Below are 56347 nucleotides of genomic sequence, written 5' to 3' on the forward strand. Positions count from 1 at the left end.
ACCAACACCGACCGGAATCAACATCCACCTGTCTCAGACAGGTTGACAACTACCGTATTTCGCGCGCACCTGGCGAATGCGCTCGCGTTTGCCGCCAACCGGGGGAGTGCCGCCAACCGGGGGACCACCAACCGAGCGAGACCGCTCAGCTCCTCCCCAGCACAGCTCGCAATTCTGCTCGATTCAGTTTTCCCGGGCCTCGGGTCGGCAGTGATTCCACCAGAAACAACTCACGTGGCGCGGCCGTGACGTCCAACGACGCTGCGACGTGAGAGCGCAACTCCGCCAACGTCACCGGCGCAGAGGCGACCACTGCGACCACCACTCTCTGGCCGAGGCGCTCGTCCGGCAATCCGACGACCGCACATTCGCGTACTGCGGGATGCGTTGCCAGTGCTGCTTCGACGACCTGCGGTACGACGGTCAAGCCGCCAGTCGAGATGGCCTCGTCGAGTCGACCGGTAATGCTCAGCACCCCGTCGACCATGGTCCCCGCGTCGTCCGTGCGAAACCACCCCGGTTCGGCGAACGCCGGATGATCAGGAAGTCCGCGGTACCCCGAGGCCAGTGTTCTTCCGCCCAACACGACCCGGCCGTCGTCGATGCGCACCACCGTCTCGCGCAGGGGAACCCCGTCGTACACACAGCCGCCGGCGGTCTCACTCATGCCGTAGGTGCGGACCAATCGAATACCCTCAGCAAAAGCTCTCTCGCGCAGAGGGATTGGCGTTGCCGCCCCACCGAGCAGAACGGCATCGAGAGACGACAATGCAGCAACAGCCTCGGGGTTCTCGAAGGCTTTGACCAACTGGCCGGGAACCAGGGACGTGTAGCGCAGGGGGCCCGACATCCGTCCCACGGCCTCGATCAACGCGGCCGGATCGAAACCGTGGGACACATCCATGATCACCGGCGACGTTCCGGCGAGCACGCTCCGCAACAAGACCTGCATCCCGGCGATGTGGTGTGCAGGCAACGCCAGCAGCCACGAGCCGGGCCCGCCGAGTCGCTCCTCGGTGGCCGTCGCCGACGCAACCAGAGCAGACGCAGACAGCATGGCTCCCTTGGGTATTCCCGTCGTGCCGGACGTTGCGACGACCAGTGCGACGCCGTCCTCGATAGGAGTGCCGGGTGCCAGAGCGTCGTGTAGACGACCGATCTCGCGCGGATCGTCTGCGGGAACAGGAAGTACGGCCGGTCCGTCACCGGCCAGCACACGGCTCAGCCGCGGCAGGATGTCTGCCGCGGCAGGTCCGGTCGGAATGGGAACGCTCTCGAGCACACTCGCGAGATTAGTCCTTGCGCCGGATGGTGAACGGGTCGGCCAGGGGCCAGCCACCGGCGGCGAGGTTCGCGCGTACCCGGTTGACGTCCTCTTCCCGCGGCATCTCGTTGGTGACCTTGGTGATGGTGACGGAAATACCTGCTTTGTCGGCAGGCAGCCGGCCGTCGGCGATGAGGGCATCCATCACCGACTGCACTTCGTCGTCGGACAGTCGCCGATTCAGAAGAGCAAGGAGGGGAACGTAATCCGCTTCGGGTACCCCGTCGGGATACCCGCCGCGAAGCCAACCGACGATCGAGTGGAGGAACGACGGGACCGACATGGCCTTACAGGGCCGCCGGATCCGCGAGCGGCCAACCACCGGCGGCCAACCGTGCCGAGACGCGAGTGATGTCCTCGGCTGTCGGCTCGGCGTCGATCTGTCCGCGGATGTACGTTGCGATCTCGTCGGTCGAAATGGCACCGTCGTCGAGCGCGCCGGTGGCGGGAGAGACCAGATCGAGGACGATCTCCTGCACCTGAGCGTCGGTGAGTGCGGCGCGACGCAGAAGTGCGACGAGCGGGAAGCGGTCCTTGGGCGGAACGCCCTCGGGGTATCCGGCTCGGAGCCATTCGAGCACCGAGGCCGGAAAGGCGGTCTTGGTGGAGTCGGTCATGAGAGTTGAACCCTTCTCAGAAGACGGAGATGCCGAAGGTGCTGTCGAGGAAGTTCTTCATGATGAAGAGGATTCCGGCCACGATCGCGACGACCACTACTGCGAAGCAGAGGACGGCCGCGGCGGTGGCGATTGCGGGGCGCGCCACCCGGGTGGTCCCCGGCGCGGCGTCATCGGCAACGTCACCGACCGAGAGCGCTTTGAGTCCGAAAGCGAAGATCGCGGGCAGTCCGGCACCGAGCAGCAGTCCGACCAATACGACCTGCCACAACGAATCAATGGTGTGTTTCAGAGTTTCCATGAGTTCAGACCTTCGCGGGGGAGTCGGCTTCGGTGGCGGCGGGAACGAGTCCGCCGTCCCACTCGGCGTTCACGTTGTTCGGATCGACGGGTTCGCGGCGCGAACGGACATACATGACGGTGGCCAGGCCGACGAGGATGGCGAAGACCACGAGGACGCCGGGTAGACCGCCGATCGTGTGTGCGAGCAGCCAGCACGCAGCGCCGACCACTCCGGCGAGCGGCAGGGTGATGACCCAGGCGACGGCCATCCGGCCTGCGACGTTCCATCGCACGGCGGCACCGGGCTTGCCGAGTCCCGATCCGAGGATCGAGCCGGTGGCAACCTGGGTGGTCGAGAGCGGGAGGCCGAGGTGGCTGGAGGTGAGAATGATTGCTGCAGAGGAGGACTCGGCGGCCATGCCCTGTGGAGATGCGATCTCCACCAGGCCCTTGCCCAGAGTGCGGATGACGCGCCAGCCCCCGAGGTAGGTGCCCAACGCGATGGCGAGTGCACAGGTGACCTTGACCCACAGGGGCATTTCGGCGTCGGGCGAGACGGTGCCGTAGGCGACGAGTGCCAGGAAGATCACGCCCATCGTCTTCTGGGCGTCGTTGGTGCCGTGTGCGAGCGAGACGAGCGAGGCCGAACCGATCTGGCCCCAGCGGAATCCGCGTTCCTTGGACTTCTCGGGAACTGCGTTGGTGATGCGGTAGATGATCCAGGTGCCGACGGTGGCTACGAGGCCGGCGACGATGGGGGCCAGCACGGCGGGCAACACGATCTTGCTCCACACCCCATCCCACACCACGCCGCTGGTTCCCAGGCCCGCCATGGTGGCACCGATGAGGCCGCCGAACAGTGCGTGCGAGCTGCTCGACGGGATGCCGAGCAGCCAGGTGGCGAGGTTCCACAGGATGCCGCCGACGAGGCCGGCGAAGATGATGGTCAGCAGGTCCTGGCCGCCGGTGTCGCCGAGGTTGACGATCCCCTTTGCGACGGTGGCAGCCACCTCTACGGACAGGAAGGCGCCGACCAGGTTGAGGACGGCAGACAGGGTGACCGCGACCTTGGGCTTCAATGCCCCCGTTGCGATCGACGTCGCCATGGCGTTGGCGGTGTCGTGGAAACCGTTGGTGAAGTCGAAGGCCAGTGCCGTCACGACCACCACGAGAAGTACGAGAAATTCAGCGCTCACGGTGGAAAGTGTGGGACACGAACGGTCTTTCGTGGAAATTTCTTGCGAAGTGTTCTTCTTGGGTGCCGTGAAGTCGCCCGCAGTTCACTTCTCGTTCACCTATTTGCCTTATATGTCCAAGTTTGCTGTGCCGCCCGACACACGGTGGTCGTCGCCTCGAATCGACCCGTTGTGGAACAGTGGAAACCGTGAAGGGATCGGGCATGGACGACGCAGTGTCGGCCGCTCTGTCGTATTTCGATTCCGTCGATCCCGCGCTTGCTGCCGATGCGCGTCTGGGGTGGGACGGTCTGATCGGCGTGTCTCCGCCGGCGGGCCCCACTCAACATTCTGTGCAGTCCTTTCTCTGGGTCTATCTGCGGCATGCCGCAGAGGGCCCCGATCGCGGCGTCGACATTGCCCGCGCACTCGGCGAGTTGCTCGACCGCCTCGGCCGCGTCGGATATGCGGATATCGCCCGCAGTGCGGTGACCGAGGAACTCGTCCGAACTGTCGACGACGCAGCCTGGTTGCAGAAGTATCGCGCGGCCACCGAACAGTCGGGCATCGGTGCCCTCGACACCGAACTTGTCACCTGGCAGGACGCCCCCACCGGCATCGAACGGGTCATCGTCGAAAAAATCGGCGAGACACTGGAAGTGGCGACGATCGCCGGCGAGTTCGAGCCGTCCAGGCCGGGTGGTAGACCACTCGGTGCCAACGCGCGGGCCATGCGGCGACGCGGCGTCACCGACGCGGTGTTGACCTCCGATCGTGGGAGGGACCACTCCGAAGCCGTTCTGCTGGAACAACTCCTCGACCACCGCATCGAACTCTGGAGCAGTTACAGCGCACCGCGCGCAGAGCTCTATCTGGGGCTGCGCGACGCGCTGCACGATGCCGTCGAACCGATGTACGGCTGTGTGCGCAGGCTGGAGAACTTCATCGGATGCATCGGCGAGGGTGTCGCGCTGACCGATGCCGGGTACCTGCCGGACGAGCTCGTAGCAACCATCGCATCCACCGTTTTCCCCCCGAACGAGCGTCCCTCCCATGTCGGACGTGAACTCGACACCGAGAAAGTTCTCGTGCTCCGACGCCTCCTCATGCGGGTGCGTCTGCTGCGTCGTTCGGCCGGGCGATTGGTGCCCACCGCCCGCACCCGGCAGCTGAGCTCCGACGGGCTGTGGCGCGTGCTCACCGGCGGCATCGTCGGCACCGGATATCACCCGGACACGATCGCCGCCGAGGTGATTCTTGCTCGCATGATCGTCGGTCAGGACGTCGCCGATGTGGAGACCAGCGCCGACGATCTGGCGAGACTGTTGCGCGCCGAGGGATGGACCCACGCGGGCGAGACTCCGGCTCCCGAGCATGCCGAACCCTTGGCAAGGACGTTGGTGGCCGAGCTGAGTGCGCTCGGAGCAGTCGGGTTCTCGGAAAGCGATCGTACGTCCGGGTCGCAGAGCGCCGGATCGGTCGCTACAGAGGAAGGCAAGCGGCTCGCCGCTGCGGTGCTGCGGCACCGACTTCTGCACACCCGTTATCCGTCGTTGTGACCACTCGGTGTTGGGCTATCGGTCGAATCTGCCGAACTCGCCCGGTTAAGCTCACCTGTATCCGGTTCCAGAACGGGCCCGGTGGTCTTGGGTGAGGAGATGCCGGTGGACGGTGAGGTCGCGGACACCGCGCGCTCCCAGTCTCGCCGACAGAGCGACTCGGCTCGCCGATACCTCGATGTCGAGGCAACCACTCCAGCGCTGCGTTCGACGGTCGAATTCGCCGCTCGTAGCGTCGGATTCGCGATCGCCCAGCTCAACGTGCTCGACGAAGACACTCAGTACACGCTGGTCAACGTCGGCGGACCGCCGGTGTCCACCGTCGAGCGGGCCGACACGCTGTGCGACGACGTGGTGCGCACCGGGGAGCCCGCGGTCGTCGCGCACGGGCGCGTGCACGCCACCACCCGGCAACGCGCCATCCTCGACGACAACGGCATCGCGTCGTACGCATCAGTTCCGTTGCGAGGCCGAGAAGGCCTGGTCATCGGCACCCTGTGCTTGCTCGATCGCACGCCGCGATCACTCTCGGGTGAGCAGATGCAGGAACTCGAACAGTTCGCGTCGGTGCTCGAGGAGCAACTCGATCTGCATCGCCGCGTCGGATCCGGCGTCATTCGGCTGGGCAGCGACAACGACATCGCCGACTCCATCGCCGACGGTCACATCGTGCCCTGGTTCCAGTCGATCGTGGATATGCGAACCGAGGAGATCGTCGGCTTCGAGGCGTTGGCGCGCTGGCACCACCCCACGCGCGGGCTGGTGGTGCCGGCGGATTTCGTCCCGTTCGCCGAGGCCAGCGAACTGATCATCGACGTCGACCTCAGTGTGCTCACCCAGGCCGCGGCCGAGATGAAGAAGTGGCACGTCCATCGTCCTGACCTTCGACTGACGGTCAACATTTCGGGTCGCCACCTCGCCCACCCCGACGGCGTCATCCACCTCGAACGCGCCATCGCGTCGTCCGGGGTGTCCCCGTCGTCGATTTCGCTCGAGCTCACCGAAACCACCGCCGTGACACCGGGGCCGCTGCTGCGCAGGCACATCGACGACGTGCACGCGTTGGGCTTCCGTGTACTGCTCGACGATTTCGGTTCGGGCTGGTCCTCGCTCGAACGGTTGGTGACATTGCAGCCCGACGGGATCAAGATCGACGGTCACCTGACGCGGTTCGTCGATACCGTCGCCGGGCGGGCGATGATCAGGTCGTTGGCCGGAGTCGCGAAGGACCTCGATCTGACGATGATCGTCGAGGGCATCGAAAGCCGCGAACAGGCCGACGCTGCACTCGAACTCGGGTGCACCCTGGCACAGGGGTATCTGTGGTCGCGGCCGCAGTCGGCGCAGTCGGTACTGCGGACGATCGCCGACAGCGCCGGCAGTAGTTAGCGGTTGTCGCGTCGGAGCGGATGATCCTGCGGGATCTGAACCAGCACGATCGAAATCCCGTCCGGATCCTCGATCCACATTTCGATCAGGCCCCACGGCTCCGTTCGCGCCTCGCGCACGATCGGGATCCCCGCTGCTTCCAATTCTTCTGTTGCCGACTCGATGTCGCGTACCTGCAGCCACAGCGCGCCGGCAAACGTACCTGGCCCGTCGCCGCGATGATGCGACGCGATCTCGAGCAAACCCTGTCCCGCGAACAACACCGTGCCGCCGGGATACTCCCGAAACACGGCAAGGGAGAGGCCATCGCGATAGAACTCGAGGGTCTTCCGGTAGTCGGCCGGCCGCAGAATTGTCCGAGAGGCGAGGATGTCCACCCCGCATGGATACCACGGTCCTGTTACAGCACGCTCTTCATCACCCGATCGCCGCCCGCAGCTTTGGCCTCGTACATCATCGAGTCCGCCACCCGTGTTGCGCGCGTGACGATGTCGCCGTCCTGATCCCACACCGTCGAATCCCAGTACACGATGGCGGCCCCGATGCTGATGGTCACCGAGACGGTGTCGGTCGGGTCGCGCAAGGCTCGCCGGACCCCGTGGATGAGGGCGTCGACGTGCAATCGAGACGTCGAGACCACCGCGAGGTACTCCTCACCGCCGGTGCGGGCGAGCACCCCGTACTCGCCGAGATGGGTACCGAGCCGCTCGGCGACGCGCACGATGACCGCGTCTCCTTCCTCGTGCCCGTACTGGTCGTTGATGGATTTGAATCGGTCGATGTCCACCACCAGCACCGCCACGCATCGATCCTGTTCCCGTCCGAGCTGCCACACGTCGTCTACTGCCGCATCGAGTCCGCGCCGATTGAGCAGCCCGGTGAGTGGATCGAGCAACGAACTTCGAGCGTCATCGGTCAGGACGGTCACCAGCAGGTGCGAGGTCAGCGGAACCCCGGCAATGACCAACAGCACCACGTTGGTCCGGAAGATCAATGATGCGATGTCCACCTCGGTGTTGCCGTAGGTCGCCGCTGCGGCCACGACAGTGCAGACCACAGCGAAGAACAAGTGGGCCACCAGCCAGCGCGGGCTGAGGAAGAACGTGCAGAAGGTGCCGATCACGGCGAACAGCGCGCAGGTGAGTACCGCGTCCGCGAGCGGATTGATCAGGAGAGTGGAGGCCGTGCCCAGGTCGGCGAAGACGGCGAACGCCACCACTCCGAATCGGCCGGGGAACGGCTTGGTGATCCACGCGGCTGCGACCACCACGACCATGACGAGCAGGACGGCTTTCCAGCCGATTGCCACGACGCTCCGCGAGGTGTCGACGGAGAACAGAGACACCACCGCAAGAGCGCCGTAGTTCAGCGTCAGGACGGCCATCACCCAACGGATGGCCCGTCCGGTGGGACGCGAGTTCTGGAAATCCGCCATCCAGGCGTAGTCGAACGGCTGCAGAAACCACCGTACGAGCGCGTTCCGAGAGCCGCCTGGCGAGTTCACGAGCAGGTCAGAAGTAACGAGGGAACGGCGACCAGTCGGGTTCGCGCTTTTCGAGGAACGCATCGCGTCCCTCGACGGCCTCGTCGGTCATGTACGCCAGCCTGGTGGCTTCACCCGCGAACAGCTGCTGGCCCACCAGGCCGTCGTCCTGCAGGTTGAATGCGTACTTGAGCATCCGCTGCGCCTGCGGCGACTTTGCGTTGATCTTCGCGGCCCATTCGATTGCCGTGTTCTCGAGTTCGGCGTGATCGACGACCTTGTTCACGGCGCCCATGCGATGCATCTCCTCGGCCGAGTACGTCTCGCCGAGGAAGAAGATCTCTCGGGCGAACTTCTGGCCGACCATCTTGGCCAGGTATGCACTGCCGTAGCCACCGTCGAAGCTGCCGACATCGGCGTCGGTCTGCTTGAAGCGAGCATGCTCGCGGCTCGCCAGCGTCAGATCGCACACCACGTGCAGGCTGTGGCCGCCGCCCGCTGCCCAGCCGTTGACCAGACAGATGACGACCTTCGGCATGAATCTGATCAGCCGCTGCACTTCCAGAATGTGCAGGCGCCCGGCGCGAGCCTTGTCCACGGTCTCGGCCGTCTCGCCCTCCGCATACTGGTAGCCACTGCGTCCGCGGATGCGCTGATCTCCGCCGGAGCAGAAGGCCCAGCCGCCGTCCTTGCTGCTCGGTCCGTTGCCGGTGAGCAGCACCGTGCCCACGTCGGAGCTCACCCGCGCGTGCTCGAGCGCGCGGTACAACTCGTCGACGGTGTGCGGCCGAAACGCATTGCGGATCTCGGGACGATCGAACGCAACCCGCACGGTCGCGTCGGACACGTGCCGGTGATAGGTGATGTCGGTCAGATCTTCGAAACCGGGAACGGGGAGCCACAGCTCGGGAGTGAAGGTCACGGTCGTCAGCTTAACGGTGGTCGGGGTGCCATCCGTGCCGACCGGTCGGTGCAGCTAGCGTGCAGGTCATGACCGATCCGATCGAGCTCGACCGAGAATCCGACCCCGATTACGACCATCACGGCGGCTTCCCGCGTTTCGTGCCGGCGAAGGTGGGCCCGGAGTACGGGCAGCTGCTCGAGGCCTTGCGCACGGTGCAGGACCTCGCGGTGTCCACCTCGCTGCCGGCCGAGGTCGCCGAGGCGGCCGCAGGCAAAGCAGGAGAATTGATCGAGCTGATGACTCCGCACGTGGTTGCCGAAGGCCGTCAGACGGCCGGGCGAGTTCCGCGTCTGCCGGGACGAGGCTCGCTGTTGCTGATGCCCTGGATCATCGAGAAGATCGACGCCGACGGCGTCCGCAGCCGGGGCATGTTCCGGCGCTTCCATCTCGGTGGTAACTCCGCCGCGCACGGTGGCACGCTGCCTCTGCTGTTCGACGACCTCTTCGGCCTGATCCAGCACGCCTACGGCAGGCCCATCAGCCGGACGGCGTACCTGCACATCAACTATCGCAAGGTGACTCCACTGAACACCGAGCTGGTCGTCGAAGGCGCGGTGGACAGGGTGGAAGGACGTAAGACGTTCATCAACGCCCGGCTCACCGATCTGGACGGCAACCTCCTGGCCGACTGTGAAGCGTTGATGGTGCAGTTGCTTCCGGGGCAGCAATGATCCCGTCGGTCGACGACCTGCTCAACGGCGCACACGTGCTCTCGATGCCGATGCGGACGAGATTCCGCGGCATCACCACGCGTGAGGTGTTGTTGATCCGGGGGCCCGCCGGGTGGGGTGAGTTCTCGCCGTTCACCGAATACGACGACGGCGAATCGGCTCCGTGGTTGGCCTCGGCCATCGAGGCTGCATGGGAGGGCCCGCCGAGCCCGCTGCGTCGACGTATCCCGGTGAACGCAACGGTTCCTGCGGTGCCGGCCGCCGACGTGGCGTCGGTGCTGAGTCGGTCTCCCGGGGCCGAGACGGCGAAGGTGAAGGTGGCCGAGAAAGGTCAGACCCTGGCCGACGACGTCGCTCGCGTCCGCGCGGTGCGTGAGCTGGTGCCGCGCGTCCGAATAGACGCCAACGGCGGCTGGACCGTCGACGAGGCGGTGACGGCGCTGGCGGCCCTGACGGCCGACGGCCCACTGGAGTACGCCGAGCAACCGTGTGCCACCGTTGCCGAGCTCGTCGAACTGCGGCGTCGGACACCGGGGGTGCGGGTGGCCGCCGACGAGAGCATCCGCCGAGCCGAGGACCCGATGAAGGTCGTACGGGCAGGCGGGGCCGACATCGCGGTAGTGAAGGTCGCTCCGCTCGGCGGGATGCGGGCAGTGCTCGAACTGGCAGGCGAGTTGGCGGAGTACGGGGTGCCGGTGGTGGTGTCGAGTGCACTCGATTCTGCGGTCGGCATCTCGGCCGGGTTGGCCGCAGCCGCTGCAATTCCGCATCTCGAATTTGCATGCGGGTTGGGAACGGGCAGTCTGTTCGTCCGTGACGTCGCCCCGGCACTGGACGTGGTCGACGGAACGTATCCGGTCCAGAGCGCCGAACCGGATGCGCAGGCCCTGATCGAACTCGGTGCCGACGCCGAGCGCACACAGTGGTGGATCGATCGAGTTCGGCGCTGTCACGCCCTTCTGCGGTAGTCTTGCGCCCGGTCCGCGTGGGACCGCTGAATATCTGGGAGGAACTTCGAAGTGGTTGCTGCACTGAAGGATTCGCTGCTCGACGAGTCGAAGGCCGACGCGCTGCGCGTCGATGTCCTGGCGCTGATCGACGCCGAGGTTGCGGACAAGAAGGGCGCGAGCGGGCTCGCGGTCAAGGGGGGATACGGCGCAGTGAAGAAGGTCGGGCCGTCGTACATCGACAGCGCGGTCTCTGCCCTGTGGCCCGATTTCGTCGACAAGCTCGACCCGTTCTGGCAGTCGTACAACGCCGCCCCGCAGGGCACGTTCGGTCAGTACCTCGCCGCCAACGGCGACGCCGCATCCGACGCCCTGCTCTCGGTCACCGATGCGCGTATCGAGGAAACCGACAAGTCCGTCGTCAAGAAGTTCTACGGCAGCCTGCGTGGCTCGGCGAAGAAGAACGTCACCGAGGCACTGCCGCGCGTGGGTGACCTGGTCGCCAAGCACGCCTGAGCAGCTGAGCGGCTTCGCCGCATGTGAGCAGAAATTCGTAGCCTGCTACGAATTTCTGCTCACATGCGCGTAGCGCTCAACCGCTCCCAATCGGCCTCGGTTTGATCGGCATACAGTCGCGCGAATCGGCCCAGAGCGACGTCGAGTTCATCGGAATCGCCGGTGTATCCCGAGATCATCGACGCGCCGCTGGTGCGGGCATGTCCCTTCGCCAGCAGGCGCCCCACCACCCGTGCGTAGTCCACCAGGGCCGGCGCATCGATCGACGAGAGATCGATCGTCCCCTTCATGTTGCGGAACTGCCGCACGTAGTACTGCCGGCCGGCGATGGTGGTCCAGCCCAGCAGCGGATCGCTCACCGTCTGCAGATCCTGTTGGTACTCGACGACGCGTTGTCCCTGGTGATCGTGCCACGCAGACTCGCCGTGCACGTACGGTGCAAGCACCGATCGTCTGGCCTGCTTGAGCTGCAGGAACACCACGTCGTCCTCGCTGGTCCCCTCGAGTAGCGCGACATACGCCCGAAGCCCGACACTTCCCACCCCGACGACGCGATGCGCGACGTCGATCAACGTGTATCCCCCCAGCACCCGACGCCAATGCGGGGTGAGGGTGAGCAGGTACTCGTCCAGCCCGACGGCGAGCAGCTCTTCGTCCTTCGCCGAGATGCGGGTGGTGATCGGCGGCTCCTCGACGATCCTGCGCTTGCCCTCGTGCTCCTCGGTGAATCGAGGTAGCACGCGGTCACTGGTGCGTCGACGCGCTTTCTTGGTGGCGCGCTTGATCTCCTTGCGCAACGATCCGGCAGTGGCGTCCCGCTGCAATTTCTCTGCCGTCAGACGCTGGAACGAACGCGACATCAGCGGCTCGTCCGCCAGCCTGGCCACCTCGATGCGATACGAGGACACACACGCGGTGACGGCATCGCGACACTGATCTTCGCTGCGTCCGTTCTGCCGCCCGGCCACCCAGATGCTGGCGGCGAGGCGTCGGAGATCCCACTCCCAGGCTCCCGGATGTGCCTCGTCGAAATCATTGAGGTCGATGACGAGGTCACGTTCGGGGGAGGCGTAGAAGCCGAAGTTGCCGAGGTGGGCGTCGCCGCTGATCACCGGATTGATCCCGGTCGAGGGCAGCATCGCGACGTCCCGAGCCATGACGATGGCTGTTCCGCGCAGAAATCCGTAGGGGGATTCGACCATTCGCTCGAGACGGGTGGGGATCAACCATTCGATTCGGCCCTGGTGCGAGTACTCGATCTGTTTGACCGGGTCGGGGCGATCCGGCGGTGCTGCCCACTCCCCGAGTGAGGCGATCGGGACCTTCTCGCGTAGGCGTCGACCCAGTTCGTACCGTTCGGCACGGGGGAGCGGCCGAGCGCGCAGCGACGCGTACGGTGCGCTGTCGATTCCTGCCGAGTCGGAGACGACGGTGTGACCTTTTCCGGAGCCGGACATGTGAGATCACACTAATCCAGTACTACCCGGCGGCTTCACCGAACTTGCTCATGTCGCAGAGGTCGGCCGACCGTGAACAGCGATGGTGGTGTCCCTCAGTCGGGCCGGCGGCGGCGATAGCGCTGAACCACCTTGGCTCCGACGGGTACTGCGAACAACATCATGAAGACTCGGATGACCTGGGCGGCCACGACGAATGTCACGTTCGCGCCGGTCGAGGCTGCGATGGCGAGTACTGCGTAGACGCCGCCCGGAGTGGTCGCGAGGTAGCCCTCGTACCCGCTCGTCCCGGTTGCCGACGCCAACCACAATCCGAGCACTGCGCAGCAGACCGTGACGGCGATGATCAACATCAGCGATGCGGGCAGGACACGCGAGATCGACTTGAGGCTGGCGACGGTGAACCGCAGTCCGGCCTGCCAGCCGATGACGATGTACGCCGCCCACAGCAACAACGTCGGAACGGATGCGTCGAACGAGACGCCGAGCACGTCGGCGAGCGTGGCCATGATCAGCGGGCCGAGCAGGGCGGGGGCGGGCAGCCGGATCACCTTGGCGAGCAGCACACCGATGGCCCCGCAGATCAGGACGAAGGCAAGATCGATCCACAGTGCTTCGTGAACGTCGGCGGTGACCGACGACTGTCCGGGCTGGGCGTCGAACACCAGGGTCGCGACCAGCGGCAACGTGGTCGTCACCAGTACGACGCGCAGGTACTGCACTACGGCGACGACTCGTTCGTCGCCGCCGAGCTCCTGCGTGATCGCCACCAGTCCCGACGCGCCTCCCGCGACGAGCGCCAGCGAACCGGTCAGCGAATCGATGTCTTTGCGAAGTCCGAGCAACGCTCCTGCCGCGATCGACAACAGCAGGGTGCCGATGCACGCCAGCAGCACCGGTAGCCACGCGTCCCCCAGCGAGCTCAGGGTCTCGCGCTGTACGAGCGTTCCGATCTCGACGCCGAGTATCGCCTGCGCCGCCATCCCGAGTCGACGCGGTAGCGGTGCCCGCTCGGTGCCCGTCGTCGGAGCCCAACCGGCGAGTGCGAAGACCACGGCCACCAGCAACGCGACGAACAGTGCAGCCGACGGCACACCGAGCGCGTCGGCTCCGACGGTCAGTCCGACCGTGACGGCTATCAGCAGCAGCCAGCGAATCAAGAAGGTCGCTCGATCTCACGAACCTCGGGCGGCAATCCCCACTCGGTGCGGCCTAGGCGACTGAGCGGGGCGATGCTCTCGAACTCGGGGAGTCCGTCCTCGGCGAGGAATTCGGGGCGTACCGACAGCGCGACGACGGTGCCCATGACGACGAAGCAGTTTCCCACCTCGACGACGCGATGCAGCGTCGCCTCGATGGCAATCGGTGCGGCCGCCACACGCGGCGGCGTCACGATCGCACTGGGTTCGCTCTCGATGCCGACCGCCTCGAACTCGCTGACGCCGTGATCGAAGCTCGCCGAGCTGTCGTTGACCTGATCGACCAACGGTGCCGTCGCCAGATTGACGACGAACTCGCCGGTGGCCTCGATGTTGCGCAGACTGTCCTTGCGGCTCACCGACGTGAACTGCACGACCGGCGGCTCCACCGAGGAGACCGTGAAGAAGCTGTAGGGCGCGAGGTTCGCCACACCGTCGGCGGAGACGGTGGACACCCACGCGATGGGCCTGGGCACTACCGACGCAGTCAGCAGCTGGTAGAAGCGACGTGGGGTGACCTCTTCGGGTCGAAAGACTGTACGCACCTCTCAATACTGTCAAAGCCCGGTTGCGGCGGCCGACCGGAGCATCTGACACTCTGGAAACTGTGAATCCGTCCACCGCTCAGGCCACTGCTGTCGTCGACGAACTGGCGCGCAGCGGCATCGAAGACGTCGTGCTGTGCCCCGGCTCGCGCAACGCCCCGTTGGCGTTCGCTTTGCAGGAAGCCGACGCGGCCGGACGTCTGCGATTGCACATGCGGATCGACGAACGGACCGCCGGATTTCTGGCCATCGGACTGAGCCTGGGTAGCGGCCAACCCGTACCGGTGGTGATGACGTCGGGAACGGCGGTGGCAAACCTCGGGCCCGCCGTACTCGAAGCGAACTACGCCCGCATCCCGCTGATCGTCATCAGTGCCAACCGGCCCTACGAGATGCTCGGCACCGGAGCCAACCAGACCATCGAGCAGCTCGGCCTCTTCGGATCCCAGGTTCGCGCAACCATCAGCCTCGGGCTGGCCGAAGAGGAGCCGAAACAGAACAGTCAGTGGCGCAGCGCGGTCTCGCGAGTCATCGCTGCTGCGCGCGGCGCACGCTCGGGCAACGCCGGACCCGTGCACTTCGATATTCCACTGCGTGAACCCCTGGTTCCTGCCCTCGGCGATCCGGGGGCGCGGCCCGAAGGGCGTCCGGACGGGATGCCGTGGACGACGACCACCCAGGCGACGCTGGACGTGCCGGTCGAGCTGGACCTGACGATCGACACCGTGGTCGTCTCCGGACACGGCGGCGGCGTCCGTCCGGAGCTCGCCGGCTTGCCGACCGTCGCCGAGCCGACCGCGCCGCTGCACGGAATTGCGTTGCACCCCTTGGCTCTGGCGCAGTTGAAACCGCGTCAGGCCGTCATCACCGGACGCCCGACACTGCACCGCCAGGTCTCGGCGCTGCTGGCCGACCCCGCCGTCGACGTCATCGCGCTCACCACCGGTCCGCGTTGGCCCGACGTCTCTGGCAACGTACTGGCGACGGGAACCCGCGCCATCACCACCGGTGCGCCTGATCCCGCCTGGATCGCCCGCTGCGCTGCGCTGTCCGAGCGCGCTGAAAAAGCTGTGCACGAACAACTTCGAGAGCATCCCAAGCCTACCGGTCTGCACGTCGCCGACGTCGTCATGTCCGCGCTGCAGCCCGGCGATCAGCTGGTGCTCGGAGCCTCCAACCCGGTGCGCGACGCGGCCCTCGTCTCGACCCCGATCCCGGGGGTGAAGGTCCTGTCCAACCGCGGCGTTGCCGGCATCGACGGCACCGTCTCGACGGCGATCGGTGCCGCGATGGCCGGAAAGCGGCGCACCATAGCGCTTCTCGGTGATCTGACGTTCCTGCACGACGCGGCGGGCATGCTCATCGGAACCGGCGAGCCGCGCCCCGACGATTTGACGATCGTCGTCGCCAACGACGACGGCGGTGGCATCTTCGAGCTGCTCGAGCAGGGGGATCCGCAGTATGCGGGCGTGTTCGAGCGAGTATTCGGCACGCCACACGGAATGGATCTCGGAGCATTGTGCGGGGCCTATCGCGTCGAGCATCGGTTGGTCGAATTATCCGAGCTGGCAACCGAACTCACCGCACATGCCGTGGGGATCAGAGTGTTGGAAGTGACCACGGAGCGATCGGGATTGCGGGATCTGCACGCGGCGATCCGCGCCCGGCTCTAGCTCTGTTGCGCTGCAACCCATTCGAGAGTTTCACCGGTTTCCTGATCGATCATGTCCTTGATCATCTTGTTGATCAGGTCCTCGATCTTGCCGCCGACGAGCGGGATCTTGACCGTCGATTCACCCGTGATGAGCAACTTCGCGCCGGTGCCGTCGGGCTGCAGAGACAACGTGCCGGTGATCTTCGCCGGTAGGCCGGTGGTACTACCGGTCAGCGTTCCTTCGGCGTGATCGCCCTCGAGCGGGCCCCAATAATCGGTGCGGGAGACGATCAGCTTGCCCTTGATGACCTTGGTGACGAATCCGGGGAGCTCGTTGGTGCCGACCTCTTCGGAGATGTCGACCGTCAGGCCGCCGTCGTCGTGCTTGGTCAGCTCGTACCCGTCCGTCTTCTTCGCCTTGGCGAAGCGCGCCATCCACTGGTCCTCACTGGTCAGTGCTGCGTGCACTTCAGCGGGAGGATTGGACGCGCGGAGTGTGTGTTCGAAGCTGCGAGACATGAGAGCAGACGCTACCCGAGCCGAGCCCGATCGGCTGCGAAGTAATCTGTCGAAGTGACCGACACAGCCCGAGGCAGCCGAACCCTGCGCAGGACCCGGCTGATCGTGCTCGTGGTCGCTACCGCGATCTCGGTGCTGGCGGTGTTGCTGGTGGTCGGAGCATGGCGAAACGACGTCACCATCGATTCCGACAAGGGCACCGCCACCGCCGAGGTGCTGTCTGCAGGCAAGTTGCGGTCGGCCGTCAGCTTCATCACTCCGGACGGCGTGACGCACAACCCGGCGCTCGGCGTCCTGTATCCCACCAACCTCGTCGCGGGCCAACGCATCGAGGTCGAGTACTACAAGGCCGAACCCGACGACGTCGAGCTGCTGGTGCGGGTCGCAGGCCGTGACGCCACCGTCGCCATCGTCCCGGCAGGTTCGGTCATCGTCGTCACCTGGCTCATCGCGGGGCCCGTACTGTTCTGGCTCCGTCGCAAGGAGACACAGCGTAAGGAGACCGAATATGCGTAATGCCAAGCGGTGGGTCATCGCCGCTATCGCCGCAGTGGCCGGTTTCGCGTTGGTGAACTTCGGCAACATCGCGTCGTCGATCGTCGTGATGGTGCTTGTCGTGGTGTTCCTTCTCGTTCTGACGACTCCGGTGCTGTATCCGCGTTCTCTGTCCGACGATGCTTCACGAGTGCTCGCCGCGGACCGGTCCGTTCCGCTGATCTACTGGCGGCCGGGCTGCATTTTCTGCCTGCGGCTGCGGGTGGCTCTGCTGCTACGCGGGAAGAAAGCAGTGTGGACGAGCATCCGCCAGGATCCGGCAGCGGCAGCGCGGGTCCGGTCGGTGAACGACGGCAACGAGACGGTCCCGACGGTGTTCGCCCCGTCCGAGCACCGCACCAACCCCGATCCGTCGTGGGTGATCACGCAATTCGTGTGACGTTGGCCCACACGTAATGTTGTCCATACCTGGTCGACGGCGAGGCCGCCCACACTGAGGATCGTGCGAGTAGCCATCGTTGCGGAATCGTTCTTACCCAACATGAACGGGGTCACCCACTCGGTGATCCGTGTCCTCGAACATCTCGACAGGACCGGGCACGATGCCATCGTCATCGCCCCGGACAATCCGTCCGGCCCGAAGGCCGAAACGTGGCACGACAACGTTCCGGTGTATCGGGTGCCGTCCGTGATGGTTCCGAAGGTGAGCTCGTTGCCCGTCGGGGTGCCCGGACTCGGGATGGTGTCGGCCTTGCGCGAATTCGCCCCCGACGTCGTACATCTGGCCTCGCCGTTCCTGCTCGGAGCCGGCGGCCTGGCCGCCGCCAACCGGTTGGACGTGCCCGCAGTTGCCGTCTACCAGACCGATGTCGCCGGTTTCGCCGCGAGTTACGGCCTGGGCCTGACCTCGAAGGCGGCGTGGCGCTGGACCAGGAGACTGCACCGCGGCGCGGCCCGCACCCTGGCACCGTCGACGTCGGCCGTCGATGCACTGGAGCTGCACGGCATCCCGCGCGTCCATCGGTGGGCCAGGGGAGTGGACGCGGTCCGCTTCGCACCCTCTGCCAAGTCGCAGACGCTCAGAACTCAGTGGGGAGCCGGAGACAAACTGATCGTCGGCTTCGTCGGCAGGCTCGCCCCCGAGAAGCACGTCGAGCGGCTTGCCGTCCTGGCCACGGATCCGTCGATCCAGCTGGTGATCGTCGGCGGCGGACCCGACACGGCAACCTTGCAGGCGCTGATGCCGAACGCCATCTTCACCGGCCAACTCGGCGGAGCCGAACTCGCACAGGCCTACGCCAGCTTCGACATCTTCGTGCATCCAGGCGAACACGAAACCTTCTGCCAGGCAGTGCAGGAAGCACTTGCCAGCGGAGTGCCCGTCATCGGACCGGACGCCGGCGGCCCGCGCGATCTGATCTCGCACTGCCGCAACGGCTATCTGCTGCCGGTCGACAAGTTCACCGAATTGCTGCCGAGCGCAGTCGGAGCCCTCGCCGAGCCCGTCACCCGCGCCCGTTTCGGCGACGCCGCCCGCAAGTCGGTTCTACACCGCACCTGGCCGGCCATCTGCGACGAGCTGATCTCCCATTACTACGACGTGCAAGGCATCACAGCACCGCGGATAAAAAAGATTGCTTGAGTAGTCTGGACCTCGTGGCCCAGACATCACGCGCAACCCTGGCAAAAGAGCCCCACGAGGTGGCGTCGATGTTCGACGGCGTCGCTCGGCGATACGACATCACCAACACGGTTCTGTCGTTCGGGCAGGATCGCAGTTGGCGCAAGCTGACGCGTCGAGCCCTGGACCTGAAACCGGGTGAGCGGGTACTGGACCTTGCCGCGGGCACCGGCGTCTCGACGGTCGAACTCGGCCGCAGCGGAGCCTGGTGCGTGGCCACCGACTTCTCCAAGGGCATGCTGCAAGCCGGGCTGCAACGCGGCGTACCGATGGTTGCCGGTGATGCCATGGCACTGCCGTACGCCGACGCGAGCTTCGATGCTGCCACCATCTCGTTCGGCCTCCGCAACGTCTCGGATTTCGATGCCGGGCTGCGCGAGATCGCCCGCGTCACCAAGCCGGGTGGGCGCCTCGTGGTGTCGGAATTCTCCACTCCGGTGTTCGGCCCGTTCCGCACCGTGTACATGGAGTACCTGATGAAGGCGTTACCGAAAGTCGCTCGCACCGTGAGTAGTAACCCCGATGCCTACGTCTACCTCGCGGAGTCGATCCGCGCCTGGCCCACGCAGGAACAGTTGGCTCAGCGCATAGCCGACGCCGGTTGGACCGACGTGCAGTGGCGCAACCTGACCGGTGGAATCGTGGCGCTGCACAAGGCAATTCGACCGTAGAACGGTTCACGAAAACGGCGGCCGGGAATCGATTTTCAGTGAACCGGTTCCCGATGCCCGCCAGGTACGGGCGACGAGGTCACTGTCGGCCTCGGTGATCAGGTTGCCCATGCAGCGGACGGCGACTTTCATCAGGGCCCGCGAGCGCATGCCCACCGGTCCCGCTGCGGGCAGGAATCTCGGCACGGTCAACAGGCCGGCGAGTCGTCTCGCGATGGAGAACGCCTGTCCGTAGTGCTCGAGCAGCAGAGTGGGCCAGGCCTCGGTGAGGTCGGGGTGATCGAGCAGGTCGACGACCATGCGGCCGCCTTCGAGTCCGTAGTCGATGCCCTCGCCGTTGAGTGGGTTCACGCACGCTGCGGCGTCGCCGATGATGGCCCAGTTGGTGCCTGCGACGCCGGAGACCGCTCCGCCCATCGGTAACAGCGCCGACGCCACCGCCCGCAGCTCGCCTGTCAACGCCCATTCCGGACGCCGCTGCTCGGTGTAGAGGTCGAGCAGCGGCCGTAACGCGCCGGTAGCCGGTCTCGTGGCGGTGGCGAGCGTGCCGACGCCGATGTTGATGTTCCCGTCGTTCAGCGGGAAGACCCAGCCGTAACCGGGCTGCAGAGTGCCTGCGGCGTCACGCAATTCGAGGTGCGAGCTGATCCACTCGTCGTCGCTGCGTCCCGAGGTGATGTATGCGCGAGCCGCGACGCCGAACGCGGTGTCCCGATGCCATTGCCGGCCGAGTTGTCTGCCCAGGGTGGAGCGGACGCCGTCGGCGACGATCAGTGTGCGGCAGGAGATCTCGTGGGCGCCGGTAGCGGTCTGCAGAGTCACCGATCGGACGGAGTTGCCCTCGCGGGTGACGGCAACGGCCTTCGAGCCCTCGGCCATGACTGCCCCGGATTCGACGGCGACAGCGCGAATGCGATCGTCCAATTCGGTTCGGGGTACGGCACTTCCGACGGTCGGCAGGGATTTGCTCGGCCACTCGAGTTGCAGTTCCTGGCCGAATCCGCTCAACCGCAGACCGCGATTGCGCGCTTTCCCACGCACCCATTCGCCGAGGCCGAGCTGATCGAGTTCGGCGACGGCGCGAGGCGTCAGGCCATCGCCGCAGGTCTTGTCGCGAGGAAAGACGGCTGCGTCGACGAGGGCGACGTCGCGGCCGGATCGCGCTGCCCATGCCGCTGCGGACGATCCTGCTGGGCCCGCACCCACGACCAGGACGTCGGTCGAGGTGGGAGGGGGCTGCGGGGGAGTGCTCACACACTCCAGTATCCCGATTTTGCGCAGGCGTGCGGCGACGGCCTCCGGTTAACGCCGTGTGAACGCTTGTTTCATAGATTCGAAATCTATGGACGGATCGTTCATGGCGGGTCTAGCGTCTCCCACGTGCACCGACCGATCCTCCTTCTCGACTTCGACGGCACCGTCTGCCTCGGAGACGACCCAGTGTGGGCGTACGCCGACGCTGTTGCCGACTCTCTCGACGCGGTCTCTGCCGACACGCTGCGCGCCGGGTTGACGGCTTTCTTGGAAACCGGAGCGGGTGAGTACGTGGACGGCTACTCCGCCGTTCAGCAGCTGTCGGTGGGCGTCGATGCTGCCGCCCTCGCCGCTGCGTACGCACACTCCCGTGAACGCCTGGCGACGGGAGAGCTCGAAGTATGGGCTCCCGCCGGCCTCGAGGACTTCCTCGGTCGTGTCTCGGCCGAGGTGGTCCTGGCCACCAATGCCCCACAGCGTGGCGTGGTGGAAACCCTCGAGCGTCTCGGCCTGATCGGGCGCATGGACCGTGTGTTCACCGACGCAGGTAAGCCCGAGAAGATGCCCGAGCTGGTGGAGTCGCTACTGGACACGCTGTCACCGCATGAACTGGCCAGCGTCGGCGACATCTGGCGCAACGATCTCGACGCCGCGCATCGTCGCGGTGCCGTCACCGCCTACATCGACCGTCACGGTCATCCTCGGCCCGAGGCGACATTCTGCGCCTCGACGTTTCCGGTCATGTACGACGCACTCCTCGAATGGTCCACCGATCCAGCAGCATTCGCACTCACTAACGAAGGACAGTCATGAGAATTCGTACACCCTTGCTCGCGGTGGTAGCCACCGGACTGCTCACCGCCTCGTTGGCCGGATGCGGTGCCCGCGACGAGTCCACCACCGAGTCCTCGGCTGCGTCGCCCTGCACCGGGTCCAGTGCTGCAGATGCGGCCGACCCGTCCGAGCTGACGCTGGCCCTCGTTCCCTCGGGTGACGCGAACAAGCTCGTCGAGACCGTCAAGCCGTTGCAGGACGCGCTGACCGAGCGCCTCGACATCCCCGTCCGCGGCGTCATCACCCAGGACTACCAGGCAGCGGTAGAGGCCATCGGTGCGAACCAGGCGCAGATCGGCATGCTGCCGCCGCTGCAGATGGTGCAGGCCTGCAACAAGTACGGCGCCGAGCCGGCTCTGCAGACCGTCCGTAAGGGCAAGACCACGTACGCGGCGCAGTTCTACACCAACAACCCCGACAAGTACTGCGACGACGCTCCCGTCACCGGAGCCAACGGCTTGCTGTACTGCAACGGCACCGAAGGTGGCACGGGCCCAGCAGGACTCGACTCGCTGGGCAAGATGAAGGACGCCAAAACCGTGATGCTGCAATCCGCGTCGTCGGCCGGATTCGTCTTCCCCTCCGCCGCCCTGAAGGCTGCGGGCATCGACTCGACCACCGACCTCGACCTGACGCAGGTCACCTCGCACCCGGCGGCAGTGCTGTCGGTGAACAATGGCGACGACGAGGTGGGTGTGTCGTTCTGGGACGCCCGCGAGACCGTCGTGAAGGACACCCCCGATGTGGCGAAGAATCTGGTGGTCTTCGCGCTGACCAACGAGATCCCCAACGACGGTGTCTCGATCAGCAGTTCGCTCAGCCCTGATCTGCAGCAGCGCATCTCGGACGCGATGGAGGATTACGCGTCCACCCCCGAGGGTGTCGAGGCCCTGACGGCGATCTATCAGATCACCGGGCTCGACAAGGCCGATCCCGCCGCGCTGCAGCAGGCGCAGACCGAGGCGGACTCCATCGGCCTGGGGAACTGACTCGGATGAGCGGCGACAGCATCGCATTCGACAACGTCTCGGTCACCTATGCGGGCGGCCATACCGCGCTCGACGGCGTGACGCTGGAGATTCCAGCGGGCCAGATGGTTGCCGTCGTCGGATTGTCGGGCGCAGGGAAGTCCACACTGATTCGCACCATCAACGGCCTCGTTCCGGTCACCTCCGGCACCGTGACGGTCGGTGATCGCGCCGTGAACAACCTCAGCAGCAAGGGGTTACGGGATCTGCGCGGCGACATCGGAATGATCTTTCAGGGCTTCAACCTCGCCAAGCGCACCAGCGTGTTGAACAACGTGATGATGGGACGACTGCACAGCTCGCCGATGTGGCGAACGCTGCTCGGTGCGTGGTCGGCCGAGGACACCGAGCTGGGAATGCAGGCCCTCGAACGTGTCGAGATCGTCGGCAAGGCCTACGAGAAGGCGTCGTCGCTCTCCGGTGGTCAGCAGCAGCGGGTCGCCATCGCGCGAGCATTGGCGCAAGGGCCGCGGGTGATCCTCGCGGACGAACCGGTGGCCTCGCTCGATCCGCCGACCTCGCACGTCGTCATGCGGGATCTGCAACGCATCAACGCCGATCTCGGCATCACGGTCGTCGTCAATCTGCACTTTCTCGATCTGGCCAGACGCTACGGCGACCGGCTGATCGGGCTGCGGGACGGGAAGGTCGTGTTCGACGGCCATGGCCGCGATGCCGACGAATCGGTGTTCGAGAGTATCTATGGACGCTCGCTCACCGCCGAGGACGTCCTGGAAGCCAAGGCAGAGCTGTGATCACTCCGCTCGCAACCAGGCCGGCGAAACCGCGTTCGGCCTGGAAAACCGTTGTTGTCCTTGCCGTCATCGCCGTCATCACGATCTGGGCCGGGATCGGCATCGGTGTCGACCTGGGCGACATCATCGACAACTGGGGCAATGCGACCGGCAAGCTCGTTCAGCTGATGCAACCCGACTACTGGTTTTTCCCCGAGACCGTCGATGCGATCCTCGAGACGCTGCAGATGGCTGTCATCGCGACGGCGATCGGAGCCGCGATCTCCCTCCCGCTCAGTTTTGCGGCCTCGCATGTCACCAACCCGAATCGACCGTTGCTGATGGCCGTGCGCGGAATCATGAATGTCGTACGCGCAGTGCCGGATCTGCTGTACGCGGCGGTGTTGGTCGCGGTGGTCGGCACCGGAGCGCTGTCGGGAATTCTGGCGCTGATCCTGTTCAACGTCGGCATCATCGTCAAGCTCGTCTCCGAGGCACTGGACTCCGTCGATCGTGGTCCGCAGGAAGCGGCCCTCGCTGCCGGCGGCACCTGGATCGCGGCCGATCGGAGTGCTGTTGCGCCGCAGATCTTTCCGGCGTTCGTCTCGCAGAGTCTCTACACGTTGGAGCTGAACGTCCGCGCCTCGGCGGTCATCGGGCTCGTCGGTGCAGGAGGCCTCGGCATGCTCATCGACAACGTCCGCACCTTCTACAAGTATCACCAACTCAGCCTCATCATCCTCGAGATTCTCGTCATCGTCCTGGTGCTGGAACTGATCTCGTCCTGGGCCCGTCGAAAGTTGGTCGGATGAGCGTCATCGACCGCACCGCACGCGTCACCCCGGCTCGGCCGCGGAAACCGCGCAACCCCCTGCGCACCGCGGTGTGGGCCGGCATCGTCGCACTGTTCGCACTGTCGTTGTACGGCATCGAGATTCGCTGGGACAGGCTGCTGGAGCTACCGCAGAACCTGGTGCGCTACGCAGGGCTGATGTTCGTGCCGCCCGACGTCTCCGCGCTGGGCAAGGCCGTCTCGGCCACCATCGAATCGGTGCAGATGGCGTGGTTCGGAACGGTGCTCGGCATCATCGTGTCGTTTCCGCTCAGCTTCCTCGCGGCCGCGAACATCGGGCCGCTCTGGCTGCGGTGGCCGCTGCGTGTGGTGTTCGCCGTCATCAGGGCGGTGCCCGAGGTCGTCATCGCGATTCTCATCCTGTCGGTCACCGGGCTCACCGCGTTCACCGGAGCGCTCGCCATCGCCATCGGCTCGGTGGGCACCCTCGGCAAATGGGGATACGAGGCCATCGAAGGTGCCGAGAAGGGGCCGATCGAAGCGGCCCGGGCCGCTGGAGGTTCTACGGCGCAGATCGTGCGGTGGGGACTGTGGACCGACGTCGCCCCCGAGGTGTTCGCGTTCTGGCTCTATCGCTTCGAGATCAACGTTCGGGCGTCGGCCATCCTGGGTCTGATCGGTGCAGGCGGTATCGGCAGCATGCTGGTCGACAACGTGCAGTACCGGCAGTGGGGTGCGGTGGGCATGCTGCTGATCGTCGTCGTGGTCATCACCGTGATCATCGATCAGATCTCCGGGCGGGTGCGTCGCCGCATCATCGACGGACACTGGGGCCGGCACAGAACGATATGAGCAAGATATGAGCATGGATCTCGCGCCGGGTGGAGTCGTCCCGCACATCAGATCGATCATTCCCTCGTTGCTGCCGGCCGAGCGGGCCGTCGCCGAAGTCTTTCTCGAACGTCCCGCCGACATCGTCGAGATGTCCTCGCAGCAGGTGGCCGATGCAGCAGGCGCATCGCGGGCGTCGGTGGTCCGCACCTGCCAGAGTCTCGGCTTCGGCGGGTATCAGCAACTCCGGGTGCTGCTCGCGCGCGACGCGGCGCGCGCCCTGCCCACCCAGGAACGTTCGGCTGACGGCCCGTTCGCGATCGTCACCGAGACCTTCGCCCACGTCGGAGAGTCCATCGCGGCGATGACGGCTCTACTCACCACCGAGGACGTCACGCGCGCCGTGTCCACCCTCGCCGGTGCCGAGTCGATCGTGGTCATCGGAAACGGGCTCTCGGCTGCGCTGGCCGCCGATACCGATTCCCGGATGCGGTCGCTGGGTCTGCGCTCGCACGCACCCACCGACTCCATTGCCCAACAGGTTGCCGTTCGGCTTCTCACCGACCGTGACGTCGCCCTGATCATCAGTGGATCGGGCGCGACGAGCGCGTCGACCAAGGCCGCGCAGGCCGCTCGGGAGCGCGGGGCCACCGTGGTGTCGGTGACGTCGTTCGCTCGCTCGACTCTCGCGGCCGCGTCGGACATAGCCCTGGTGGTGGGCATGCGAGATCTCAGTTTCCAGCGTGAACTCGCCGTCACCAGCCGGATTCCGCACGTGATCCTGCTCGAGGGACTGATGGCGGCGCTGACCGACGCATTGGGGGACAGGGCGTCGGCGGCGATGGCCGCGACCCTCGAAGTCATTTCCGGCAACCTGGGTGAGTGAAGCGTCACCTGTGGTCGGTGACACCGTCGCACCTGTGTGCACGCTAGGTTCACTACGGTAGAAGGCGAGCAGTGGCGCAATTGCTGCTCCCGCCGGCATGTCGACGACAGGACAGGGACCAACATCGTGAGTACAGACGACGCTGCCGTAGCAACGGTCGTTGCCGGAGTCGACCTGGGTGACCCGGAGCTCGCGCGATCCGTCGCCGACGGCCTCGCACGCGTCGAAGAGCTGATGATCAGCGAACTCTCCGATGGAGAAGAGTTCCTGACCGAGGCCGCGCTGCACCTGGCCAAGGCCGGCGGAAAACGCTTCCGGCCCCTGTTCACGGTGCTCACCGGCCAGCTCGGGCCGTCGCCGACCGATCCTGCGATCGTCACCGCCGCCACGGTCGTCGAACTGGTTCACCTCGCCACGCTCTATCACGACGACGTCATGGACGAGGCGTCGATGCGCCGAGGTGCGGAGAGCGCGAACTCACGCTGGGGCAACAGTGTGGCGATTCTCGCGGGCGACTACCTGTTCGCGCACGCGTCGAGGCTGGTGTCCACCCTCGGTCCCGACGCCGTTCGGATCATCGCCGAGACGTTCGCCGAGCTGGTCACCGGTCAGATGCGCGAGACGATCGGAGCGAAGGGCACCGAGGATCCCGTCGCGCACTATCTGAAGGTCGTGTGGGAGAAGACCGGATCGCTGATTGCGTCGTGCGGACGCTTCGGCGGAACGTTCAGTGGCGGCGACGCCGAGCACGTGGGACGCCTGGAGCGCCTCGGTGACGCCGTCGGCACCGCGTTCCAGATCTCCGACGACATCATCGACATCTCCTCGGCCACCGAGCAGTCCGGCAAGACCCCCGGCACCGACCTTCGTGAGGGTGTCCATACTCTGCCGGTGCTGTTCGCGCTCCGCGAAGAAGGTGCCGACGGCGATCGGCTGCGCGAGATCCTGGCCGGCCCGGTCACCGAGGACGCCCTGGTCACCGAGGCCCTCGAGCTGTTGCAGCGCTCGCCGGGAATGGTCTCGGCCAAGAAGACGCTCGGCGAATTCGCAGCTCGGGCTCATGCAGAGCTCGCGCAGCTGCCGCAGGGACCGGCCAACGATGCGCTCGGACGGTTGGTGAACTACACCGTCGAACGCGTCGGCTAGCGACCCTCCAGGCGGGAACTGCAGGTCCTGGTGTTTTCGTTGAATCGGGTAGGAACACCCGGTACGAGGAGGCACCAGCCACAGTGAACAGTTACGCGAACGGCGCGAAGACTTTCGGCCTGCTGGTCGGGATGTCCGCACTCATCGTCTTCATCGGCTCGTTGTTCGGTAATTCGATGATTCTGATCGGGTCCGTCGTCCTGGCCGTGGGCGTGAACGGCTATGCGTATTTCAACAGCGCAAAGATGGCCTTGCGGTCGATGCATGCCGTGCCGGTGACCGAGCTCGAGCAGCCGGCGATGTATCGCATCGTGCGCGAGTTGGCTACGGCCGCTCATCAGCCGATGCCCGCGCTGTACGTGAGCCCCACCAACAATCCCAACGCTTTCGCCACCGGGCGAAACCCACGCAACGCAGCCGTGTGCTGCACCGAGGGCATTCTGCGAATCCTCGATGAGCGGGAACTGCGCGCGGTGCTCGGCCACGAGCTGTCGCACGTCTACAACCGCGACATCCTGATCTCGTCGGTTGCGGGTGCGATGGCGTCGGTCATCTCGGGTCTGGCCAACCTGGCGTTCTTCGCCAATGTCTTCGGCGGACGCGGCAACGGGGGACCGAACCCGCTCGCGCTGCTGCTGGTGTCGATGCTGGGACCCATTGCGGCCAGCCTGGTTCGCCTCGCGGTCTCCCGCTCGCGTGAGTACCAAGCCGACCAGTCCGGGGCCGAGCTGACCGGCGATCCATTGGCGCTGGCGTCGGCGCTCCGCAAGCTCGAGCAGGGAGTGCAGCTGGCACCGCTGCCACCGGAGCCGCGGCTGGCGGCAGAGTCACATCTGATGATCGCCAATCCGTTCCGGCTCGGCGACAAGGCGGGTGCGCTCTTCGCCACCCACCCGCCGATGGCCGACCGAATCGAGCGACTCGAACGGATGGCCGGCCATCGGCCTTACTGACGGGAGCCTGCGGCATGTGAACGGAAATTCGACCCCTGCTACGAAGTTGTACTCACGTGCGGCGCAGGAGTGGAGCCTGCGGAACGACCCAGGTGAGGAGCCGCTCTACCGGTAGTTGACGAACTGCAGTGCGATTCCGAAGTCCTCGCTCTTGAGCAACTGTTGGATCGCCTGGAGGTCGTCGCGCTTCTTGCTGCTCACGCGCAGCTCGTCGCCCTGGATCTGCGCTTTGACGCCCTTGGGACCGTCGTCGCGGATCTTCTTCGAGATCTTCTTGGCGTTCTCGGTGCTGATGCCCTGGACGAGCTTGCCGGTGACCTTGTAGACCTTGCCCGACGCGGCAGGGTCGTTGGTCTCGAACGCCTTGAGCGAGACGTCGCGTCGAATCAGCTTTTCTTTGAACACGTCCAGGGCCGCTTTGACCTTCTCCTCGGATTCGGACGTGATGACGATGGTCTCCGCCTCGCCGCTACCGGACCATTCGATGCTGGTGTCGGATCCGCGGAAGTCGAAGCGGGTCGCCAGCTCCTTCGCGGCCTGTCCCAGAGCGTTGTCCACTTCCTGGCGGTCGACTTTGCTCACTACGTCGAAGGACGAATCAGCCACTTCTCACACTCTCCAGTCGAATCGAAATATTTGATGTGGCGATGGTGTCGGACCACATCCTGCAGGGACTTTATCGGCCCGCTACCGACCGTATCCACCCGGTTTGCGTTCCGGGGGGACGTTCGTTGTATTCTTCTCACCGCGCCGAAGAGCAGTACGAGCTTCGATCGCAGCACGGCAGATTGCCCGAGCGGCCAATGGGAGCGGACTGTAAATCCGTCGGCTTATGCCTACGTAGGTTCGAATCCTACATCTGCCACACCTGGAACCCCGGCGAGTGTTTCTCTCGCTGGGGTTTCCATGTGAAGAGGACATGCATGGGTCGCTGACCACGTAATTTGGTACTGGGCGCTCGGAATGTGTAACCTCTTGGAGGCTTCAGCGCACGGCATGCACGTGAACTGATCCCGCCCCCTTAGCTCAGTCGGTAGAGCGTTTCCATGGTAAGGAAAAGGTCAACGGTTCGATTCCGTTAGGGGGCTCGCTGGATTGGATTGCTCGACGTCGAGTTCCTCACGTGGGATGGTAGACGATGAGCACCTGAGGCGGTGTAGCTCAGTTGGTAGAGCAAACGACTCATAATCGTTGCGTCGCCGGTTCAAGTCCGGTCACCGCTACACAGTAGGCAAGCACGACCAGTAGCACCCATGAACAGTCCTGATTGACCCAGATCAGATTTACCCGAAAGTAGGCGTCCAGTGGCCTCCTCCACCGATGTGCGGCCCAAGATCACCTTGGCCTGCGAGGTTTGCAAGCACCGCAACTACATCACCAAGAAGAACCGTCGGAACGACCCCGACCGCATCGAGCTGAAGAAGTTCTGCTCCAACTGCGGAACGCACCGGGCTCACCGCGAATCTCGCTAGACTGCACGGCTCGCTGGTTCGCAGTTCCGATCTTTAGTCGGCGCCCGGCGTTAGGTCGCATTTTCTCCCCCTAACGGCTCTTGCGTCCAGGGAAGAAAAGGTTTTCCGTGTCACAAGCTCCACACGATGTCCCGACCATGGATGCATCCGCACACGCGGCGTCCATGGTCGGTTCTCATTTCCGCGTCGACGACTTCTACGAGGTCGGCCGCGAGAAGGTTCGTGAATACGCGCGTGCCGTCCAGGATTTTCATCCCGCGCATCACGACGAGGACGCAGCGAAGGGCCTCGGTTACGACGGTCTCCTCGCGCCCTTGACCTTTATTTCCCTGCTCGGGATCAGTGCGCAGACCCGGATGCTGCAAGAGGTCATCACCGGTTACGACCCGAGCCAGATTCTGCAGACCGACCAACGACTGGAATTCCATCGCCCGATTCAGGTCGGCGATCGAATCTTCTGCGACGTGTACCTCGAGTCCTTCCGGCAGATGAGCGGCAGCGACATCATGACCACGAAGAACATCATCACCGACCAGAACGGCGATCTCGTACAGACCACGTGGACGACCATCGTGGCGCGTACCGGCGGGGAGATCGACGAGAACATCGCGCATGCGGTCAAGGAAGTGATCAGGCATGGCGCTTCGTAGTTTCGACGACGTGTCCGTCGGCGAGGAGCTGCCCGAGCGAGTCGTGTCCTTGACCCGCGGCGACCTGGTGAACTACGCAGGTGTGTCCGGCGATCCCAACCCGATCCACTGGAGTGACGAGGTTGTCGCGCTGGCCGGATTGGACAACGTGATCGCGCACGGCATGCTGACGATGGGCCTCGGTGCCGGCTTCGTCACGTCATGGCTCGGCGATCCGGGTGCGGTCACCGAGTACAACGTGCGCTTCACCAGCTCGGTGTTCGTCCCGGCGGATTCGGCGGCGCAGGTCGAGTTCACCGGCAAGATCAAGACGATGGACGCCGAGGAGCGAACTGCCGTGATTGCCATCGTGGCGAAGTTCGAGGGCAAGAAGATTTTCGGGCGAGCTACCGCAACGGTACGTTTGGCCTGAGCATGTCGATCCGGCAGAAGCAGTTCGTGGCCGGGACGACGGGATTTATCTGTTCCGAAGAGTGTGCAGTACACTGAGATTTCTGGGGTAATCCGGCGCTCTGCGCTGCCCGCGTCCTCTTTCCGAGGTGACGTGGGTTCGTGCGTGTGAGTCGGATCGACACCAGAGCGGCCGAGAAGTTTCGGCCGAAGGGGCGTAGCTCAATTGGTAGAGCAACGGTCTCCAAAACCGTAGGTTGCAGGTTCAAGTCCTGTCGCCCCTGCCCAAGGTGTCAGCAACTGAGAGGAACGACGTGAGCGAGGAGCGCGGTAAGCGCGACGGTCGATCGGGGGAGTTCGAGGACTCTTCGGCCCCAGACGACGTCGTACCTGGCTCCGAGGGCCGTCTCTCCGATGCTGATACTTCTGCCGGTGGATCTTCTGCGGAGGCTGTCGTACCCACCGGTAAGCGATCGTCGAGCAGGTCACGCAGCACCGGTGCTGCCTCGGTGTCGATGACGAAGACTGCGAGCGCGTCCACGAAAGCCACGTCCGGCAAGGGACGTTCGGGCAAGGCCAAAGCAGACAAGCGGCCCAACGTTTTTCTGCGGCTGCTGCAGTTCTTCCGCGAGGTTGTTGCCGAACTGCGCAAGGTCATCTGGCCGAACAAGAAGCAGATGGTCACCTACACCACCGTCGTGCTCGTCTTCCTGACGTTCATGGTCGCGTACATCAGCGGTCTCGACGTGTTGTTCATCAAGGGCGTCGGCTGGCTGTTCGGCTGACCGAGACGGCCGACTTTTCGACGATCGAACCGAGCAGGAAACTAGAGAAAGGGTGCTGACGTGAGCACGCCGCACAACGACGCCACCGAAGTGGCCGCATTCGACGCCGATGTCGAGGCGACCAAGCAGGGCCTCGAAGCGGAGCAGGCCGCTCAGGACCGCGAGACCGACGAAGCAATCAAGGCCGACGTGGCCGCTGCCGCCGGGGACGACGTTGCCGCCGAAGGCGACGAGGCCGCTGACGCCGACGTCACGGCAGAGCCCGAGGATCCCGTCGCCGAGATGAAGGCGGCTCTGCGTCGCGCTCCCGGCGACTGGTACGTCATCCACTCGTACGCCGGATACGAGAACAAGGTCAAGGCCAACCTCGAGACCCGTGTGCAGAACCTCGACGTCGGCGACTACATCTTCCAGGTGGAAGTTCCCACCGAAGAGGTCACCGAGATCAAGAACGGCCAGCGCAAGCAGGTCAACCGCAAGGTTCTGCCCGGCTACATCCTGGTCCGCATGGAACTCAACGACGAGTCCTGGGGCGCGGTGCGCAACACCCCCGGCGTCACCGGATTCGTCGGTGCGACGTCGCGTCCGTCACCGTTGACCATCAACGAGGTCGTCAAGTTCCTCATGCCGCAGGAAGGCGCCAAGAAGGATGCGAAAGCGACCGCAGGCGCAAGCGACCAGAGCGGCGACACCACGTCGAAGCCGACCATCGAGGTCGACTTCGAGGTCGGCGAGTCGGTCACCGTCATGGACGGCCCGTTCGCGACTCTCCCCGCCAGCATCAGCGAGGTCAACGCAGAGCAGCAGAAGCTCAAGGTGTTGGTATCGATCTTCGGCCGTGAAACCCCGGTCGAGCTCGGCTTCACCCAGGTCTCCAAGATCTAGAAGCCGCGCGCACAGACTTGCAGTAGCAACCGCAAGAAACCCGAGCGAATACAAGGAAAAAGAAATGCCCCCGAAGAAGAAGAAGCTAGCCGGGATCATCAAGCTTCAGATCCAGGCCGGTGCCGCCAACCCGGCACCGCCCGTCGGCCCCGCATTGGGCCAGCACGGCGTCAACATCATGGAGTTCTGCAAGGCGTACAACGCCGCGACCGAGTCGCAGCGCGGCAACGTCGTGCCGGTCGAGATCTCGGTCTACGAAGACCGCACGTTCGACTTCAAGCTCAAGACTCCTCCCGCTGCCAAGCTGCTGCTCAAGGCTGCAGGCGTGGCAAAGGGCTCCGGCGAGCCGCACAAGACCAAGGTCGCCAAGGTGACCATGGATCAGGTGCGCGAGATCGCCAAGACCAAGCAGGAAGACCTCAACGCCAACGACATCGATCAGGCCGCGAAGATCATCGCCGGCACTGCTCGCTCGATGGGCATCACGGTCGAAGGCTGATTACCAGCTCTCTGCAGTAACCGAAGTACACGTGGGAGAGCCGGCCAGGCTCGTCAACCACACTGAACTCGAACGAAGGACAGCAAGACATGGCAAAGCGCAGCAAGGCCTACCTCGAGCAGGCCGCAAAGATCGACCAGGACAACCTCTACTCGCCTCTCGAAGCCGCCAAGTTGGCCAAGGAGACCGCGTCGAGCAAGTTCGACCCCACCGTCGAGGTTGCAGTACGACTCGGCGTTGATCCCCGCAAGGCGGATCAGATGGTGCGCGGCACCGTCAACCTTCCCCACGGCACCGGCAAGACCGCTCGGGTTATTGTTTTCGCCGCTGGTGAGAAGGCTGCAGAGGCCGAGGCAGCAGGAGCCGACGTCGTCGGAGCAGAAGATCTGATCGAGCGGATCCAGGGCGGATTCCTGGACTTCGACGCCGCGATCGCCACCCCCGATCAGATGGCCAAGGTCGGCCGCATCGCCCGTGTCCTCGGACCGCGTGGCCTGATGCCGAACCCGAAGACGGGCACGGTCACCAACGACGTGACCAAGGCCGTCAACGACATCAAGGGCGGCAAGATCAACTTCCGCGTCGACAAGCAGGCCAACCTGCACTTCGTCATCGGTAAGGCCTCGTTCGACGAGACCAAGCTGGTGGAGAACTACGGCGCAGCGCTGGACGAGATCCTGCGTGCGAAGCCGTCGTCGGCCAAGGGTCGTTACGTCAAGAAGGTCACCGTCTCGACCACCACCGGACCCGGCGTCCAGGTCGATCCGAACCGTACGCGCAACCTCCTCGAGGACGACGCGAACGCGTAATTTCGTATCTGCGAACGAAGGCCGGTCTCCCCAGGGAGGCCGGCCTTCGTCGTAGGGTCCTGCCGAGGATCTAGGCCGCGTTCGCGCGAGCGAAGTTGGCCAGGACGATACCGCTGATGCGGTCGAGCAACGCCGCGGGCAGGTCGTGGGCCATGCCGTCGATCAGCGTCAGCTCGGCTCCGGGAACGGCGCGGGCGATGGCCTTGCCGCACGAGGGTCGGACCAGTCTGTCGGCGGTCCCGTGAATGACGGTGGTCGGCGCCGTGATCTTCTTCGCGTACGGCCGCAGGCTGCCGGTGCCGGTGATCGCAGCCATCTGCCGCACGACGCCCGAGGGGTTGTAGTTCCGCTCGTACATCACCTGCGCAATCTCCAGTTGTTCCTCGAGCGGAGTGCGGAAGCCGGGAGAGCCGATGGTGGACAACGTCTTTGCCGAATGAGCGATGATCTCCTCTTTCGTGGCGTCCTTCCCGACGCCACCGAGCAGGGGCAGCAGGGCGCGTGGGTCCGGCGGAGGCAGGAACGGCTCGTTGGTGCTCGAGAAGAGAATGCCCACCGATTCGGTTCGTTCGGGGTAACTACCGGCGAAGACCTGAGTGATCATGCCGCCCATCGATGCACCGACGACGTGCACGGTATCGATGCCGAGGTGATCGAGTACTCCTACGGCGTCGGCGGCCATGTCGACGATCGTGTAGGGCACGTCGGAAGACATCCCGAGCTCGTGTCGGATCATCCGGAGGATCTGGGATCCCCGCACCTTCTGCCCGGTCATCTTCGTGGACAATCCGATGTCGCGGTTGTCGATGCGGATCACTCGGTATCCCGCATCGACGAGGCGGGTACAGAAATCCATGGGCCACAACGTCAATTGCGCGGACAGGCCCATGATCAGCAGGACCGCAGGGTCATCGACCGAACCCATGTCCTCGTACGCGATCTCGACGGAGTTCGCCGGCGCGATGCCTTGTTCGATTCTCATGGTGTCGTTCCTACCAGCCCGGCTCACCGAGTATGGGCACCACCAGGTAGCTCGGGCTTTCCGGGTCGATGCTGATGTCCTGTTTGCGTAGTCGAGTGCGCAGTAGGTCCGGCAAGATCGGGATGAACCGTGGTGTGTCGGTGGCGAATACGTCGACCCGGAGTCGGTGGCCAGTGGCGATGACGGCCTCGGTGGTGAGAATGTCGATATCGAGAACGATGGGTTCGCCGATGGGTACCGGAAGCAGCGCCGCTTCGGTGAGCGGGTGGTAGGGCCGGGTGTAGTCGCCGTTCGGCGCGAACAAGGAACGTTCGTCGTCCACGGCTCGACGCGAGGCCAGAAGAGCGCCGTTGCTGAGCACCGTCGAGGTCCCGTCGGGAGCGACGTCGCAGATCATGATGGCCCACAACGCTTCCCGTGCGTGGCAGATCACCCGAAGATGCAGATTCATCGGACCGGACAGGACGGCGTCCGACTCGGCAGCATCGGTGGTGAAGGTGACTGCGGCGCCCTCGGCGAATCGGTTGTCGTAGGTGAATCCACCACCGAACACGGCCGTCACCCCGGCCAGCACCTGCGTGGTGTCACGCGAGACGACGGCCCGCAACGAGGGCCGCACCGTCAGGACGTCGCGGGCTGTGGCAGGTTCGGTGGTGAGGCTGCCGTCGGCGACGGCATGGGCCGCGGTGCCCGAGGACGCTGCCGACAGGTACAGCCTTCGTGGCTGGGCCCGAGGTGCCGGAAAGCGGCCGTGCGCAGTCCAATTCCCGCCCTGTTGCCGCAGTGTGACGGGACCGTAGTTCTCTATTCCGTTGTCGACGTCGCGCAGCCACTTGTCGAACCAGGCCCGCTCGAGTACGTCGAGGCGCGGTGGAAATCCTGGTTCGCCGAATCCGATACCGGGGTTGCCGTGGTAGCCGTCGCCGACGAGCAACTGCTTCGATCCACGTTCGAGGGGGAGCCGGTTGTAGATGTCGGGAGCGGATCCGCCGAAGATGTCGTGCCAGCACCCGTACAGAAAGGTCGGTACCGCGATGTCCTCGATGACGGCGTCGATGGTGTCGTAGTACTCGTCGTCGTAGATTCGCGGATCTCGGCCTGTGACAAAGCCTTTGGCCAGATCGAGCAAATTGGTGGCGGGGGATCGCACGCGATCTCGGAGCCAGGTGAACGTATCGACTCCGCCGACGGCCGGTGCCCACTTCAACCCGTTGACGGCGGCGAGCCACAGCGGGATGAACGCCGATGTCGCGCCTCCGGTCGCGAAGATTTCGCGGACGATGTCCACCGAGCCCTCGACGGCGAAGATGGCGTCGAGCCCGGCGGGTTGCTTGGCCGCGGCCTGCAGCGAATTGATCGCGGAATACGAAATTCCGGCCATTCCCACCCTGCCGTTGCACCAGTACTGGCGTCGGGCCCACTCGATTACCTCGAGCGAATCGAGTTGTTCCCTGGGTCCCAGCACATCCCAGGTGCCCGAGGAACTACCGGTGCCGCGGACGTCGACGATCATCTGTACGTACCCACTGCGCACGAGGTGACGGTTCACCGAGAAAAGGTCCGCCGCCCCGCCTGCCACCACTCGGGTGATTTCGGTGATGCCGTCGAATGCCGTTCCGGTGAGATCGAACGCGGCCGAGAAGGCTCTGACAGCACGGCCGAGAACCGGCGTTTCGAGGATCGTGTCGATCCCCTTGATGAGCAGTTTGTTGTAGGGCGTGAGATTGAGGACGGTGGGAAAACTGCCCTCCACCGCGTGACCCGCTGCGTCCGCGGGGCGGATGACGTACGCGCGCAGCGCCGTGCCGTCGCTCATCGGGATACGAACGTTCGCCGAGACGGAGACCCTCGGAAAGCGCGGTTGTTCGCGCACGATTTCCGCCCACGCCGCTGCTGCGTCGCCGCCGCTGGGATCGCGTACGGGTTGCAGGAGGGGGTGGGGCGCCGTGGCAGTCATGAAGGTCGATTAGACCTTCGAACGACCCCGTTTGTCCTGCGGAACGCGGATCGGTCGTAATCTGCTCCAATAAATCTTGCGGTCTGCTGTGTTTGTTTGGGAACCTTCTCAACAAAAGTTGAGCGAGGCTATGGGGGGTACCAGACTTTTCTGGACAGCGAGTCGTGAGCCCGGGGGATTGCTACCTTCTGGCGGTCCGAAGTGACATGGGACACCGATCGTTGCAGGGGAGCGGGAATGCACGTAGAAGCACTGTTCGGAGATGGTTCGTTGCGTCCGGTCTGGCCGCACGCGGATGCACTGATCACCAATGAATGCCCGGGGCTTCGCTTCGGCGGGAAGTACGCGGACGTCGTTGCCTTGAGCAACGGCGATCCAACGGCGCTGCGGCCTTTCATCGACGAGGAAACCCGCCGCCGGGTCGCCGCGATGGCACCCGCGCGTACCGACACCGCGCTGGTGTTCGGTGCCAACGGCTTTCTCGGTGCTCACCTGATCGGTCGACTGACCCGCGATGCGGCAGTCGACGTCGTCTACGCGATGGTGCGCCCCACCGAGGAGGAATCGGCTCTCGAGCGTCTTCAGCGCACCTTCGACCAGTACGAGATCGCGGTGGATGCCGACAAGATTCGCATCGTCGAGGGCACACCCACGAAGTTCCGGTTCGGTCTCGACAAGGCTGCCTACTTCGATCTTGCTGCCGGAGTGGGGCAGATCTTCAATTGCGCCAGCTCGACCGATTACACCGAGAGCTATGCCGATCTGCGCGACGACTGGTTCGTGAGCGTCCTGCGCATTCTCGAATTCAGCATCACCTCCACGCGTAAGCACCTCACCTACGTCGGCAGCATCGGAGCTCACCTCTACCAGAAGCCCGAGGATTTCCGCCGCCCGGATTCGTGGTGGTACTCCGGCTACGCGCAGATGAAGTGGGTCAACGCAACGCTTCTCGGGTGGCTCTCGATGTCGGACACCTACTCCGTCACCCTGTGCGAGGCCCCCTACATTCTCGGAAGTACCGAACTCGGCCGTGATCCAGGACGGGTGTACAGCTTCTGGCGCATCATCGAACTGGCCATCGCCGCCGGTGCCATCTGGGACGGCCCGGGAATGAACTACGTTCCGGTGGACGTGATGTGCGACGTCATGGCCGGCAATGCGCTGCGCAGCCACCCGTTGACGCGGCTCTTGCCGAGCAACCCCACCGGTTACGGCCACGACCTCTACGCCGAGCTGCTCGGACTCGATCTGGTGAGCTGGGACGAATTCAAAGAGCGCGTCAGTTCACGCATCTCGCCTCGATTTGCCGAGACGATGCTGGCCGACAACATCGATCAGCTGATGCGCCTGGTGCACAAGCCCGAGGCCATTCTGCCTGTCGACCATGACATCTCGTGGTGCGATCACCGTCGACTCTTCGAGCTCTACTTCGAGAAGGCGCAGCTCAAGACGCTCACGCCCGCCGTCGCTCACTGACGTGGCGGACGAATTCGAGCCGACGTCGGTACGTCTGCGCGATGTGTCGATGCACCGCGAGGTGACCAATGGCGTTCTCTCGCTCGGCTTCTACCTCGTCTGCGGGTTGATCGGACTCCTGCCCGGCGCGGCGAGAACGAGGGCGGCCGACGCATTCGTCGGCTGGTCGGAGAGCATCGACGAACAGCGGCACGCCTGATGTCTCTGGCACGGTGGGGCGTCGGTGCCGCTGCCGCGACGGCAGCTCCGTTCGCGCTGTTCGTCTACTGGCGAACCCGGTTCTTCTTTCGCGATCCGCATCGCGTACCGCCCGCCGATCCGCGGGCGGTACTGGCTCCTGCGGACGGCTTCGTCACGTACGTCAAACGAGTGGAGGCAGGCAGTACCGCGTTCGCAGTCAAGAAGGGGCGAACCATTGCCCTCGACGAGATCGCCGGCGTCGCCGCAGCCGACAGCGGGTACCTCATCGGTATCTACATGTCCGAATACTCGGTACACCGCAATCGAATTCCGATCTCGGGCATCGTCAGGATGCGCCGACACCGATCTGCGGCACCGTTCAACAAGTCGATGGCCCGGGTCGGGGCCAATCTGTTGACGCGGCGAACTCCGTACGACGTGGGCTGCGACTACCTGCTCACCAACGAACGACTCACCGTGTCGATCGAGCACGCGTGCGGAGCCGTGGTGACGGTGACGCAGATAGCCGACCTGTGGGTCAATCGCATCGTTGCGCACATCGCGGTGGGCGACGTCGTCGAACGCGGAGAGCAGTACGGGATGATCCGTTTCGGTTCTCAATGTGACGTGTTCGTCCCCGACGCGCTGGTCGAGAGCATCTCCATCCGGCCGGGGCAGTACGTGTTCGCGGGGGAGACGGTCGTAGCTCGCTCGCCGATATCTGTGTCCGACACACCATCTCGTGAGAAGGAACGATGATCACCGTCGAACAAGTCGTGTCCGGAAAAGACTGGAATGAATTCCAGGCCGTCACCGATCTGGTGTACCGGGACGATCCGCACCGATTGCCGGACGAGCCGATGGATCTCGATCGCATCCTGATCTCCCCGCCGGCCGCCATCGCGTCGACGCGGGATACGTGTGCGTTCGTCGCCCGTGAGAACGGCATCGCCGTCGGCCGGATCGTGGCCATCCACGACACCGGTTTCACCGACTACACCGGTGAGTCGATCGGATTCTTCGGGTTCTACGAGGCGATCGACGACCACGAGATCGCGGCGGGTCTGCTCGATGCCGCCGCGGCCTGGTTGGCGACGCGCGGGCTGGCGACCATGTCCGGGCCGTTCGGGCCGTCGATGTTCTACAGCGCGGGCATCGTCGTCGACGAAGTACCCGTTCTGCCACTGGTGGGAATGCCGCACAACCCGCTGTACTACGCCGCCCACTTCGAGAAGTGGGGCCTGGTGGGCATCAAGGACTTCTACAGCTACCTGTTCGACGATCCGTGCGTCATCTACAACCGTCCCGAATACGCCCGGCACATGCAGATTTTCGAGAAGATCAAAGCGCGGTCCGAGGTCACGTTCCGGTCGATGAAGTATCGGACGGTACGTCGCGACGCGCGCATAGTGCAGGACCTCTACAACAAGACGTTCGTGAACTTCTGGGGTTACTCGCCGCTGTCGTTCGTCGAGCTGTTCGAGCTGTTGAAGATGATGTTGCCCGTCCTCGACCGCCGCCTCACCCTTTTGGCGGAATTGAACGGCAAGCCCGTCGGATTCCTGATGGGCATACCGGACGTCAACCAGGCCGCGGCCAAGGCGGCACACCTGAAGTCCAGGTGGCTGCGAGACCTCGTGACGCTCTGGCACGTCAAACGGCCCGGTCGAACCGACGTGATCGACGGCGTTCGCGTCGACATGTTGTTCGTCGATCCCGAGTGCCCCGATCGAGCGGTGTCGTCGCTGCTCATCATGGAGATGTCGGTGCGGATGCGCGATCTCGGATTCACCAGGGTCGAGGCCGCTCCGGTACTCGACGACAGTCCCTGGATGAAAGGGTCGGTGCTCACGCGCATGGAGCAATCACCGCACCGCACCTACCGAATCTTCAGCCGCGAGCTTCCGCAGACATGACCGGGGTGGCAGTGCTGGAATCCCCTCGACGACGGCGCAGCATCGGTGATCGTTGGGGCCGAACGGTCGCGCGTCATCGCTGGGCGGTGCTGGCCGTCTGGCTGGTGCTGGCCGTGGGGTCTGCGATCCTGTATCCCGCGCTGCAGAACTCCTTGGTGGGAGCCAACTTCTCCGTTCCGGGAACCGAGTCCAGCCGCGCCGACCAACTCCTCGAACAGCACTTCGCGTCCTTCGGTTCCGAACAGCTCGTCGTCACGTTCACCTCGGATGCGGTCGACAGCCGGACCCCCGCCTTTCGCGAACGGGTGGGGGAGGTCGTCTCCTCGCTGAGGCAGTCACCGGACGTAGTGCGTGTGGTCGATCCCTACGAGAGCGCCGGATTCGTCCCGACGATCTCCGCGGACGGAACGTCGGCGCTGGCGTTCGTCGGCGTGGGCGGAGACCCGCGTGATCGCATTGCCGTGGCCGAGCGGATCCAGGAGCTGATCGACGGTGCATCCCGCGACGGCATCGAGGTCGCGGTCACCGGCTATTCCCCGATGACGGTGGACCTGACGAAGGTCGAATCCGACGACGCCGTGCGCGCCGAAAGCATCGGACTGCCGATCGCGTTGGTGTTGCTGATCCTGGCCCTGGGTTCGGTGGTCGCCGGCATCGTTCCGCTCGTCACCACCGGAATCGGAGTGCTGGCCGCTTTCGGTGTGTTCGCTCTCCTGTCCAACGTCATGACCTTCGACGTGCTGGTGACGACGGTGGCGTCGATGTTCGGGCTCGGTCTCGGGATCGACTACGCACTGTTCATCGTCAGCCGATTCCGCGAGGAGATGAACCGGGCCGTTCCGGGCGAGCCCGGGGGCCGTGCCCGAACGGAGGCGGCCGTCGGTGCTGCGATGGGAACGGCCGGGCATACGATCGTCATCTCCGGCTTGGTGGTGCTCATTGCTCTCGGTGCGTTGGCCATAGTCGATGTCCCTGCGGTGCAGAGCATTTCGTTCGTCGTCGCCATGACGGTGGCGTGTGTCGTCATCGTGGCGTGGACCTTGTTGCCCGCCATCCTCGCCGTGCTCGGTTCGAGAATCTCCGGACTTTCACTCCCACAGCGCTTCCAACCACCATCGGTGGGTGAACACGCCGCAGCCGTCCCCACATGGTGGTCGCGGTGGGCTCGCCACGTCATCGAACGGCCCTGGCGCTACACCGCCGTCACCGCGGCAATCCTGTTCGCCTGCCTCGCACCGATCGGTTCCATCCAGTACGGCGTCGATCTCGGAGCCGACGCGCTGAGTGCCGAACCCAGCGGTAGAGCGAACGCGGTCCTGACGGACAAGTTCGCTCCCGGCACCATCTCGCCGATCACCGTGGTGTTCACCGGCGAGGACGACCGCCCTCTCGACCCAGTCCAGACGGCAACGGTCGCGTCCTTCGCCGACGACGTTCGCGCCGATGGTCGGGTCGAGTACGCACTGGCCCAGCAGGACGACGGTCGGACGCTGTTGATCGTGGTCCCGTCGGTGCCGATCGATTCGACCGACGCCTCCGACCTGGTCACGTCGATCAGATCGCAAGCGCTGGTGGCGGGGGAACGTGACGGGACGAATGTCTCGGTCGGTGGGACCACCGCGCTGGTGGTCGACGCCTCTCGGGAGATCTCGAGCAAATTCCTCTGGGTCGTCGCCGCAGTCCTGGCCTTCTCCCTGGTGTACCTGGGCATCGTCTTCCGAAGCGTGGTGATTCCGGTGAAGGCAGTGGCCATGAACGTACTGGTGACCGGTGCCGCGTTGGGAGCCACGGTGGCGGTGTTCCAGTGGGGTTGGGGTTCGTCGCTCCTCGGATTCGAGAGCCCGGGCTACATCCAGGTCTATCTGCCGGTCACCGTCTTCGCGGTCGTCTTCGGGCTCTCGATGGACTACGAGGTGTTCCTGATCGGCCGCATGCGAGAAGTGTTCGTGCGCAACGACGGAACCGACACGGGAGACGCCAACGACACCGCAATCGTCGACGGGCTGGAACACACCGCCAGGCCGATCACCGCGGCAGCAGCGATCATGATCGCGGTGTTCGCGAGCTTCCTCACCGCCGACGTACTCGAGCTGCAACAGTTCGGCTTCGCGCTCGCTGTCGCTGTGCTGTTCGACGCCGTGTTGGTCCGGATGATGATGGTGCCCGCGATGATGAAGCTGTTCGGCGCGCGAAACTGGTGGCCGGGTTCGCGGGATCGTCAGGTGGTCGGCAACTGAGCCGACGCCAGCACGGAGCCGTCGGAACTACGGATCTCGATCTCGGTGACGTCGCCGCGAAGAACGGCTGCGTTCATGCGGCATTCGATGGTGACGTCGCTTCCGAGGAACGTGCCGGACGGGAGTTCGGTGCCCGACCGATCGACGAGAACAACCTCGTACGGGCCCCGCTCGGATATGCCGTCCATGTCGAGGAAGGTCTCCGTGCCCCAGGTATGGGCAACGAGACCGCCCTCGATGTCCACGTTCGGCCTGCTCGTGGTGAAGGCGACCTGCTCGTAGGCACCGAGGGTTCCCGGAGGGCCGGTGATCGCGGCCGCCGGCTCCTCGGGTTTCGCTCGAAAGGCGTCGACGCCGAGTACGACGCCACCGCCGACCACCAGCCCCACTACTGCGGCCGCAGCCATCAGGCCGGCAGACCTGCGCCGCCCGCCGAATCGCTGCGCGTCGCTTCCTCGATCACGCGGTGGCCACACCGAGTCGCCCGTCGTACCCAGAACTCGCTCGCGCAGATCGGGTGACGCCGAAAGTTCGAGCCACGGTGCGGCCGGACCGCGAGAACCGACGGTCTCGGTCAGCGCACGCAGTTCGGCGATGTCGATGTCGACGGTGGGATCGAACGCTGCGAGCTCGCGTAGTTCGGCGGTCTCGGCGTCGTCGAGGTCGTCGGCGACAGCACCGGCGATCAGTTCGGCTCGGCGATCGTCTTGGGCGTTCATGCTTCCTCCTGTCCGTCGAGATGGTCTCGGAGCGCCCTCAATGCGTAGAAGGCGCGGGTGCGCAGTGTTCGGACGGCCACTCCCGTCGACTCGGACAGCTCCGCATAGGTCGTTCCGGCCAGATGCACGGCCACGACGACTTGCCGGTGATCGGGAGAAAGCAGTGCGAGCGCGGCGATGATGCGCAGCCGCTCGTCGACGTCGGGACTGGTGTCTCGCGAGATCGCGACCGACCGACGGTCGACGTCCTCGATCCGTTCCGACGCCGGCATCGGCATTCTGGTGAGCGACCGTTGCACGTCGACGATGACGTTGCGTTCGATGGCAAACAACCACGTTCGCAGCGATCCACGTCCGGGCTCGAAGCGGGAACGCGCCCGCCACGCGCGCAGGAACGTTTCCTGAACACAATCCTCGGCGAGCGTCCGGTCGCGCAGAGCGTTGACGGCGAAACCGAGCATGGCCGACGCGTGCTCGTCGTACGCGGCAGCGACGTCGAAGTCCAGTTCGATCACGCTCCCGATGCTCATGACAGTGATTACGTCGACGGACACCCGGGCGTTCATTTCCGGGACTGGAATATTTCTTTACCGACCTTTGAACATCGTGGCATCAGCGGTCGTACCCCTCTGCACGGGCTCGCCTGCCCGATACTCCCACGGAAGGCACACGAGATGACCAGACGCTCGATCACCCGCCCGGCAATGTCCGTCCGCGGCACCGCCACCGCAGTCGTCGGTGGCACGGCCGCCGCGCTGATGCTGTTCACCGCCGCCCCGGCCGGTGCCGATACTCCTGTTGCCGAACCGGATTCGTTCACCAGTGCCTTCACTGCAATGGCAACCCCCGACCAGGTCCTCAACGGCGAGGGTGTGGCCACTCCGGGTCAGCCGGGCGCAACGGGAACCTTCACGCTGCGTATCAATTCCGACCTCGACATCGTGTGTTACGACATCGCACTAGACGGAGTCACCGGCGACTACATGAGCCCGGCCAAGACTGCTACCCACATTCACCAGGCTGCTGCGGGTGCCGCAGGGCCGCCGCGGCTGGCCTTCCCGAACCCGACTCCGATCGGTGACGGCCCACGTACCAGCAGTGGATGTATGCAGGGACCGTTCACCACCGGTCTGACGCCGGCCGGTGCAGCGGCCGACAGCGGTACCGGATTCACTCTGGACCAGATCGAAGCCAACCCGGCGGGCTTCGCCGCCGACACCCACACCGTGGACTTCTCGGCCGGGGCTGTACGTGGACAGCTGACCCAGATTCCGGTCGGATCCGTCGCGACCGGCGGTGGCGGCTCGGCGCTGACGGCATCCGACGCGGCGACCAGTTCCGCAGTTCCGCTCGTCGGCGCGGCAGCATTGGGCGCGATGGCGATCGCGGGAGTGACGTTGGTTGCTCGTCGCAGCGGAACGGCACGCAGCTGAGATACCGGCTTCTGCTTGCCGTCACGGCAGTGGTGGTGACGGGCTGTACTGCGGCACCGCCACTACCACCGTCGTCGACGGCGGTGCCGGTGTCCTCTCAGCCGGCGTCCGGCGCTTCCACACCCTCGCCCGTGGTGGAGTCGGTTCGGCCGGCCCCGGCACGGCTGAGCGCCCCGACCATCGACCTCGACGAGCCTCTGATCGGCCTCGGTCTCACCGAAGACGGGCAGATGCAGGTACCGAGCGACTACGACGACGTCGGATGGTTCACCGGCGGCGGCTGGCCCGGCGCGATCGGGAGCCCGACAGTGATCGCCGGCCATGTCGATTCCACGACCGGTCCCGCGGTGTTCGATCGATTGTCCGAGCTGCGACCGGGAGATGTCGTGTCGGTGGGGGACGAGACGGGTGGTCGAGCCGACTACCGCATCGATGAAATCGGTGACTACGGGAAGAACGAGTTCCCGACCGCATCGGTCTTCGGGGCGGTACCTGCCGACGAGATCCGGCTGATCACGTGCTCGGGTGACTTCGATGCGGCCGTGGGCAGTTACGAGCGCAATCTCGTCGTCTACGGAATACGGCAATAGTCCAGCGTTTTGGAGATGACGCTGCACGTGTTGTAACCTGGTCGACGGTTCGGATAACGAGTGCTCGCACTCGAGTCCAGACCGCCCAATCAAGTTCTACCCAAGACCGTTGGTCACCGCCTTCTCGAAGGATTCGCTTCCGGGAGTTGCGCGGTTGAAGGTTCGAGATCTCTTCGAACGGCCCACGCAGGAGAACGAGGTAGGGAACCTGTATGCAGCCCTCGCGGTTGCCCGCTCGTTCACGCCCCGTGTGCTTCTTGCGCCGGGGCGTTCGTCGTTTTCCGGCCCTCTCGCGATCGACACAACTTCCCACGAGAGGAGGCGAAGTATGGCAAAGCCCGAAAAGGTCTCAGCAGTATCAGAGATCACCGAACAGTTCAAGGGTTCGACGGCTGCCGTCGTCACGGAATACCGTGGCCTGTCGGTGTCCGGTCTGACTCAGCTCCGGCGTGCGCTCGGCGAAGGTGCCACGTACTCCGTCGCCAAGAACACCCTGGTCAAGCGCGCAGCTGCCGAAGCCGGTATCACCGGCCTCGACGATTTGTTCGTCGGACCGACCGCCATTGCATTCATCAAGGGCGAGCCGGTCGACGCTGCGAAGGCCATCAAGGCCTTCGCGAAGGACAACAAGGCCTTGATCGTCAAGGGCGGCTACATGGACGGCGCAACGCTGTCCGTGGACGAGATCAACAAGATCGCAGACCTCGAGTCGCGCGAAATCCTGTTGGCCAAGCTCGCCGGCGCCATGAAGGGCAACTTGTCGAAGGCTGCAGGCCTGTTCAACGCTCCCGCATCGCAGTTCGCGCGTCTCGCGTTCGCGTTGCAGGAGAAGAAGGCTGCGGGCGCACCCGCCGCAGCCGAAGCACCTGCAGAAGCAGAAGCACCGGCGGAAGCTCCCGCCGAAAGCTGATCCGCTGGTATTGGCGAACAGCTCAGCTCCACACCACCAACACCAAGTCGCGGATCAGCGACCAGGTACTTACAGGAAGGACCCGCCACCATGGCGAAGCTCAGCACCGAAGAATTGCTCGACCAGTTCAAGGAGCTCACCCTCCTCGAGCTCAGCGAGTTCGTGAAGGCATTCGAGGAGACCTTCGAGGTCACCGCAGCTGCCCCCGTCGCCGTTGCTGCTGCAGGCGGCGGCGCTGCCCCCGCCGAGGCTGCTGAAGAGCAGGACGAGTTCGACGTCGTCCTCGAGTCGGCCGGCGACAAGAAGATCCAGGTCATCAAGGTCGTCCGTGAGGTCGTTTCCGGCCTCGGCCTGAAGGAAGCCAAGGACCTCGTCGAGAGCGCTCCGAAGGCCATCCTGGAGAAGGTCGCCAAGGACGCAGCCGAGGCTGCCAAGGAGAAGCTGGAAGCTGCCGGCGCAAAGATCTCCGTCAAGTAAGACCGCTTCGTTGCAGTCGTACTTCGTGCTCTGATTGCAAGAGCGCAGAAGGGGCCGTTCTCACCTCGGTGAGAACGGCCCCTTTTCTGTGTTTCGGGCTCCATCTACTTCTGGGTTCTAGGTGCTGCATCGGCCGTGTCGTTGTGATCGGTCACTGACTATGCCGGATTGCGTGACACCCTGATTCCGCCCCTGTTTACTCGATCTCGCCGAACTCTGAAGCATGTCGAAGGGTTTCGGTTGGGTTCACTTGTGGTGTGTCACAGCAATGCGGGACTGGTACTTGTCACAGTTCTGGCGAGTCGCCGACCGTGTCGCGTGAGATGAGCCACACTGATGCAAGCTCTACAGCCTGACTCGGGGAAGTTCTTACTGGGCGGTAAGCTCCTGTGTCGGTGCGGACACCTGCATGGGATACAGTGACGCAACCCACATCCGGGTCGATGTGTACGAATTGTGGAGGTCAGCGTGGGAGTCGAGGTTTCGGTCGAAGGATTGACCAAGTCTTTCGGTGTTCAGAAGATTTGGCAGGACGTGACGTTGACCCTGCCGAAGGGTGAAGTCAGTGCGCTCCTCGGTCCGTCCGGTACCGGTAAGTCGGTCTTCCTGAAGTCTCTGATCGGTCTGCTGCGTCCCGAACAGGGCAAGATCTTCATCGACGGAACAGACATCCTGCAGTGCTCCTCCCGTGAGCTCTACGAGATCCGCAAGCTGTTCGGGGTGCTGTTCCAGGACGGTGCGCTGTTCGGCTCGATGAACCTCTACGACAACGTCGCGTTCCCGCTTCGTGAGCACACGAAGAAGTCCGAGTCCGACATCCGCAAGATCGTCATGGAGAAGCTCGAACTGACGGGTCTGCTCGGCGCGGAAGACAAGCTGCCCGGCGAGATCTCCGGTGGTATGCGCAAGCGCGCTGGTCTCGCCCGCGCCCTGGTGCTCGACCCCGAGATCATTCTGGTCGACGAGCCCGACTCCGGCCTCGATCCTGTTCGTACCACGTACATTTCGCAGACTCTGATCGACATCAACGCCAACATCGATGCCACGATTCTGATCGTCTCGCACAACATCAACCTCGCTCGTACGGTGCCGGACAACATCGGCATGCTCTTCCGTCGTCAGCTGGTCATGTTCGGCCCGCGCGAGGTGCTCCTCACCAGCGACGAGCCGGTGGTCAAGCAGTTCCTCAACGGAACGATGATCGGTCCGATCGGTATGTCGGAGGAGAAGGACGAGGCGCAGATGGCGCACGAGCAGGCCCTCGTCGATGCCGGGCACCACGCCGGTGGCGTCGACGACGTGGAAGGCATCGTGCCGCAGATGAAGGCGACCCCCGGAACCCCGGTGCGCCAAGCCGTCGGTCGCAGGCAGGAGCGGGTCCGCCAGATCATGCACACGTTGCCGCACAACGCGCAGGTCGCCATCCAGGAGAGCCTCGATACCACCGACCCCGGGCATCAGTACCCCGCGTACGCCGGCCAGCAGGGCTACGACCAGCAAGGTAACGACCAGCAGGGTTACGACCAGCAGGGCTACGACCAGCAGGGCTACGGCCAGCAGGGATATGACCAGCAGGGATATGACCAGCAGGGTTACGACCAGCAGGGTTACAGCGGGCAAGGACATGATCAACAGGGCTACCAAGCTCCTACGCAAGGTCGGGGTCAATAGCAGACATGGGGGGATCGAAGAAGTCCGCGTTCGCTCCGGCGAACGCCGCTCTGACACAAGCCGGCAACATCGTCGAACTTCTGGTCGAGGTCGTTCGGAACACCTTTCGGAGGCCGTTCCAGTTCCGTGAGTTCATCGAGCAGGCCTGGTTCATCGCCAGCGTGACGATTCTGCCGACTGCGCTCGTCGCCATTCCTTTCGGCGCGGTGGTCTCACTGCAGACCGGATCGCTCATCAAGCAGCTCGGTGCCGAATCGTTCACCGGTGCAGCCAGTGTGCTCGCGGTCATCCAGCAGGGTTCGCCTCTTGTGACGGCTCTGCTCGTTGCCGGCGCCGCGGGCTCGGCCGTCACCGCCGACCTGGGCTCACGGACGATTCGTGAAGAGATCGACGCGATGCGAGTCCTGGGTATCGATCCGGTGCACCGTTTGATCGTTCCGCGTGTGCTCGCCATGATTCTCATCGCGCTGTTGCTCAACGGACTGGTTTCGGTCGTCGGCATCGCGGGTGGCTACTTCTTCAACGTGATCCTGCAGGGCGGTACCCCCGGTGCGTACCTGGCGTCGTTCTCGGCGCTGGCGCAGCTTCCGGATCTCTATGTCGCAGAAGCTAAAGCGGCGATCTTCGGCCTGATTGCGGGCATCATCGCCTCGTACAAGGGGCTCAACCCCAACCCCGGACCCAAGGGCGTCGGCGAGGCAGTGAACCAGACCGTGGTCATCACGTTCCTGCTGCTCTTCTTCGCCAACCTCATTCTGACCCTGGTGTACCTCCAGGTCGTTCCAGCGAAGGGAGCGTAACCGCGATGACTATCGCAAGAGGTCGCGGTGACCGCACACTGATGCGCGTCAAGCGCGTCGGCAATGCTCCGCTCAACGTGCTCGATCGTGCAGGCGAGCAGATGTCGTTCTATCTGCGGGCGATCGGGTGGATTCCCAAGACTGCAGTCCATTACAAGAAGGAGGTGCTCCGCCTGCTGGCGGAGGTCACCTTCGGCAGCGGCGCGCTGGCCGTCATCGGTGGCACCATCGGCGTGATCGTGATGATGTCGGGCTTCACCGGCATCGTCGTCGGCCTGCAGGGCTACGCAGCGCTCGAACAACTCGGTAGCTCCGTGCTCACCGGATTCCTGTCGGCGTACGTCAATACCCGTGAAATCGCACCGATCGTCGCGGGCCTGGCGCTCTCGGCAACCGTCGGCTGTGGCTTCACCGCTCAGCTCGGTGCCATGCGGATCTCCGAGGAGATCGATGCGCTCGAGGTCATGGCGGTGCCGAGTGTGCCGTTCCTCGTCACCACTCGCATGATCGCCGGCTTCGTCGCGGTCATCCCGCTCTACATCGTCGGTCTGCTGGCGTCCTACATCGCGTCCAGGGGGATCAGCACGATCTTCAACGGGCAATCGTCGGGTTCGTACGACCACTACTTCAATCTGTTCCTGCCCCCGGAAGATGTCCTGTATTCCTTCCTCAAGGTGCTCATCTTCGCTTTTGTGCTGATCATGATCCACTGCTACTACGGCTACCACGCTTCCGGTGGACCGGCCGGCGTCGGTGTCGCAGTGGGCCGTGCAGTGCGTACAGCCATCGTCACGATCGCTGTTCTCGACTTCTTCCTGAGCCTCGCCATCTGGGGCACGACCACCACAGTGAGGGTTGCCGGATGATCGACTCGCCGTCGCGACTGCAGCGAGTACTGCTCGGACTTGCATTCTTTCTGGTGCTCATCCTGTTTCTGGGATGGAGCATCACCTCCTACAACAAGACGTTCAAGGACGTGGTGAACGTCAGCCTCGAAACCGACTCGGTAGGAAACGCTCTGCCGATGAACGCCGACGTCAAGGTGCGCGGAATGATCGTGGGCGAGGTGCGATCGGCGTCGAGTGTCGACGGCGTGGTCACGTCGCAGTTGGCCATCGATCCGGACAAGGCACCGCTGATTCCGTCGAACGCGACAGCTCGACTGCTCCCGAAGACATTGTTCGGCGAGCGATACGTCTCGCTGATCGTGCCCGAGAACGATTCGGCGTCGCCGATCACCGACGGCACGGTTCTGCGTCAGGACACGAGCGGAAACGCGATCGAGGTCGGGCAGTTGCTCGACGGCTTGCTCCCACTGCTGCAGGCAATTCCGCCGCAGGATCTGGCCAACACCCTCGGGTCGCTGGCGCAGGGCCTCAGCGGACGCGGCGAGCAGCTGGGTCAGACCATCGACAATCTGACGAACATCGTGTCGGGTCTGAACACGGAGCTGCCGAACATTCAGCAGACCCTCGTCGGTCTCGCAGATTTCTCCCAGACCTACGCGGACGCGGCACCGGAGCTCATCTCGGCTCTGGACAACCTGCGTACGACGGGTAACACCGTCGTCGAGCGTCAGTCCGGTCTCGAGACGCTCTACGGATCGCTCACGTCGGCGTCGAATGTCACCGCGGACTTCCTGCAGGCGAACTCGGAGAATCTGATCAGCTTGGCGTCGAATTCCCGTGAGGCACTCGAACTGCTCGCCGAGTTCTCGCCGACGTTCGGCTGCACGTTCAGCCAGTTCGCCGAAGGTGCCAGGCGAGGCGCGGTCGTGCTCGGTGAGGGCGACGAGTATCCCGGCATCAACGTCTCCGCATCGTTCGTCAACCCGAAGGGCCGTTACTTGCCGAACCAGGACGAGCCGCGCTTGTTCGACGATCGCGGAGCTACGTGCTTCGAGCCTGCTGCACCCGGAGAGTTCTTCCCGCAGTACCCGGGAGGTTCCATCAACGACGGTTCGTACCAGGTCCCGACTCGCAACCCGGGCCCGCAGACGATCCCAGGACAGGGCCCTCCGAAGTCGGCTCAGAGTTCCATCGTTCCGGCCATCGCGGAATCCGCCGAGCCGGCGAGCTACGAGGGCTCGGACTTCGAGCGCGACACTCTGGCCGTGATCTACGGACAGGCGAGTGGTGTTGCACCGGACAGCATTCCGTCGTGGGCTGCCGCTATCGGCGCTCCGGCACTGAGAGGAGCGGAGGTGAGCGTGAAATGAGAGGCCTTCTCGCGCCGATCATCAAGTTGGTCGTGTTCGCTGTGATCACGATCATCGCCACGGCCACCCTTGCCTTCACCATCGCCAATTCGAGTGGCGGCGGCGGTACCACGTTCTCGGCAATGTTCACCGACGTCACCTCTCTCAACGAGGGCGACGAGGTTCGTATCGCCGGCGTTCGCGTCGGCCAGGTGGACAAGATCGAGATCGCCAACGAACGCGAAGCGAAGGTGGACTTCACGCTCAGCAGCCGTGACTGGCTACCGGCGAGTTCGACGGCGACCATCCGCTTCCGAAACCTGGTGGGTCAGCGCTACATCGCCATCGAGCAGGGCTCGGGCGATCAGGGTCAGAAGATCAACGGGGGCGCGACGATCCCGTTGGAGCGGACCAAGCCGGCGGTCAACCTGACCACGCTGTTCGACGGCTTCCGGCCGTTGTTCACCACGCTGAGTGCAGACGACGTCAACAAGTTGTCGTACCAGATCATTCAGGTGTTCCAGGGGGAGTCGGGCACCATCAACGAGCTGGTGACCAACACTGCGAGTCTGACGAACACGGTTGCAGACAAGGATCAGGTCATCGGCCAGGTCATCACTAATCTCAACAACGTTCTGGCGACGGTCAATCAGAACGACGGGCAGCTCGACAGTCTGATCGTCAACACTCAGAAGTTGGTCTCCGGACTGTCGGCCGATCGTGACGTAGTGGGCTCGGCCGTGACGTCGTTGGCCGGTCTGACCAACGCAACGGCCGATTTGCTCGAACCGACCAGGCCGTCGATCCAGGGATCGGTGACGGCCCTGAACACGGTGTCGGAGACCGTGAACCGCCGCAGCGACGACGTCGACAAGGTCCTCGGAATTCTGCCGAACAAGCTGGACAAGCTCATCCGCACGGCCCAGCAGGGATCGTGGTTCACGTTCTACCTCTGCGGCATCGATATCGTTGCCGGACCGGGGTATTCGCCGAACCTGAACTTGCCGACCGGGCTTCCGACCGTAAACCAGCCGCTGTACACGAACTCGGCAGAGCGCTGCAAAGCTGGGGGGATCAAGCAATGAAATCTCGTCGTAGTCCGGCAACCATCGGTGCGCTGGGAATCGCCGTCATCCTGCTCGCCACACTGTCGGTCTTCTTTCTGGACCGGCTTCCGATCATCGGTGCCGGCTCGGTGTACACCGCAGAGTTCAGCGAAGCAGCAGGTCTCAAGCCGTCCAACGAAGTCCGCATCGCGGGCGTCAAGGTCGGCAAGGTGACCGATGTGCGTCTCGACGGCGACCGGGTACTCGTGGACTTCACGGTGCAGGACGCCTGGGTCGGCAACGAGTCGCGAGCGGCCATCGCCATCAAGACATTGCTCGGCCAGAAATACTTGGCCCTCGACCCCAGTGGCCCGGAAACCTTGAGCCCCAAGGACACGATTCCGCTCGATCGCACCACGTCTCCCTACGACGTGATCGATGCGTTCTCGGCTGCGGCATCGACCATCAACGACATCGACACCGACCAACTCGCCAACAGCATGCGAACCCTGTCCGAGGCCTTCTCGGAGACCCCGGCGAACATCCGTGCCTCGTTGGACGGTGTGACTCGGTTGTCTCAGACGGTGGCAAGCCGCGACGAGGAACTCAAGAAGCTGTTCGCTGCCACCGGTGAGACATCGAAGGTGCTGGCCGACCGCAACGAGCAGTTCAACAAGTTGATCACCGATGCAGGCCCGTTGCTCGAAGAGCTCAACAACCGGCAGCAGGCCATCTCGCAGCTCCTCACCGGCACCCAGCGGGTGTCTCAGCAGCTGACCGGTCTGGTCCGCGACAACGAAGCCACCATCAACCCGATGCTGCAGCAGCTCAACGGCGTCATCGAGATCCTGCAACGCAACAACGACAATCTCGACCGGGCACTCAAGCTGTACGAGCCGTTCATTCGCCTCTACACCAACGTGACCGGTAACGGCCGGTGGCTCGATATCGTCCTGGCCAACCTCACACCACCCGGAGTTCCGTTGATACCTGGTTACCGCCAGCCCGCCCTCGATACGTTGCCGGGGAACTGATGACAGACACTGCGGCAGCTCCGCGAAACAAGAACAAGCTTGCGATCATCGCCGTCGTCGTGGTGGTGGCACTGGTGGTAGCGGTCGCCGGTTGGTGGCTGTTCACCAGAGCCGGAACGACCAAGATCACCGCCTACTTCGACAAGTCGGTCGGCATCTACTCCGGCTCCGAGGTCCGTGTACTCGGCGTCAAGGTGGGCACCGTCGATTCCGTCACCCCGATGGGCGACGACGTCGAGGTAGTCCTCCGAGTCGACCGGGGCATCGACATTCCCGCCGATGCCAAGGCAGTACAGGTGACCCCCTCGCTCGTCGCCGATCGCTACGTTCAGCTCGCACCCGCCTACAGCGGCGGCGACACGATGGCCAGTGGAACGACGATTGGTCGCGATCGCACGGCCACACCCGTCGAGGTCGATGAGCTGTACTCCTCGATCAACGACCTGTCCAAGGCTCTCGGACCTGACGGTGCCAACAAGGACGGCGCGCTCACGGACTTCGTGAACACCGGTGCCGCCAACCTCGACGGCAACGGTGAAGCGCTGGGCAACAGCATCACTCAGCTCTCTGCTGCCGGCCGGACCTTGAGCGACTCGCGCACCGATGTGTTCGACACGATCAAGAATCTGCAGACCTTCGTCAGTGCTCTGGCCGTGAACGATCAGCAGGTACGCAACTTCAATACTCAGTTGGCGGATCTGACCGGCTTCCTGTCGGGTCAGCGTGAGGATCTCGGTGCTGCGCTGCAACAACTTTCGGTGTCGCTCGGTGACGTCGCAACGTTCGTCGCGGACAACCGCACCGAACTGACCGACGCGGCCAACGGCCTCGTACAGCCCACTCAGACCCTGGCCGACAACCGCGAGCAGCTGGTGCAGACCTTGACGCTGCTGCCGCTGGCAATCAGCAACTTGGTCAATGCCTACGACGCCGAGTCGGGCACGCTCGCCTCGCGCGCCAATCTGCAGAACGAGACCCAGGACCCCCTCGGCACCGTCTGCCGGTTGATCGACCTCGGCAAGCTGGTACCCGGTGATCCGCGCTTCGAGGCCCTCGGTGCGCAGATCCAGCCGATCATCGACCAGTGCGCCAACATCACCACCATGATCCAGGCACCTCTCGCCGACCAGAACCGGATTGTGCTGCCGTTCGGTGTTCTCACCAACGACATCCAGCAGAACCAGTCCGTGCCGGGCACGGTCCCGGGTGTGGTCTCGCCCAAGCTCGGAACCAGCTCGATGCCGGGTCTGGAGCAGTCGTACATCGGAGGTGGGGGACAGTGAGTACCTCTGTGAATCGGAATCGAGTTCGCGTGAAGCGTTCGTTGTCCCTCGGCGCAGGACTGTGCGTGGTGGCAATCTCTGCTGGTGCGTGCTCGTCGGCCGGCATCTACGCCATTCCACTACCGGGTGGTGCCGATGTCGGGGACAACCCGTTCAACCTGACAGTTCAGTTCGACGACGTGCTGGACCTCGTCCCGCAGTCGACCGTCAAGGTCGACGGTGTGGCCGTCGGCCGTGTCGACTCGATCACTGTTCCCAACGACGGTTGGACCGCCGACGTCAACGTCATCTTGAACTCCGCCGTCGACCTGCCGGCCAACGCGATGGCGTCGGTGCAGCAGACCAACCTGCTCGGTGAGAAGTTCGTGCAGCTGTCCGCGCCTCCGGGTGACGAGGAAGCCGCACGCTTGCAGGACGGTGACACGATCCCGCTCGATCGGACTCGCCACGCCACCGACATCGAACAGGTACTCGGCGCGCTGTCGCTGCTGCTCAACGGCGGCGGCGTGGGTCAGCTCTCGCCCATCGTCAAGGAACTGAGTACGGCGTTCGACGGTCGAGAAGGTAGGACCAAAGAGCTTCTGCAACAGGCGAACACGCTGATCGACGGACTCAACCAGCAGCGCGACGACATCACCCGAGCCATCGACGGTCTCGACACGCTCAGCGGGCGCGTCAACTCGCAGACCGACAAGATCGACGGAGTGCTCAAGGATCTGCCGATCGCCACCGACGTGCTCGAGCAGCAGCGACCGCAGTTGACGGAGATGCTCGGTGCGCTCGATCGTCTCGGCTCGGTCGGCACCGACGTGATCAACCGATCCAAGGACGATCTGATCGCAGACCTGCGGGCACTACGTCCCACTTTGCAGGCACTGGCAGATTCGGCGGACGACGTGGTGACGTCACTGTCGGTGATCCCCACGCTGCCGTTCGCCGATGGCACCGAGAAGATCATCGAGGGCAACTCGGCCAACCTGTTCCTGTCGCTGGACCTGTCGATCGGAACTGCGCTGCGTAACTTCGGTGTGGGCGAGGGAAATCCGGTCTACGTCCAGCCGAAGTACGGCAACACGCTTCCCGTCGTCGACCCGTCCAATCCGTACTACAACGGAAACGGACCGCGTCCGGGCTGGCCGACGATCTCGTTGCTGCCGTTGCCGCCGATCATCCCGTCACCCGTTCCCGGGCCGGGTGCACCGGCTGGTCAGGCCGCGGCAGTAGAGCCTGCGCCGTTCGACCCGTTGGCCCCGTTGAATGATCTGCTCGAACAGTTCGGAGTTGGCCAGTGAGATCGAAGCTCGTTCGGTACCAGTTGGTGGCGTTCATCGTGATCGCCGTCCTAGGGTTGATCTACGTGGGCGGAAAGTACGTCCGTCTGGACAACATGCTCGGGTTCGGTCAGTACAAGGTGGCGCTGAATCTCGCTGATTCCGGTGGAATCTTCTCCAATGCCGAGGTCACCTACCGAGGGGTGCCGGTGGGTACCGTCGGCGACCTGCAGTTGACGCCGGACGGTGTTCAGGTGGAGCTCAAGCTCGACAACGGCGGTCCCGATATCCCGTCCGACACGAAGGCCGTCGTGGCGAACAGGTCCGCGATCGGCGAGCAGTACGTCGATCTTCAGCCACAGACCGATCAGGGACCGTTTCTGGTCGACGGCTCCGAGATAGCGGCCGCCGACACCTCGACACCCGTCCCGGTGGAGGATGTGCTGGCCAACACCAACACGCTGGTCAGGTCGGTACCGCTGGACAACCTGACGAAGGTCGTCAACGAGCTCGGTGTGGCATTCGACGGCAAGGGCAACGATCTGCAGTCGCTCGTCGACTCGCTCGGCAACATTTCCGAGGCGGGCAACGAGGCGCTCCCGCAGACGCTGGCATTGGTGCGCGACGCCGTTCCGGTGCTCGACACACAGTCCGAGCAGTCGGATCTGATCCGTGAGTTCAGCACCAGCCTGGATCAGGTGACGGCTCAGCTGAAGTCCAGCGATCCCGACATCCGTCGGCTCATCGACACCGGTACCGCTGCGGGCGATCAGCTCGGTGGTCTGATCACCGAAGCCGGTCCGGCCTTGACAACCGATATCAACAACCTCGCACTGGTGGCCGCTCAGGCCGAGCCGCGGTATCTCGCTCTGCGACCGTTCCTGACGTTCCTGCCCGCGCTCGGTGCCGGTATCTCCACGATCGTCCCGAACGACGGCACGATCCATCAGGGTCTGCTGCTCGAGGTCAACAACCCGCCGCCCTGCACCGTGGGTTACGAGGGCTCGCAGGCGATCCTCGACGAGGAGAAGCGGAAGAACCCGAACTTCGACCCGACCCGGGAGAACTACC

The 56347-nt window shown here is 64.4% G+C and carries 61 protein-coding genes and 4 tRNA genes (1 of these 65 cut by a window edge); 47 read left to right on the forward strand and 18 right to left on the reverse strand.

The window, feature by feature from the left end; translation table 11 throughout:
• Window positions 1-145: 145 nt before the first annotated feature.
• The 5 genes from menE to AC5WEY_RS19620 are packed head-to-tail and all read right to left on the reverse strand — an operon-like array spanning window position 146 to window position 3419.
• Window positions 146-1282: an o-succinylbenzoate--CoA ligase gene (gene menE / locus AC5WEY_RS19600; protein WP_495647177.1), complete on the reverse strand. Its 1137-nt coding sequence runs from the start codon at window positions 1280-1282 to the stop codon at window positions 146-148.
• Window positions 1283-1292: 10 nt separating this feature from the next.
• Entirely contained in the window at window positions 1293-1607 is a 315-nt protein-coding gene (locus tag AC5WEY_RS19605) for a DUF3349 domain-containing protein (RefSeq protein WP_495647178.1), read from the reverse strand.
• A 4-nt stretch (window positions 1608-1611) separates the two neighbouring features.
• Window positions 1612-1941, reverse strand: coding sequence for a DUF3349 domain-containing protein (locus tag AC5WEY_RS19610; protein ID WP_057475196.1), 330 nt, complete (start codon window positions 1939-1941; stop codon window positions 1612-1614).
• 16 nt (window positions 1942-1957) lie between these two features.
• Entirely contained in the window at window positions 1958-2242 is a 285-nt protein-coding gene (locus AC5WEY_RS19615) for a hypothetical protein (protein WP_495647179.1), read from the reverse strand.
• 4 nt (window positions 2243-2246) lie between these two features.
• The gene (locus AC5WEY_RS19620; RefSeq protein WP_495647180.1) at window positions 2247-3419 is read right to left on the reverse strand and encodes an inorganic phosphate transporter; all 1173 of its coding nucleotides are present in this window, start codon (window positions 3417-3419) and stop codon (window positions 2247-2249) included.
• A gap of 203 nt (window positions 3420-3622) precedes the next feature.
• Between AC5WEY_RS19620 and AC5WEY_RS19625 the strand changes: the two genes are divergently transcribed.
• Together AC5WEY_RS19625 and AC5WEY_RS19630 are read left to right on the forward strand one after the other, a co-directional pair.
• Complete coding sequence (locus AC5WEY_RS19625) at window positions 3623-4957, forward strand: hypothetical protein (RefSeq protein ID WP_495647181.1); 1335 nt, start codon at window positions 3623-3625, stop codon at window positions 4955-4957.
• A 105-nt stretch (window positions 4958-5062) separates the two neighbouring features.
• Window positions 5063-6346, forward strand: a complete 1284-nt coding sequence (locus tag AC5WEY_RS19630; protein ID WP_495647182.1) for a sensor domain-containing phosphodiesterase — start codon at window positions 5063-5065, stop codon at window positions 6344-6346.
• Here AC5WEY_RS19630 and AC5WEY_RS19635 read toward each other — a convergent pair.
• Genes AC5WEY_RS19635 through AC5WEY_RS19645 form a run of 3 tightly spaced genes read right to left on the reverse strand, consistent with a single transcriptional unit; the run spans window position 6343 to window position 8751 of the window.
• Window positions 6343-6723, reverse strand: coding sequence for a VOC family protein (locus AC5WEY_RS19635; protein WP_057475200.1), 381 nt, complete (start codon window positions 6721-6723; stop codon window positions 6343-6345). The two genes, AC5WEY_RS19630 and AC5WEY_RS19635, sit on opposite strands and share 4 nt — an antisense overlap.
• 23 nt (window positions 6724-6746) lie before the next feature.
• Window positions 6747-7850: a GGDEF domain-containing protein gene (locus tag AC5WEY_RS19640; RefSeq protein ID WP_235581483.1), complete on the reverse strand. Its 1104-nt coding sequence runs from the start codon at window positions 7848-7850 to the stop codon at window positions 6747-6749.
• A 7-nt stretch (window positions 7851-7857) separates the two neighbouring features.
• A complete protein-coding gene (locus AC5WEY_RS19645; protein WP_495647183.1) occupies window positions 7858-8751 on the reverse strand; it encodes a 1,4-dihydroxy-2-naphthoyl-CoA synthase in 894 nt (297 codons plus the stop codon).
• Window positions 8752-8819: 68 nt separating this feature from the next.
• On the opposite strand from AC5WEY_RS19645, the gene AC5WEY_RS19650 reads away from it, so the two are divergent.
• Genes AC5WEY_RS19650 through AC5WEY_RS19660 form a run of 3 tightly spaced genes read left to right on the forward strand, consistent with a single transcriptional unit; the run spans window position 8820 to window position 10927 of the window.
• Window positions 8820-9464 carry a PaaI family thioesterase gene (locus AC5WEY_RS19650; protein WP_495647184.1) on the forward strand — a complete coding sequence of 215 codons (645 nt, stop codon included), beginning with the start codon at window positions 8820-8822 and terminating at the stop codon, window positions 9462-9464.
• Complete coding sequence (locus tag AC5WEY_RS19655) at window positions 9461-10432, forward strand: o-succinylbenzoate synthase (RefSeq protein ID WP_495647185.1); 972 nt, start codon at window positions 9461-9463, stop codon at window positions 10430-10432. Before AC5WEY_RS19650 ends, AC5WEY_RS19655 begins: the two co-directional genes overlap by 4 nt.
• Before the next feature lie 51 nt (window positions 10433-10483).
• Window positions 10484-10927 (forward strand): DUF6918 family protein, encoded by a 444-nt coding sequence (locus AC5WEY_RS19660; RefSeq protein ID WP_057475204.1) that lies wholly within the window; start codon window positions 10484-10486, stop codon window positions 10925-10927.
• A gap of 59 nt (window positions 10928-10986) precedes the next feature.
• On the opposite strand, the gene AC5WEY_RS19665 is transcribed toward AC5WEY_RS19660, so the two are convergent.
• The 3 genes from AC5WEY_RS19665 to AC5WEY_RS19675 form a co-directional block, all read right to left on the reverse strand.
• On the reverse strand, window positions 10987-12384 hold the full coding sequence (locus AC5WEY_RS19665) for a DUF2252 domain-containing protein (RefSeq protein ID WP_495647186.1): 1398 nt from the start codon (window positions 12382-12384) through the stop codon (window positions 10987-10989).
• 95 nt (window positions 12385-12479) lie between these two features.
• Window positions 12480-13544, reverse strand: coding sequence for an AbrB family transcriptional regulator (locus AC5WEY_RS19670; RefSeq protein ID WP_495647187.1), 1065 nt, complete (start codon window positions 13542-13544; stop codon window positions 12480-12482).
• Complete coding sequence (locus tag AC5WEY_RS19675; RefSeq protein ID WP_495647188.1) at window positions 13541-14128, reverse strand: flavin reductase family protein; 588 nt, start codon at window positions 14126-14128, stop codon at window positions 13541-13543. The genes AC5WEY_RS19670 and AC5WEY_RS19675 overlap by 4 nt, the downstream gene beginning before the upstream one ends.
• A gap of 62 nt (window positions 14129-14190) precedes the next feature.
• Here AC5WEY_RS19675 and menD point away from each other — a divergent pair, with 62 nt between their 5' ends.
• Entirely contained in the window at window positions 14191-15801 is a 1611-nt protein-coding gene (menD, locus tag AC5WEY_RS19680) for a 2-succinyl-5-enolpyruvyl-6-hydroxy-3-cyclohexene-1-carboxylic-acid synthase (RefSeq protein ID WP_495647189.1), read from the forward strand.
• Here menD and AC5WEY_RS19685 read toward each other — a convergent pair.
• On the reverse strand, window positions 15798-16301 hold the full coding sequence (locus AC5WEY_RS19685; protein WP_495647190.1) for a DUF2505 domain-containing protein: 504 nt from the start codon (window positions 16299-16301) through the stop codon (window positions 15798-15800). The genes menD and AC5WEY_RS19685 overlap by 4 nt on opposite strands.
• Before the next feature lie 54 nt (window positions 16302-16355).
• Here AC5WEY_RS19685 and AC5WEY_RS19690 point away from each other — a divergent pair, with 54 nt between their 5' ends.
• The 4 genes from AC5WEY_RS19690 to AC5WEY_RS19705 all read left to right on the forward strand — a co-directional run bounded on the left by AC5WEY_RS19690 (window position 16356) and on the right by AC5WEY_RS19705 (window position 19148).
• Window positions 16356-16817, forward strand: a complete 462-nt coding sequence (locus AC5WEY_RS19690) for a DUF3592 domain-containing protein (RefSeq protein ID WP_495647191.1) — start codon at window positions 16356-16358, stop codon at window positions 16815-16817.
• A complete protein-coding gene (locus AC5WEY_RS19695) occupies window positions 16810-17235 on the forward strand; it encodes a glutaredoxin domain-containing protein (RefSeq protein ID WP_495647192.1) in 426 nt (141 codons plus the stop codon). The genes AC5WEY_RS19690 and AC5WEY_RS19695 overlap by 8 nt, the downstream gene beginning before the upstream one ends.
• A 63-nt stretch (window positions 17236-17298) precedes the next feature.
• Window positions 17299-18438 carry a glycosyltransferase family 4 protein gene (locus AC5WEY_RS19700; protein WP_495647193.1) on the forward strand — a complete coding sequence of 380 codons (1140 nt, stop codon included), beginning with the start codon at window positions 17299-17301 and terminating at the stop codon, window positions 18436-18438.
• Between the two features lie 14 nt (window positions 18439-18452).
• Window positions 18453-19148 carry a demethylmenaquinone methyltransferase gene (locus AC5WEY_RS19705; protein ID WP_495647194.1) on the forward strand — a complete coding sequence of 232 codons (696 nt, stop codon included), beginning with the start codon at window positions 18453-18455 and terminating at the stop codon, window positions 19146-19148.
• Between the two features lie 6 nt (window positions 19149-19154).
• Here AC5WEY_RS19705 and AC5WEY_RS19710 read toward each other — a convergent pair whose 3' ends face one another.
• A complete protein-coding gene (locus AC5WEY_RS19710) occupies window positions 19155-20402 on the reverse strand; it encodes a geranylgeranyl reductase family protein (protein ID WP_495647195.1) in 1248 nt (415 codons plus the stop codon).
• Between the two features lie 126 nt (window positions 20403-20528).
• Between AC5WEY_RS19710 and AC5WEY_RS19715 the strand changes: the two genes are divergently transcribed.
• The 8 genes from AC5WEY_RS19715 (at window position 20529) to htpX (ending at window position 27607) form a co-directional block, all read left to right on the forward strand.
• Window positions 20529-21215 carry an HAD family hydrolase gene (locus AC5WEY_RS19715; RefSeq protein ID WP_495647196.1) on the forward strand — a complete coding sequence of 229 codons (687 nt, stop codon included), beginning with the start codon at window positions 20529-20531 and terminating at the stop codon, window positions 21213-21215.
• Complete coding sequence (gene phnD, locus AC5WEY_RS19720) at window positions 21212-22225, forward strand: phosphate/phosphite/phosphonate ABC transporter substrate-binding protein (RefSeq protein WP_495647197.1); 1014 nt, start codon at window positions 21212-21214, stop codon at window positions 22223-22225. Before AC5WEY_RS19715 ends, phnD begins: the two co-directional genes overlap by 4 nt.
• Before the next feature lie 5 nt (window positions 22226-22230).
• Window positions 22231-23019 (forward strand): phosphonate ABC transporter ATP-binding protein, encoded by a 789-nt coding sequence (gene phnC / locus AC5WEY_RS19725; protein WP_495647198.1) that lies wholly within the window; start codon window positions 22231-22233, stop codon window positions 23017-23019.
• On the forward strand, window positions 23016-23810 hold the full coding sequence (gene phnE / locus AC5WEY_RS19730; protein ID WP_243608473.1) for a phosphonate ABC transporter, permease protein PhnE: 795 nt from the start codon (window positions 23016-23018) through the stop codon (window positions 23808-23810). Before phnC ends, phnE (AC5WEY_RS19730) begins: the two co-directional genes overlap by 4 nt.
• A complete protein-coding gene (gene phnE, locus AC5WEY_RS19735) occupies window positions 23807-24643 on the forward strand; it encodes a phosphonate ABC transporter, permease protein PhnE (protein WP_243608472.1) in 837 nt (278 codons plus the stop codon). Before phnE (AC5WEY_RS19730) ends, phnE (AC5WEY_RS19735) begins: the two co-directional genes overlap by 4 nt.
• Window positions 24644-24650: 7 nt before the next feature.
• A complete protein-coding gene (locus AC5WEY_RS19740; protein WP_057475219.1) occupies window positions 24651-25508 on the forward strand; it encodes a MurR/RpiR family transcriptional regulator in 858 nt (285 codons plus the stop codon).
• A gap of 126 nt (window positions 25509-25634) precedes the next feature.
• The gene (locus AC5WEY_RS19745; protein WP_243608470.1) at window positions 25635-26654 is read left to right on the forward strand and encodes a polyprenyl synthetase family protein; all 1020 of its coding nucleotides are present in this window, start codon (window positions 25635-25637) and stop codon (window positions 26652-26654) included.
• An 83-nt stretch (window positions 26655-26737) separates the two neighbouring features.
• On the forward strand, window positions 26738-27607 hold the full coding sequence (gene htpX / locus AC5WEY_RS19750) for a zinc metalloprotease HtpX (protein WP_082520718.1): 870 nt from the start codon (window positions 26738-26740) through the stop codon (window positions 27605-27607).
• A gap of 105 nt (window positions 27608-27712) precedes the next feature.
• On the opposite strand, the gene AC5WEY_RS19755 is transcribed toward htpX, so the two are convergent.
• Window positions 27713-28213, reverse strand: coding sequence for a YajQ family cyclic di-GMP-binding protein (locus AC5WEY_RS19755; protein WP_057475221.1), 501 nt, complete (start codon window positions 28211-28213; stop codon window positions 27713-27715).
• A gap of 176 nt (window positions 28214-28389) precedes the next feature.
• Between AC5WEY_RS19755 and AC5WEY_RS19760 the strand changes: the two genes are divergently transcribed.
• The 11 genes from AC5WEY_RS19760 to rplA all read left to right on the forward strand — a co-directional run bounded on the left by AC5WEY_RS19760 (window position 28390) and on the right by rplA (window position 33097).
• Window positions 28390-28472, forward strand: a tRNA-Tyr gene (locus AC5WEY_RS19760).
• Between the two features lie 150 nt (window positions 28473-28622).
• Window positions 28623-28695: transfer RNA gene (locus tag AC5WEY_RS19765), tRNA-Thr, on the forward strand.
• A gap of 62 nt (window positions 28696-28757) precedes the next feature.
• Window positions 28758-28830, forward strand: a tRNA-Met gene (locus tag AC5WEY_RS19770).
• 81 nt (window positions 28831-28911) lie between these two features.
• Window positions 28912-29079, forward strand: a complete 168-nt coding sequence (gene rpmG / locus AC5WEY_RS19775; protein ID WP_027498281.1) for a 50S ribosomal protein L33 — start codon at window positions 28912-28914, stop codon at window positions 29077-29079.
• A gap of 137 nt (window positions 29080-29216) precedes the next feature.
• Complete coding sequence (gene hadA / locus AC5WEY_RS19780) at window positions 29217-29729, forward strand: (3R)-hydroxyacyl-ACP dehydratase subunit HadA (protein ID WP_057475222.1); 513 nt, start codon at window positions 29217-29219, stop codon at window positions 29727-29729.
• On the forward strand, window positions 29716-30141 hold the full coding sequence (gene hadB / locus AC5WEY_RS19785) for a (3R)-hydroxyacyl-ACP dehydratase subunit HadB (protein ID WP_057475223.1): 426 nt from the start codon (window positions 29716-29718) through the stop codon (window positions 30139-30141). Before hadA ends, hadB begins: the two co-directional genes overlap by 14 nt.
• 189 nt (window positions 30142-30330) lie before the next feature.
• A tRNA-Trp gene (locus tag AC5WEY_RS19790) sits at window positions 30331-30403 on the forward strand.
• A 30-nt stretch (window positions 30404-30433) separates the two neighbouring features.
• Window positions 30434-30904: a preprotein translocase subunit SecE gene (gene secE, locus AC5WEY_RS19795; RefSeq protein WP_243608469.1), complete on the forward strand. Its 471-nt coding sequence runs from the start codon at window positions 30434-30436 to the stop codon at window positions 30902-30904.
• A 60-nt stretch (window positions 30905-30964) separates the two neighbouring features.
• Complete coding sequence (nusG, locus tag AC5WEY_RS19800) at window positions 30965-31789, forward strand: transcription termination/antitermination protein NusG (protein ID WP_027498277.1); 825 nt, start codon at window positions 30965-30967, stop codon at window positions 31787-31789.
• A 64-nt stretch (window positions 31790-31853) separates the two neighbouring features.
• A complete protein-coding gene (rplK, locus tag AC5WEY_RS19805; RefSeq protein ID WP_008713829.1) occupies window positions 31854-32288 on the forward strand; it encodes a 50S ribosomal protein L11 in 435 nt (144 codons plus the stop codon).
• 89 nt (window positions 32289-32377) lie between these two features.
• Window positions 32378-33097: a 50S ribosomal protein L1 gene (gene rplA, locus AC5WEY_RS19810; protein ID WP_027498276.1), complete on the forward strand. Its 720-nt coding sequence runs from the start codon at window positions 32378-32380 to the stop codon at window positions 33095-33097.
• Between the two features lie 70 nt (window positions 33098-33167).
• Here the strand turns inward: rplA and AC5WEY_RS19815 are convergent, their stop codons facing one another.
• Entirely contained in the window at window positions 33168-34079 is a 912-nt protein-coding gene (locus AC5WEY_RS19815; RefSeq protein ID WP_057475224.1) for an alpha/beta fold hydrolase, read from the reverse strand.
• Window positions 34080-34089: 10 nt separating this feature from the next.
• A complete protein-coding gene (locus AC5WEY_RS19820) occupies window positions 34090-36036 on the reverse strand; it encodes a CocE/NonD family hydrolase (protein ID WP_495647199.1) in 1947 nt (648 codons plus the stop codon).
• 237 nt (window positions 36037-36273) lie between these two features.
• Between AC5WEY_RS19820 and AC5WEY_RS19825 the strand changes: the two genes are divergently transcribed.
• The 5 genes from AC5WEY_RS19825 to AC5WEY_RS19845 are packed head-to-tail and all read left to right on the forward strand — an operon-like array spanning window position 36274 to window position 41845.
• Window positions 36274-37512 (forward strand): SDR family oxidoreductase, encoded by a 1239-nt coding sequence (locus AC5WEY_RS19825; RefSeq protein ID WP_057475226.1) that lies wholly within the window; start codon window positions 36274-36276, stop codon window positions 37510-37512.
• Window position 37513: 1 nt separating this feature from the next.
• On the forward strand, window positions 37514-37711 hold the full coding sequence (locus tag AC5WEY_RS19830) for a hypothetical protein (RefSeq protein WP_057475227.1): 198 nt from the start codon (window positions 37514-37516) through the stop codon (window positions 37709-37711).
• Entirely contained in the window at window positions 37711-38451 is a 741-nt protein-coding gene (locus tag AC5WEY_RS19835) for a phosphatidylserine decarboxylase (protein ID WP_495647200.1), read from the forward strand. The genes AC5WEY_RS19830 and AC5WEY_RS19835 overlap by 1 nt, the downstream gene beginning before the upstream one ends.
• Window positions 38448-39608 (forward strand): hypothetical protein, encoded by a 1161-nt coding sequence (locus AC5WEY_RS19840; protein WP_495647201.1) that lies wholly within the window; start codon window positions 38448-38450, stop codon window positions 39606-39608. Before AC5WEY_RS19835 ends, AC5WEY_RS19840 begins: the two co-directional genes overlap by 4 nt.
• Window positions 39605-41845: an MMPL family transporter gene (locus AC5WEY_RS19845; RefSeq protein WP_495647202.1), complete on the forward strand. Its 2241-nt coding sequence runs from the start codon at window positions 39605-39607 to the stop codon at window positions 41843-41845. The genes AC5WEY_RS19840 and AC5WEY_RS19845 overlap by 4 nt, the downstream gene beginning before the upstream one ends.
• On the opposite strand, the gene AC5WEY_RS19850 is transcribed toward AC5WEY_RS19845, so the two are convergent.
• Window positions 41827-42564 (reverse strand): hypothetical protein, encoded by a 738-nt coding sequence (locus AC5WEY_RS19850; RefSeq protein WP_495647203.1) that lies wholly within the window; start codon window positions 42562-42564, stop codon window positions 41827-41829. The two genes, AC5WEY_RS19845 and AC5WEY_RS19850, sit on opposite strands and share 19 nt — an antisense overlap.
• Window positions 42561-43118, reverse strand: a complete 558-nt coding sequence (locus tag AC5WEY_RS19855) for an RNA polymerase sigma factor (RefSeq protein WP_495647204.1) — start codon at window positions 43116-43118, stop codon at window positions 42561-42563. The genes AC5WEY_RS19850 and AC5WEY_RS19855 overlap by 4 nt, the downstream gene beginning before the upstream one ends.
• 120 nt (window positions 43119-43238) lie before the next feature.
• Between AC5WEY_RS19855 and AC5WEY_RS19860 the strand changes: the two genes are divergently transcribed.
• The 13 genes from AC5WEY_RS19860 to AC5WEY_RS19920 all read left to right on the forward strand — a co-directional run.
• The gene (locus AC5WEY_RS19860) at window positions 43239-43997 is read left to right on the forward strand and encodes a CHRD domain-containing protein (RefSeq protein WP_495647205.1); all 759 of its coding nucleotides are present in this window, start codon (window positions 43239-43241) and stop codon (window positions 43995-43997) included.
• 89 nt (window positions 43998-44086) lie between these two features.
• Window positions 44087-44587, forward strand: a complete 501-nt coding sequence (locus tag AC5WEY_RS19865) for a class F sortase (RefSeq protein WP_495647206.1) — start codon at window positions 44087-44089, stop codon at window positions 44585-44587.
• A gap of 328 nt (window positions 44588-44915) precedes the next feature.
• A complete protein-coding gene (gene rplJ, locus AC5WEY_RS19870; RefSeq protein ID WP_032380459.1) occupies window positions 44916-45497 on the forward strand; it encodes a 50S ribosomal protein L10 in 582 nt (193 codons plus the stop codon).
• Between the two features lie 90 nt (window positions 45498-45587).
• On the forward strand, window positions 45588-45974 hold the full coding sequence (gene rplL / locus AC5WEY_RS19875) for a 50S ribosomal protein L7/L12 (RefSeq protein WP_057475236.1): 387 nt from the start codon (window positions 45588-45590) through the stop codon (window positions 45972-45974).
• A gap of 468 nt (window positions 45975-46442) precedes the next feature.
• Entirely contained in the window at window positions 46443-47645 is a 1203-nt protein-coding gene (locus AC5WEY_RS19880; RefSeq protein WP_495647207.1) for an ABC transporter ATP-binding protein, read from the forward strand.
• Window positions 47646-47650: 5 nt separating this feature from the next.
• Window positions 47651-48445: an MlaE family ABC transporter permease gene (locus tag AC5WEY_RS19885; protein ID WP_057475238.1), complete on the forward strand. Its 795-nt coding sequence runs from the start codon at window positions 47651-47653 to the stop codon at window positions 48443-48445.
• Between the two features lie 5 nt (window positions 48446-48450).
• Window positions 48451-49311, forward strand: a complete 861-nt coding sequence (locus AC5WEY_RS19890) for an MlaE family ABC transporter permease (RefSeq protein WP_057475239.1) — start codon at window positions 48451-48453, stop codon at window positions 49309-49311.
• Window positions 49308-50663: an MCE family protein gene (locus AC5WEY_RS19895; protein ID WP_057475240.1), complete on the forward strand. Its 1356-nt coding sequence runs from the start codon at window positions 49308-49310 to the stop codon at window positions 50661-50663. The genes AC5WEY_RS19890 and AC5WEY_RS19895 overlap by 4 nt, the downstream gene beginning before the upstream one ends.
• Window positions 50660-51727 carry an MCE family protein gene (locus tag AC5WEY_RS19900; RefSeq protein ID WP_057475241.1) on the forward strand — a complete coding sequence of 356 codons (1068 nt, stop codon included), beginning with the start codon at window positions 50660-50662 and terminating at the stop codon, window positions 51725-51727. Before AC5WEY_RS19895 ends, AC5WEY_RS19900 begins: the two co-directional genes overlap by 4 nt.
• Window positions 51724-52722, forward strand: a complete 999-nt coding sequence (locus AC5WEY_RS19905) for an MCE family protein (RefSeq protein ID WP_495647208.1) — start codon at window positions 51724-51726, stop codon at window positions 52720-52722. The genes AC5WEY_RS19900 and AC5WEY_RS19905 overlap by 4 nt, the downstream gene beginning before the upstream one ends.
• Window positions 52722-54005 (forward strand): MCE family protein, encoded by a 1284-nt coding sequence (locus tag AC5WEY_RS19910; RefSeq protein ID WP_495647209.1) that lies wholly within the window; start codon window positions 52722-52724, stop codon window positions 54003-54005. The genes AC5WEY_RS19905 and AC5WEY_RS19910 overlap by 1 nt, the downstream gene beginning before the upstream one ends.
• A 29-nt stretch (window positions 54006-54034) precedes the next feature.
• Complete coding sequence (locus tag AC5WEY_RS19915; RefSeq protein WP_495647353.1) at window positions 54035-55297, forward strand: MCE family protein; 1263 nt, start codon at window positions 54035-54037, stop codon at window positions 55295-55297.
• Window positions 55294-56347, forward strand: the 5' portion of a protein-coding gene (locus AC5WEY_RS19920; RefSeq protein WP_495647210.1) for an MCE family protein. 194 nt of this gene lie beyond the right edge of the window; 1054 of the gene's 1248 nt are visible here — the first part of the coding sequence; its start codon is at window positions 55294-55296; its stop codon lies off the right edge, out of view. Before AC5WEY_RS19915 ends, AC5WEY_RS19920 begins: the two co-directional genes overlap by 4 nt.

The organism is Rhodococcoides sp. S146-33, from assembly GCF_059489205.1.

Bases quoted from the DNA above. Each gene is read 5' to 3' on its own strand.
- AC5WEY_RS19815 (WP_057475224.1), bottom strand. From the start codon at position 34,079: ATGAGAATCGAACAAGGCATCGCGCCGGCGAACTCCGTCGAGATCGCG.
- hadB (WP_057475223.1), top strand. From the start codon at position 29,716: ATGGCGCTTCGTAGTTTCGACGACGTGTCCGTCGGCGAGGAGCTGCCC.
- AC5WEY_RS19665 (WP_495647186.1), bottom strand. From the start codon at position 12,384: ATGTCCGGCTCCGGAAAAGGTCACACCGTCGTCTCCGACTCGGCAGGA.
- phnC (WP_495647198.1), top strand. From the start codon at position 22,231: ATGAGCGGCGACAGCATCGCATTCGACAACGTCTCGGTCACCTATGCG.
- AC5WEY_RS19740 (WP_057475219.1), top strand. From the start codon at position 24,651: ATGAGCATGGATCTCGCGCCGGGTGGAGTCGTCCCGCACATCAGATCG.
- AC5WEY_RS19625 (WP_495647181.1), top strand. From the start codon at position 3,623: ATGGACGACGCAGTGTCGGCCGCTCTGTCGTATTTCGATTCCGTCGAT.
- AC5WEY_RS19900 (WP_057475241.1), top strand. From the start codon at position 50,660: ATGAGAGGCCTTCTCGCGCCGATCATCAAGTTGGTCGTGTTCGCTGTG.
- AC5WEY_RS19840 (WP_495647201.1), top strand. From the start codon at position 38,448: ATGATCACCGTCGAACAAGTCGTGTCCGGAAAAGACTGGAATGAATTC.
- rplA (WP_027498276.1), top strand. From the start codon at position 32,378: ATGGCAAAGCGCAGCAAGGCCTACCTCGAGCAGGCCGCAAAGATCGAC.
- AC5WEY_RS19835 (WP_495647200.1), top strand. From the start codon at position 37,711: ATGTCTCTGGCACGGTGGGGCGTCGGTGCCGCTGCCGCGACGGCAGCT.
- AC5WEY_RS19910 (WP_495647209.1), top strand. From the start codon at position 52,722: ATGACAGACACTGCGGCAGCTCCGCGAAACAAGAACAAGCTTGCGATC.
- AC5WEY_RS19655 (WP_495647185.1), top strand. From the start codon at position 9,461: ATGATCCCGTCGGTCGACGACCTGCTCAACGGCGCACACGTGCTCTCG.
- AC5WEY_RS19890 (WP_057475239.1), top strand. From the start codon at position 48,451: ATGACTATCGCAAGAGGTCGCGGTGACCGCACACTGATGCGCGTCAAG.
- AC5WEY_RS19695 (WP_495647192.1), top strand. From the start codon at position 16,810: ATGCGTAATGCCAAGCGGTGGGTCATCGCCGCTATCGCCGCAGTGGCC.
- rplJ (WP_032380459.1), top strand. From the start codon at position 44,916: ATGGCAAAGCCCGAAAAGGTCTCAGCAGTATCAGAGATCACCGAACAG.
- phnD (WP_495647197.1), top strand. From the start codon at position 21,212: ATGAGAATTCGTACACCCTTGCTCGCGGTGGTAGCCACCGGACTGCTC.
- AC5WEY_RS19895 (WP_057475240.1), top strand. From the start codon at position 49,308: ATGATCGACTCGCCGTCGCGACTGCAGCGAGTACTGCTCGGACTTGCA.
- AC5WEY_RS19820 (WP_495647199.1), bottom strand. From the start codon at position 36,036: ATGACTGCCACGGCGCCCCACCCCCTCCTGCAACCCGTACGCGATCCC.
- AC5WEY_RS19605 (WP_495647178.1), bottom strand. From the start codon at position 1,607: ATGTCGGTCCCGTCGTTCCTCCACTCGATCGTCGGTTGGCTTCGCGGC.
- AC5WEY_RS19685 (WP_495647190.1), bottom strand. From the start codon at position 16,301: ATGTCTCGCAGCTTCGAACACACACTCCGCGCGTCCAATCCTCCCGCT.
- AC5WEY_RS19905 (WP_495647208.1), top strand. From the start codon at position 51,724: ATGAAATCTCGTCGTAGTCCGGCAACCATCGGTGCGCTGGGAATCGCC.
- AC5WEY_RS19615 (WP_495647179.1), bottom strand. From the start codon at position 2,242: ATGGAAACTCTGAAACACACCATTGATTCGTTGTGGCAGGTCGTATTG.
- AC5WEY_RS19850 (WP_495647203.1), bottom strand. From the start codon at position 42,564: ATGAACGCCCAAGACGATCGCCGAGCCGAACTGATCGCCGGTGCTGTC.
- rplL (WP_057475236.1), top strand. From the start codon at position 45,588: ATGGCGAAGCTCAGCACCGAAGAATTGCTCGACCAGTTCAAGGAGCTC.
- hadA (WP_057475222.1), top strand. From the start codon at position 29,217: ATGGATGCATCCGCACACGCGGCGTCCATGGTCGGTTCTCATTTCCGC.
- AC5WEY_RS19885 (WP_057475238.1), top strand. From the start codon at position 47,651: ATGGGGGGATCGAAGAAGTCCGCGTTCGCTCCGGCGAACGCCGCTCTG.
- AC5WEY_RS19825 (WP_057475226.1), top strand. From the start codon at position 36,274: ATGCACGTAGAAGCACTGTTCGGAGATGGTTCGTTGCGTCCGGTCTGG.
- AC5WEY_RS19610 (WP_057475196.1), bottom strand. From the start codon at position 1,941: ATGACCGACTCCACCAAGACCGCCTTTCCGGCCTCGGTGCTCGAATGG.
- phnE (WP_243608472.1), top strand. From the start codon at position 23,807: ATGAGCGTCATCGACCGCACCGCACGCGTCACCCCGGCTCGGCCGCGG.
- AC5WEY_RS19650 (WP_495647184.1), top strand. From the start codon at position 8,820: ATGACCGATCCGATCGAGCTCGACCGAGAATCCGACCCCGATTACGAC.
- AC5WEY_RS19845 (WP_495647202.1), top strand. From the start codon at position 39,605: ATGACCGGGGTGGCAGTGCTGGAATCCCCTCGACGACGGCGCAGCATC.
- rplK (WP_008713829.1), top strand. From the start codon at position 31,854: ATGCCCCCGAAGAAGAAGAAGCTAGCCGGGATCATCAAGCTTCAGATC.
- AC5WEY_RS19860 (WP_495647205.1), top strand. From the start codon at position 43,239: ATGACCAGACGCTCGATCACCCGCCCGGCAATGTCCGTCCGCGGCACC.